Here is a 57,671-nt window from a genome sequence, read left to right as displayed (position 1 = left end):
ACGCCGTCGTGTGACCGTCGCTGGGGTCGGGCGAGACCCGTACCGTCAGCGGGCGGGCGGCCAGCAGGTACGGCACGGTCAGCGCGGGGCCGCGGTCGGGGCGCAGCGAGATCCGGCCGGCGATGTCGGTGTCGGTGCCGAGGTCCGGGCGGTCGGCGGCGACGGTCAAGGTGACGGTCGCGGTGCCCCCGGGCGGGACGGAGATGTGCCTGGGCGTGACGAGCGCGCTGCCGGTGACCTTGACGGCCGCGCTGATCCGACGGGTGCCGGGGTTGGTGACGGTGATGACACGGGTGGCCCGTACGGTCTGCCCCTCGATGTCGGCCAGGCCGAGGGAGACGGTGGCCGGGGACACGGTGAGCGCGGTGTCGGCGGCGGACGCGACGTCGAGCCGGCCCGCGCCCTGAGTGGCGATGCCCGGGCCGTCGAGCGGCTTGGCCGAGTCGACCAGGGCGGAGGTGATCTGCTGCGGCGTGTCGTGCGGGCGCAACTGGCGCATCAGCGCGGCTGCTCCGGCCACGTGCGGGCTCGCCATCGACGTACCCGACATGCGGTAGACGCCCGGGTGCCACAAGGCGGTGGGAACGGTGGACCTGATCTCCACGCCGGGAGCGACCAGATCGGGCTTGAGGGCGAAGCCCGGGCCCGCCGGGCCGCGGGAGGAGAACGACGCGATCTGGTCGGTGGCGTCGGCCCCGCTGATCTCCACGCGCGCACGCCCGGCCGCCGCGCGGGCCGCCATCTCCTGGTAGGCGAACTCGTCCAGGCTCATCAGCACGATGTGGTCGAAGCGCAGGTCGTCACCCGAGGCGCTGATATGCGGTGAGCTGGGCCGGGCCGGCACCACTCCCGCGGGGGCGGACTGCGGCACCGCCTGGGGTCCCGCGGAGCCGCCGGGCGTACCGGCGAAGAGGGCGACCGCGCCGCGCTTCTCCGCCTCCCGCGCCAACTGGACGAACCCGCCGTCGTATTGGGCCACCAGCGGGTACTGGACGAGCAGCGCCTTGCCGCGGACGTCACCCGCCTTGGCCCAGTCCACGTCCGGGGCGGGAGTGCCGAGGTCGACGACCTGGGCGCTCACGGGCCTCACGGGGCCGTTGGCGGACATCATCCAGGGTGCGCCCTGGACGAGTTCGCGCGTACGCCCGTGCACGTAGGACGCGGAGGGTACCCGTACCCCGCTGGTGGAGGCGCCGACGGCGATGACGCCCTCGGCCGAGGCCGGGGTGCCGACTGTCCCGGCCCCTGGACCGTCATTGCCGGCCGCGGCGACCACGACGACGCCAGCGCGTACGGCGGCCGTTGCCGCCAGGCCCAGCGGGTCGGTTCCGTCACCCGGACCGCCCAGGCTCATGTTGACGACGTCGGCGCGGTGCGGGTTGGCCGGGTCGGTCGCAGCCTCCAGACCGGCGATGATGTCGGAGACGTAGCCGCTGCCGCTGTCGTCCATGACCTTGTACGCGGTCAGGGTCGCATCCGGGGCGACGCCGGTGATCCCGTCGGGCTCGGCGGCACGTGCGGCGACGATGCCCGCCACATGGGTGCCGTGGCCGTTGTCGTCCATGGGGTCGTCGTCGTTGTTCACGAAGTCGTGGCCCGCGACGACCTTGTGGCCGGGGCCGAAGCCGCCGCCCAGGTCGGGGTGGTTGTAGTCGATGCCGGAATCCAGGATCGCGACGGTGACGCCCTTACCGCGGGCCTTGGAACCGTCGGGAGCCTGCTTCCGCCACACGTCCGGGGCACCGATCAGCGGCACGCTGACGTCGGTGAGGGTGTGCATCGGGGTGTCGGGAACGACCGCGGCCACCCCGGGCAGTCCGCGCAGCACAGCGAGCTCGCCCTGCGACACGGTCATCGCGACCGCGTCACTGAGCAGTGTGAACCGGCGTACGGACGTGGCGTGCACACCGGCGTGCACCGCCCTGGACAGGAAGCCGTCCTGCGCGGCGGCGATCGTACGGCGCTTGGCCGCGACGGTTGAGGCGGCGGAGGTGCCGAAGCGGGCACCGGCGGCGGCCGGGGTACCGGCCAGCTCGACGATCACCCGGCTGTCCGGGCCGCCGGCCGCGGCGGAGGCCCGTCCGGCGGCCGGCGGCAGCGCCGTCAGCAAGGCACCGGTGGTGACGGCCGCGACGGCGAAGGCCAAGGACCTTCTTCGATTGATTGGCATAGACCGGTCTTACGCCCGGCCCGGACGGCAGGACAATGAACTCCCGTGGCCCATTGCGGCCGTTGGCACAAGTGAGCCACCATACCCAGGTGCCCCAGGACGACCTTGCCCCGGCCGGAATCACCCCTTTCGACGAGTTGGTCTACCGCGCCACGGTCAGCCGCCGGGTGGCCTCACCTGCCGAGATCGCCGCCGAACTCGGCCACTCCGCCGAGCGGGTGGGCCGGGCGCTCGACCGGCTGCGCGAACAAGGCCTGGTGGGACGGCTGTCCGGGACGCGCCGCCGCTACGCCGCGATCGAGCCGCAGACCGCACTGGACGCGCTGGTCCGGGCCCGTACCGGCGAACTGGAACACGTACGACTGGCCGCCGCCGAGCTGTCCCGGATGTTCGCCGCCGCGCGCGAGGACGGCGTGGAGGAGGTGCAGATCGCCACCGGCGGGGACGCACTGGCCCGCTGGTTCGTCACGCTCCAGCAGGAGGCCCGGCAGGAGGTGCTCACCCTCGACCGGCCACCGTACGCGCTGACCACCTCCAACCCGGTGGAGGCGACGGCGCTCACCCGCGGGGTGGTCTACCGGGCGGTGTACGCACCCGAGGCGCTGGAGTGGCCCGGGGTGCTCAACGACATCCGGGAACTGGTCAAGCACGGCGAGCAGGCGCGGGTGCTGCCGGGCCTGCGGGTCAAGGTGGCCATCGCCGACCGCCGCCTGGCCCTCATGCCGCTGTCGCTGGACCTGACCGGAGTACGGGCGGCCATCATCCGCCCGTCCACGCTGCTGGACGCGATGGTTGACTACTGGGAACTGTGCTGGCGGCAGGCACTGCCGCTGGACGCCCCCGCCGCGGGCCCGGCCGACGACCCGCTCGGCGAGGAGGACAGACAGCTACTCACCTTGCTGGTCGGCGGGTTGAAAGACGACGCGATCGCGCGGCAGCTGGGCTGGTCGGTGCGGACGATGCGACGGCGGATGAGCAGGCTGCACGAGCTACTGGGGGCTTCCAACCGCTTCCAGGCGGGCGTGACGGCCACGCGGCGGGGGTGGTTGTAGGAGGCTGCGGGGCTGTGCAAGGGAGCTTTGCCCCGAGGATCGCCCTTCCGGCCGGCGGCAAGATCCCACGATGCCTCGCGGGCGCGTGTGGCGCCCGCGTTCGTTGTGGGCATCTGGAGGTCGAACTGGCCTGCGAGTGGCACCGCCCCGACGCCCGGGACAGGGGCCACCTTTGGGAGCGTTCCATGTGCTGCCGTGGTCCATGCGGGCGGAGTGCGGCGCGATGGGGCGCAGAGGGCGCACTGGGCGCGGGGGTCTACCGGCGGAGGACTTCAACTCGTCCGACCGGATGAGGCCGAGGGTGGAGAAGTGCCGCCAAGTGGGGGACGTGGCGCGGTCGTCGCCGTCGGTAGCGTGAAGTCACGTGGACGACGGAGGATTACATGATCGAGGCGACATCACTGACCAAGCGCTATGGCGACAAGGCCGCGGTGGAGGACCTGACGTTCACTGTTCGGCCGGGTATCGTCACCGGCTTTCTGGGGCCCAACGGAGCCGGCAAGTCCACCACCATGCGGCTGATCCTGGGCATGGATGCGCCGTCTTCAGGATCGGTGACCGTCAACGGGCTCCCTTTCGCCCAGCACCCACGGCCGCTCAAGACGGTAGGTGCGCTGTTGGAGGCGCGCGCCATCCATCCCGGAAGGTCTGCGCGCGGTCATCTGCTCGCCCAGGCGGCCACTGCCGGGATCACGCGGCAACGGGTGGACGAGGTCATCGGCATGGTGGGGCTCGATGAAGCCGCAGGCCGTCGTGCCGGGCGTTTCTCACTCGGTATGGGACAGCGGCTGGGTATCGCCTCGGCTCTCCTCGCCGATCCGGAGATCCTCATCCTCGACGAACCGGTGAACGGTCTCGATCCCGACGGGATCCGGTGGATACGCCTGCTGCTAAGGGAGTTGGCTTCGGAGGGGCGGACGGTCCTGCTGTCATCGCATCTGATGAGCGAGATGGCTCTGACCGCGGACCATGTGATCGTCATGGGCCGGGGCCGGCTGCTGCGCGACCAGTCAATGGCCTCCTTCATCGCCGACGCGGGCGCCGAGCGGGTCCGGGTGCGCTCGCCTGAAGCGGGCACTCTGCGGGAGCTCCTGGTGCGGGAGGGCGCGAGCATTCACGAGACGGGCGAGCCCGGGACGACCTTCGAGGTCGAAGGGCTGACCAGCGAGGACATCGGCACGGCGGCGCGCAGGGCCGGCGTCACCCTGTACGAACTGGCCCCCATGACGGGGTCGCTGGAAGAGGCTTACATGGCGCTGACCCAGGACGCTGTGGAGTTCCGGACGAAGGAGGCGGCATGAGCAACCCCATACTGGCCAGCGCGGTGGTTGAGGAGGAAGTACCGTCGCTGGTTCGTCCCGAGGTGCACAGCGAACCCGTGTCGCTGTCGCGCGCGATGGCCTCGGAGTGGATCAAATTCCGTACTCTGCGGTCGAGTTGGGCGATCCTGATCGCCGCCGTAATCGGTTTGCCGGCCATCGGACTCATCGTCGCCTACAACACCAGGCATATCACGCCCAGTATCGCCCCGGAGGACCTCGGCCCGTCGGCGACGATGCAGGGATTTCTCCTCGGCCAGCTGCTGATCGGCGCGTTGGGCGTCCTGGTGGTCTCCGGTGAATACAGCACGGGCATGATCCGCTCGACGTTCGCCGCGGTACCCAAGCGACTGCCCACCGTGTGGGCCAAGGCCCTGGTATTCGCGGTGGTGGTGGGTACGACCCTGACCGTTGCGGCCGTGGTGGCCTTCCTGTCCTCTCAGGCGTTGCTGTCCCACTACCGCCCTGGGTACTCCCTGACGGATCCCGGTGTGCCCAGGGCCGTCTTCGGCACCGCAATGTACCTGACCCTGCTCGGAGTGCTCGGCGGCGCGGTGGGCTGGATCGTGCGCAACACACCGGGCGCGTTGGTCAGCTTCCTGGGCCTGATCCTGGTGGTACCGGTCATTTTCGGCAACCTGCTGGGAAATTGGGGCAAGGACGTGGCACAGTTCATGCCCGGTGAGGCGGGGCGGAGCTTCATCACAGGACTCCACCAGCCGTACATGCTGTCGGTCGGCACCGGACTGGTGGTCTTCCTTGCCTGGGTGGCCGTGGCCGTGGCGTGCGCCACTGTCCTGCTGCGACGACGTGACGTGTAAGGGGCCGGTGTGAAAGCGAGGCTGGCGGTTCTGGGCGGCCGGCTGCGATCGCCACTCGGTCGTTACCGCCAGTCGCTCTGCATCGACATCGCCATGGCCGGCGCCTTCGCGGTCGCGGCGGCACTGATCAACGCGCAGGACGGTGACTTCGAGCGCCGGACACTCGGCCCGACGGGATGGGATCTGGCCCTGGCCGCGCCTTTGGTGCTCTGTCGTCGCCGACCGGTCACCGCCGTACTGTTCCTCGGGACCATCAGCTTCCTGCAGTGGCTCTACGGGGTGCCCGCGGCCGGTGATGTGGCCATCCTGTTCGCCCTGTACGTCCTCGGGCTGCGCGAACGCCGAGTGCGGGTACTGGCGGTGCTGATCTGCGGTGCGCAGACGGGAGTGGTGCTGGCCTCTGTTCGCTGGCATCCCGGCAATCTCTGGATCAACACGTTGCTGCTCAGTGGCACCGTCACCGCCTCGTGGGTACTGGGTGTCTACACCAGGACACGCCTGGCCTACATCGCTTCCATCCGGGAACGGGCCGAGAGCGCCGAGCGTGACCGGGACGCACGTGCTCAGATCGCGGTTGCCACCGAACGTGCGCGAATCGCCCGGGAGATGCACGATGTGATCGCGCACAGCATCTCGGTCATGATCACCCTCAACGACGCGGCCGTCGCCATCGGCCCGCCGGGCAGGCAACGGGAAGCAATCGCACAGGCATCCGAGGTCGGCCGTCAAGCGCTCGACGAGATGCACCGCATGCTCGGAGTCCTGCGCACCGGCGACCGCGCCGAGTTGGCCCCGCAACCAGGTGTGGGTGACCTCACGGCCCTGGTCGCCGCAGTTCGCTCCGCGGGGCCCGAGGTCCGGTTGACCCTGCAGGACGGCTTGGACAGAGTCGGTGCCACCGCACAACTCGCCGTCTACCGGATCGTTCAGGAGTCCCTCACCAATGTCCTCAAGCACGCCCGGCAGGCCCGGCACGTCACGGTGGACGTACGGTCCACGGCTACACGCATCGACATCACCGTCCGCGACGACGGAGTGGCGACCACGCACGCCACGGCACCGCCGCGGTCCGACTCAGCGACCGGACACGGCATCTCGGTGATGCGCGAGCGCGCCTCACTGTTCGACGGCCGGATCGAGGCCGGCCCCCGACCGGATGGAGGATGGCAGACGACCGCCACGCTGGCACTTACGGAAACCGCCGCGCGCTGATGGCCATTCGCATCCTCCTCGTCGACGACCACCCCTTGCTCAGACTCGGGTTCTCCCTCCTGATCGGTGCCGAGGACGACATGCATGTCGTCGGCCAGGCCGCCGACGGCGCGGAAGCGATAGCTCTGGCCACTTCCATGGATCCCGACGTGGTGCTGATGGATGTGCGCATGCCCCTGCTCGACGGCATCGCCGCCACCCGCCGGATCGTCACCGACCGTCCAGCGGCCAAGGTGGTCATCCTCACCACCTTCGATCTGGACGAGTACGCCTTCGAAGGCCTGCGCGCCGGTGCCAGCGGGTTCCTGCTGAAGAACACGCGCCCCGAGGAGCTGCTCGCAGGTATCAGGGCGGTCGCCTCGGGGAACGCGATCCTGTCGCCCAGTACAACCCGCCGACTCCTGGACACCTACGCCGGCGTCTTCGGTGTCGGCAGAGACCCGGTCCCGCGCTCCAGCCATGACCTTCTCTCGGTGCTGACCGCCCGGGAGCGGGACGTGTTCACTCTGGTGGTGGCCGGGCTGAGCAACCCCCTCATCGCAGAACGGCTCGGCCTGTCCGAGACCACGGTCAAAACGCACGTGGCTCACTTCCTTGCCAAGCTCGACCTGCGCGACCGCGTCCACGCGGTGATCTTCGCTTACGAGAACGGCCTCATCAGCAGGACGGACGACTGATCGCGCCAGGCACGGCCACGGGCGCCGCAGCCGCCACGATCGCCATCGTCGCCACCCCCTCGGTGGCCGCGGGCGCGACCTTCGCGCACCCCGGCCTCCTGCACACCGGCCCCCAGGGCAAATAATGCGCGAACAGCCGGGCGCTGGCACTCTCGAAGAGGCGGTCCGAGCCGCGCCCCCGGAGCGCTTGGCCCTCCCCCCTCCGGTGCCGGGCGGACGAGTGTATGCATGTCCCTGACAGCCACCCCGCGCGGCTGCGCGGCGTCCTCCGTAGGTGGATAAGGAGTGGCCATGGCGCTGACCCGCAACCACATTCCTGTCGCCGCAGCCGTGGCCCTGCCCTACCGGGCCTGGGAACGTGCGCACCCCTCGTCTGCCCCCGAAAAGCGCCGGGCGCTTTTCCAGAATCGTCCCCGGCCACCGTTTCGCCTGTGGCAGCAGCGGGACCCGCAGCGCCACGGTCAAGCTCGACGGCCACCTGCTGGTGCCGTCCGCCTGGCATCCGAGGACGTATCCGCTTCTGTACGGGACGCGCAGGCCGAGCCGAGCAGACCGGCCCCCAGTCCTCTCACGCGGGAAGTGGTCAAATTCGCGATGGTGGGCGGCGCCGGTGTCGCGGTGAACCTGCTGGTCTTCAACCTCCTCCGGCACACCACGTCGATCGCTGTGGTGCGGGCCAGTATCGCCGCCACCGTGGTGTCGATCATCTTCAACTACGTGGGCTTCCGCTACTTCGCCTACAGGGACCGGGACAAGAGCTGCTGCACCCGCGAGATCGGGCTCTTCCTGGTCTTCAGCGCCATCGGCCTGGTGATCGAGAACGGTGTGCTCGCCCTGGCGACGTACGGCTTCGGCTGGGACTCCCCGCTGGAGAACAACATCTTCAAGTTCGCCGGGATCGCCATCGCGACATTGTTCCGGTTCTGGTCCTACCGCTCCTGGGTGTTCCGTGTGATCCCGCGCTCCCGCGGCACGGCCCGGTAGGGGAAGGCGCATGGTGGCTGTCAGGGAGCAGGTTTGCGTGCAAGCGCCGAGCACGGCCCGTAAGCCCGGCCTGCTCCTGGACGGCGTGAGCGCCTCTCTGCGGTCCGCGGCGCCCGGCATCCTGTGGTTCACCGCCGTGCGGACCGTCAGCCTGGTGGCTCTGGTGCTGCTCAGCCCCGGGTCGCCCGGCTACACCGTCGACCGTCTGGCCGTGCACTGGGACGCCGCCTGGTACGTCGGCATCGCCCAGCACGGCTACGACCACTCCTTCCACCCGCCGACAGCGGCCGGGCACCCGTCCCCCCGGAGCAATCTGGCGTTCTTCCCGGTGTATCCGGCCCTGGTCAGAGGGGTCCACACGATGCTGCCCGGGATGGGATGGGGCGGCGCCGCGCTGCTCGTGGCCGGTACCTGCGCCCTGGTCGCGGCTTGGGGCATCCACGCGGTGACAGCCCTGTGCTACGGCCGTCGGGTGGCCCTGCTGACGACGGTGCTGTGGGGCATCGCGCCTGTGGCCGTGGTGGAGACCGCGGGGTACAGCGAGTCGGCGTTCATCGCACTGGCCGCTTGGGCGCTACTGGCGGTCCTGCGACACGACTGGCTGCCGGCCGCGGCGCTGTCGGTGGCGGCCGGGCTGACCCGCCCGGTCGGGGTCGCGGTGGCGGCCGCGGTCATGGCGGTGGCCTGCCGTGAGGTCGTGCAACGCCGCCCTGGTCGGGTGGCGGCCGTGGAACCCGGTTCGCCCAGCGCCGTGTCGGTGCCCCCGCCCGCACCTGCGCGGCTGTGGAAACCGGTCGCCGCGTTCATCGCCGCGCCCCTCGGCTGGCTGGGCTTCATCGCGTGGACCGGCTGGAGGATGCACGACTGGGGGGCGTATTTCCGCATCCAGCGCATGTGGAACTCCCGCTTCGACTTCGGGCTCCAGACAATCCACGGATTCGGCAAGCTGTTCACTCGCAGCACACTGGTCAATCTCTACTTCCCTGCCAGCGCGCTGCTGCTCATCACGGCCGTGGTACTGCTGGTGATCACCGTCAACCAGCGACAGCCGCTGCCGCTGGTGGTCTACAGCCTGATCATCACCGCCGTCGCGCTGGGTGACTCGGCGCACTGGTCGTCCCGCGGACGCTTCCTCCTTCCGGCCTTCCCCTTGCTGATACCGGTCGCCAAGGCGCTCTCCCGCGCGGGTGACCGCCGCACGCGGATCGCTGTCCTGGCGGGGCTGGGTATCGTCTCCGCCTGCTACGGCGGGTACTTGATGCTCTACTCCGTCGGCGCGCCCTGAGCGCCGGCACCGGGGCCGGGGCGGCGCGGTTCTCTGCGCAGCCCCGGCACACCGAGCCCGTCGGCCGGGCAGGCCGGCCGGGCGCTGTGCGGTCTGTCAGCCCATGTCCGTCAGGAGGGCGTTCAGTTCCTTCTCCTGCTGCGCAGGCGACATCGGCGGGTTCGGGTGATCGATTCCGAAGGTCTTGAGCGCCTTGTCCATCTGGGCGTCGACGGAGGTCCAGCCGGTGTCGTCCAGCGGCTGCAACGACGCCTGGTCGGCGTCCCACAGGTCACGCAGCGACTGGGCGGCCGCGTGCGCGCCCTTCGCGTCCCCCGCGTGTGCGTCCTTGAGCGAGGTCGAGGCGAGGGTCCGCAGCGCGGAGACCTTGGCAGGCGGGAAGTTCTTCACCGCCACGCCCGGAGCCAGCTGGACGGCGGAGGTGTTGTCAGCCTCCGGCGCCGGGCCGACATGCGGCTGGCCGTGAGCCCAGACCAGCAGGCCCGTGGTCGCGACGGCGAGCAGTCCGAAGCCGGCCAGCGCGACGCGCTCCTTGCGAGGGTCACCGGTGGTGTGTGCGGCGTGGGCCGCCTCGTAGGTCTCGGTCACGTCCGAGCGCGTCACCGTCAGGTAGATCACCGTCGCCAGGATGAGGCCGAGGAAGATCAGGCTGGTGGTGAAGGTGCCCAGCGCAAGACCGGTCGGGTCGCCCGGGTTCTGCGCGACTTTCGGGGACGCGAGCCAGTCGCCGATGTTCGCGCCCAGCGGGCGGGTCAGGATGTAGGCGAGCCAGAAGGCCAGCACCGGGTTCGCGCCGAACTTCCACAGCAGCGTGATCGCCGCGATGAGGCCGAACGGCAGCAGTACTGAGACGCCCGGGCTCCAGCCGGTGAGCTCGAGGGTCCAGTCGCCGGTCGCGGTGCCGAGTGCGAAGGTGACGAGAACGGCGAGCCAGTAGAACGACTCACGCGGCAGCGTCGTGACCGAGTGGATCGAGAGAGTCCGCTCGCGCAGCCACCAGGTGCCGAAGACCACGGCGAGCAGGACAGAGAACACCGCGGAGCTGATCCACAGCGGCACGTTGAGCTGGTCGGTGAGAATGTCGGTGTACAGCGTGCCCGTGACACTGACAACGACCACGGTCAGCCAGTAAGGGAACGGGACGTACCGCTTCAGCCGCAACTGGACGGCCAGGACCACCACGAACACGGCTGTGAAGATCCAGGCCGTGTTCACCAGGCCGACGCCCAGCTTCATGTTGATCCAGTCGGCGAAGCTCTCACCCACGGTGGTGCACAGGATCTTGATCACCCAGAACCAGAGGGTGACCTCGGGGACCTTGTTGAGCATGAGACGCCCGCTGCGCGAGCGTGCTTCCGCTGTCGTTGTCATGCAGGGAGGTTTACGCGGGGAACCTGCAAGCAACCTGACTACGTGACCGCGCGCGCAGCCGGAAGGGTCACCTCGACGTGACCGCGGCCGTCCGCGATCGCGCGGACCTCCACACCGGCCGAGGCGGCGATGCGCCGGACCACCGGCAGCCCCAGCCCGTACCCGTCGCCGCCGGTCACACCCGCTTCGAAGACCCGGTCGACGTCGGCGGGATCGAATCCCGGGCCGTCGTCCAGGACATCGACCACGACGGCCTCGCCCTGGTTGCGCGCGGTGATCCACACACGCGACCGCGCATGCCGCAGGCCGTTCTCCAGCAGGGGCGACAGCAGCGACACGGCGACGTCGCGCGCCACGGCCACCTCGACCTTCGCCGGGAAGGCGACGTCGACCGCCCAGCCGCCGATCGCCTGCCGTGCGGCGGAACGCAGATCGCACCGGGCCTCGTCGTCGGTCGTTGCGCGCGCGGCGCGCAGAATCGTCGTGATCGCCGTATCGAGGCGGTCGACCTCGCTCAGCACCGCCTCCGGCGGCACCCGCTCGCCGGACAGCTGGGCCAGTTGCGCCTCGGCCCGCAGGACCGTGAGCGGGGTCCGCAGTTCGTGGGCGATTTCGTCGGTGAGCCGTCGCTCATCTGCCAACGCGTTGTCGACGCGCTCCAGGAGGTGGTCCAGGGTCTGTCCCAGTTCCCCGAACTCGTCGCGTGGGACTCCGAGGTTGAAACGGCGCCCGGGTTCGTGATGGCCCCAGTCGTCGGCGAGGGCTGCCATGTCATGCACGACGCGCAACGCGCGGTGCACCACGAGGTGCGCGACACCACCGGCAAGGAGGATCGTGAGGCCGCCGAGGATCAAGGACAAGGTCAGACTGCGCCGCTCGGATGACTCGTAGGGCGTGAGGTCCACCCGGACGACCACCATGACCTTATGGCCGTCGATCGGCACCAGCCGCGCGTACAGCAGGTAGTCGCCCACCGTCGCGGTCTGCGATCGCCCCGCGTCCGCCAGCTCCTCGACGCGATGGACTGCGCTTGCCGGAATCTTCCCGTCGAGCAGGCGGCCGTCGGCATACACCCAGGCGACCTCGTCCAGCGCCTCGCTGCCGTTCTCCGTCAGCACGACACGGCCGTCTTTGGCAGTGACGTTCGCCGCGACCGCCTCGGCGCGGGTACGGGCCAGATCGTGCGCGTCCGCGTCCGTCACCCGGCTCAGCAGCACATGCGAGACCACGACCAGTACCGCCACCACGGCGGTGGCGAGCAGCACGGTGAGCGCGACGACCCTGCTGCGAAATCCCGTCACTGCCATCGGTAGCCCACGCCGCGGACGGTCACCAGACGCTCGGCCACGCCCAGCGGACCCAGCTTGCTCCGCAGCCGGCGCACGAAGGAGTCGAGGGTGTTCTCGCTGACCCGCGCTCCGTGCGGCCAGCCGGCGGCGATGAGGGCGTGGCGGCGTACCGCGTCGCCCTGCGAGGCGATCAGGCGGCCGAGCAGCCGGAACTCGGTCGGGGTCAGGCTCTCGCTCACGGAGCCGTGGGCCACCACGTGCTTCACCGGGTCGAGGACGACCTCGCGCGGTGCGGGCACCGCGGTGGCCCGGCGCAGGAGGGCTCGGACCCGGACCAGCAGTTCCGGGATGTCGAAGGGTTTGGTCACGTAGTCGTCGGCGCCGGCCTCGAAGCCGCCCACCTTGTGATGCAGGCCGTCCCACGCGGTGAGCATCAGCACCGGCACGTCGACACCGCGAGCCCGAAGGGCCAGGCAGACGTCGCGGCCGTCGGCGTCCGGGAGCCCGAGATCCAGGACGACCAGATGGGGCGCGGGTGCGAGCTGCCGCAGCAGGCTGTCGGCCGTGGCGGCGACCGAGACGGTGTGGCCGTCGTACTCCAGGGCGCGCTTGAGGACGCCACGGACCGCCGCGTCGTCTTCGCACACCATGATGAAAGCCACGGGCTGACCCTAGATACTCCCGTCCCAGTTCTCCATCTTCCCTGGTCAGCCGCCTGGAGGTCGTGAGAGGCACCGACGCCGCACGCCCATGCCCTGCCGAGCCACCGCGGCAGCAGAGCGGAGGCTCGCGGGGGACCACCATCGGTCGCACGGAGCCTGTGCGGGAGTACTCGACACCATCGCGCCACCCCTCGTCCCCTGGCGACCGAGCCGGCCGTCCGCAAATTCATCCACCGGGCGCGCAAAGAGCTCGGCATCGTCGCGTGACGGCCTACTCTCTTGAGTCGTCCGACCGGCGGAGCGGGATGACGTTGCCGGGGGCACGATTGTCCTGACTGTCGGGTCGCCGGAGGATGAGCACGCCTACCCGCGAGGGCCATCTGCTCCGCTCGATGCCGGGACTCGGCCTCGGCGGCCCGAGAGTCCTCAAGCGCTTCCTTCAGCCGGACAACCTCTTTGCGAAGCCGCCTTTCGACTTCCGACGTCTGGTGCGTTCCCAACGCACCCGCGCGTGGAACTCCTCCCCGAGGCCGGCGTGGAGCTTGTGCAGAGCCATGCAGTGAAAACCGGCCTCTGCGGCGAGTGCGACGACCGTGAGGCTGCCGTCGGAACAGGTGGGCTGGCCGGTCCATGGCCCTGCGGATGTGCGAGCGTTCACCCCCGTGCTGCTGGTTCATGCGAGGGCCTGCTAGCTGTTGCCGGTCAGGAGGTTGGTGACGTGAGTTGTTGGCAGATCAGCTGGTGAGCAAGCTGTGCCGTCGCGAGCAGGTCCTCGCGCGCCGTGGCGACGTTGGACCGCACCGACAATCCGTGCCAGACGGACTGGATGAATCCGGTCAGGACTGCTGCGTTGGTGCCCGCGGCTAGTTCCCCGTCCTGGATCGCTCGTTCGATGCGCACGAGGAGGGCCTGTTCGTTCGAGCTGTGCAGTGCGGCGACGTAGGCGCTGGTATCGAGGGTGCTCGTGCTGTCGGTCATCACGGCGCTGCTGATGAGACATCCGGGATGCGTGTCGCTTGGCTGGGTGAACTCGTGGACCGAGTCGGTGAGGATGCGTGCGATGACCGTCTGGATGTCCTTCTCGCCGACAGCCTGCTGGTAGATCTCGCGGTAGCGCTCCGCGTACGTCCGCACCGCTTCCTCGAACAGTCCGGCCTTGCTGCCGAAGGCGGCGTAGAGGCTGGAGGTGGACAGCCCGAGGGCCGCGGTCAGGGCGCGGGTCGAGGTGCCGGAGTAGCCGCGTCGCCAGAAGAGGCAGGCGGCGTCAAGGACCGCACGGTCGCGGTCGAAGGCTCGTGGTCGTCCACGGGTGCGTTCGGTCACGCTTGCATTGTAGATCGTTCGCTCCATAATAGATTTATGGAGCGAACGATTCAGAAAAGGCTGTCGGTCGGCGGAGACAGCTGGGTCACGGTCGATGTGTACGGCGAGCCGGATGCCCCGAGCCTCGTGATCCTCCCGGGCGTGATGAGCAATGCGCATACGTGGCGTGATGTGGCGGGCGCCATCGATGCCTGGCCCTCAGTGGTGGTCGTCAACCGTCGTGGCCGTGCTTCCTCGGGGCCGTTGCCCCAGTCGTACTCGCTGCGGACAGAGGTTGAGGACCTCGGCGTGGTCCTAGACGAGTTCGGCAGCACGAGTGCGCTCTTCGGCTGGAGCTACGGCGGCTTGATCACCTTGCTGGCCGCCAACGACCGCCCGATTCCCCAGGTGATCGCCTACGAGCCGGTGATGCAGCCGTTCGGACGCCATGCGCTGCCGGACCTGAAGGACGCGGCGGAGACGGCGGACTGGGATCGCTGCGTCGAGATCGTCAATCGGCAGATCTCCGGCTTCTCCGCTGCGCATGTCGAGGATCTCCGGGCCGATCAGCACGGTTGGGCGACCTTGCGTCGCTTGAGCGGACCGCTGTACGCCGAACTCGGCGCGCTCAACGCGGCGCCGCCTCCGGAGGTGATGGCGCGACAGGCAGATCACGTCGACCTGATCATCGGCCGGTGCAACCGCGGAACGGCCCCCTACGGAACGTCGTTCGACAACGTGCGGCAGCACGTCGCTCACCCTGGAGTCCACGAACTCCCCGGCCAGGGCCACCTGGCCCACATTCAGGCACCGGCAGAGCTTGGCCACCTGCTCAACAAACTCGCCACCGTCTGATGGGCACCCATGCCATCGCGCCGCTCTCCATAGAGAGCGCAGGCGACTGGTTGAGCGATGCCAGTCACGTCCGATCGCCCACGTTCCTGCGGAGACGGGCGTCTCCAGGGCATGCGCGTCCCAGTGGGTCCACCGGTACCGTCGCCATGCTGAGCTCGGCCTGCACGACCGGGCCTCCACACGCCACCGTCAACCCGCAGCCACACCGGGCGAGGTAGTGGAGCGGATCGAGCACATGCGCCGAAGGGATTGGTGCACGATCGGGTGAGTTCTTGACCTGCCCCATCTCTCAGGTTCCAGTTCTGCTGGCTAACCGACAGCGGAAGCAGACCGCCGTTGACCTCGACATCCATCCGGTCATGCTGTCGAAGTGGTTGCGCCAGGACGACATCGACAACGGCTGACGCCCTGGCAGGGTCTCGGAGGAGTCCGCACAGCGCGGCGACGAATCCGCGAACTGGAAACCGAGCTCGAGATCGTCCGCAAGGCCGCCAGGTTTCTAGGCGAGGACAAGCCGGCCCCAAAAAGCGCTACCCGGTGATCGACCGTCTCATCGATGCCGGGGCACCGGTCGACCGATGCTGCCGGATCCTCGGGGTCGCCCGGCAGAACTACTACAAACACAAGCGCTCCCCGACCACACCGCGGCAGCTACGGGGTGGCGTCACCGCCGACGGCCTGGCCAACCGGGCGAGAAGCACGTTCACCCCCACGATGCTCTGGTGGGCATGCTCGCCCGCGTCGGTCGGGAATAGGCGGCGCGCAGACGGGCGTGGGCCCGCTCGGGTACGCCGAGGTGGTCCAGGCCCAGCAGCGCCGCGCCGGCGATCGGCGGGATCTCGGGGTAGCGCGGGACCGCCGAGGGCGAGTGCTCCTTCAGCCGCATCTCTACGGGGACGGTCAGCAGAGGGTCCCCGCTGGCCAGGATGCCGCCGCCGAGGACGACCTCGACATCCCCGGCCAGGCCGAGCCGGTCGATGACGGTGCGCGCCATCAGGAACACCTCGTCCGCCTGCCGTTCGACGAGGGCGATCGCGACGGGGTCCGCCTCCCTCGCGGCCTCGAAGAGCAGCGGGGTCAGCGAGACGAACGGCTCCTCGCCCAGGGCGCCGACGTGTCCGGCGAGGCTGACCTCGTGCGCGGTGGCGCGGCCGAAGTGCCGGGCGACGAGAACGCTCAGTGCGGTGGCCGGGCCCCTGCCGTCCTCGGCTCGGACGGCCGCGCCGACGATCTCGTTGCCGAGCCACAGGCCGCCGCCCCAGTCGCCGCTGGAGTGGCCCAGGGCGAGGAAGCGGGCGCTGCGGCCGTCGGGGGCGACGCCGACGCAGTTCATCCCGGCGCCGCAGACCACCGCGACGCCCCACGGGCGCTGGATCCCGCTGCGCAGCAGCGCGAAGCTGTCGTTGAGCACCCGAGTCGACGCGGTCCAGCCCCGCACGGCCACCGCGGCCGCCAGTGCCTCCTCCTGTTCGGGCAGGTCGACCCCGGCCAGGCACGCGCTGAGGTGCGCGGCGACCGGCCGGCCGGGGTGGATGCCGGCGGCGGCGGCGATCTGCTCGACCATCGGGGCCAGGCTGTCCGCGGTGGGCGCCCCGGACCCGGGCCCGCGCATGGCCACGAGCACTGCGCCCTCGGCTGAGACCAGGGCGAGGTCCGTCTTGCTGTTGCCGCCGTCGATGGCGAGCACGGCCGGGACGTCGTCATGGGCGGCCGGCGTCATGCGGACTCCTTGTGCTGCGCCGCCCCGGCGGCGCGGGAGGGGATCGACTGGGCGGGGGCGGGGGCGGTGACGTGGCAAGCGGTGGTGTGCCGCTCTCCGGTCGTCCGCGGCACCGGGTCGGTGGAGGCGCAAACATCCTGGGCCAGCGGACAGCGGGCGCGGAACCGGCAGCCGGGGACGGGGTCGACCACCTTCGGCGGCTCGCCGCGGTCGGCGCCGGCCAGATCGGCCAGCGGTGAGCGGGGATCGGGCACCGTGGCCAGCAGCAGCCTCGTGTACGGATGCCGGGGGTCGGCCAGCACCGCGTCGATCGGGCCCTGTTCCACGATGGTGCCCGCGTACATGACGACCAGGCGGTCGGCGGCGTAGCGGGCGCTGGCCAGGTCGTGCGTGATGTAGAGGAACGACACCCCGGACTCGTCCCGCAGCTCGGTCATCAGGTTGAGCAGGCCGATCCGGATGGACACATCGAGCATCGAGACGGGCTCGTCGGCGATGATCAGCTTGGGGCGGGAAGCGAGGGCCTGGGCGAAGCCGATGCGCTGCCGCTGGCCGCCGCTCATCTCGTGCGGGTACCTCTCCATCACCTGTTGTGCCGGGGTCAGTCCGACGGTGGTGAGCAGTCGCTCGGCTTCTGCGGTGCGGGCGGCGCCGTCCAGGTCCGGCCGATGCAATCGCAGGCTGCGCAGGATGCCGTGGGACACCTTGTACACGGGGTTGATGGAGCCGAAGGGGTCCTGGAACACCATGGGTGCCTGGGCCCGGTAGGCGAGCTGGCTGCTTCGTCCGCGCAGGCTGCTCAGCGGCCGCCCGTCGAACCGGATCTCGCCGGAAGTGGGCGGGTAGATCATGGCGAGCAGCCGGGCGACCGTGGACTTGCCGCTGCCGCTCTCGCCGGCGAGGGCGACGATCTCGCCGCGGCCGATGGTGAGTTCCGCGTTGTCGACGGCGTGCAGCGTTCTGCGGGAGAAGACACCACCGAGCCGGAAGTGCCTGGTCAGGCCGGTGGCCACCAGCAGCGGCTCGTCGGGGGCGGCCGACCCGGCGGTGTCGATGTCGCGTCGGCTCATGCGGAGACCTCCTTGGGGGCGTGCAGCACGCAGCGCACCTGCACGGGATCGATCCGGTACAGCGGCGGCCGTCCTTCGGCACATATGTCGCTGCTGCTGGGGCATCGGGGGGCGAAGCGGCAGCCAGGGGGCGGCGAGGCGAGGTCGGGCGGTGCGCCGGGGATGCCGGTGAGCCGCACCCGCGATCCCCTGATGGAGGGGAAAGCGTCCAGCAGTCCGGCGCTGTACGGATGCCGCGGAGTGTCGAACACCGCCCGGGTGGGCCCGGTCTCGGCGATCTGGCCGCCGTACATCACCACGAGCCGGTCGGAGAAATGGCTGACCAGCGACATGTCGTGGGTGACGAAGACCACCGCGAAGCCGAGTTCGCGCTGCAGTTCCTTGATCTGCACCATCAGCGACCGCTGGGCGACGACGTCCAGCGCGGAAGTGGGCTCGTCCATCAGGATCAGGTCGGGGGTGAACAACAGCGCCATTGCGATCATGGCCCGCTGCCGCATGCCGCCGGAGAGCTGGTGGGGGTAGCTGCTCAGGTGTACCGGGTCGACCCCGACGAGTTCCAGCACTTCCCGCGAGCGGGACGGCCAGTCGCCGTCGTAGCGATGGGCGCGGAGCACGTCGCGGTACTGGGAGCCGACGGTCTTGACCGGGCTCAGCGCGTTCATCGCGCTCTGCATGACCACCGAGATCCGCGACCAGCGCAGGGCGTTGAGGTCGCGGACCGACGCGCCGACCAGTTCCCGGCCGTCGAAGCGGACGCTGCCGCCGGTGACGGCGGCGGGCGGGCTGAGCAGTTGGGCGACGCCGAAAAGCAGTGTCGACTTGCCGCACCCGGACTCGCCGACGATGCCGAGGAATTCGCCGGCCTCCACTTGGAGGCTCACCTCGTCGAGCGCGGTGACCGCACCGCGGGCGGTGCCGTACTCGATGGTCAGGTCTTGCACGTCAAGCAGCGGCACGGCGTACCTTCCTGATGGGTCGCAGGGCGGGGTTGCCGAGTTCGTCGAAGGCGTTGTTCAGCAGCGCGAAGGCGGTGCCGAGCAGCGCGATGCACAGTCCGGGGACGGCGGCCCACAGATAGCTGCCGGTCTGCAGCGCGGACTGGTTCTGCGCCCAGTAGAGCATCGTGCCCCAGTCATAGGTGTTGACGTCGCCCAGCCCGAGGAACTCCAGGCCCGACGCGGTGAGGATCGAGTAGAGCGCGGAGCCGAGGAAGTTGGCCACGATCAACGAGGTCATGTTGGGCAGCAACTCGAACACGATGATGTACGAGGACCGCTCCCCGCGGACCCGGGCCGCTTCCAGGAAGTCGCGGTTGCGCAGCGACAGTGCCTGGACGCGCAGTTGGCGGGCGCCGTAGGACCAGCCGGTGACCACCAGGGCGATGATCATGACGCTGATGCTGTGGTGGGCGAAGTAGGCGGCGATGACCACGACCAGCGGCAGTGTGGGGATGACCAGGACGACGTCGGTGAGGAGGTTGAGGACGTCGTCCCAGAAGCCGCCGAGGTAGGCGGCGGTGACCCCGACGAGCACCGACAGCACGGTGGCCAGCAGGCCGGCCACGACGGCTATCAGCAGCGCGGGCCGGGCGCCGTGCACGACCTGGACCAGGACGTCCTGGCCGAAGCCGGTGGTGCCCAGCGGGTGGGCGGCGGAGGGGTCGAGAGAGGCATCCTGGGTGATCTTCGCCGGGTCGCCCGGAGCGATGATGTTCGGCACCAGGGCCATCAGCGCGAACAGCAGCAGGATCAGCAGTCCGGCGATGGCTTTGCCATTGCCCCGGACCGCCTGGAGCAGGGTTCTCATGATGACGGGTCCTTGGCGTTACCGCGCGGAGCGGGTGCGGGGATCGAGCAGGGCGGTGACGATGTCGGCGATCAGAACCGAGAGCAGCACCGCGAGGGTGATCACCAGGAACAGGCACTGCATGACGGGGAAGTCCTCGTTGTCGACGGCTTGGACCAGCTGGTAGCCGACGCCGGGGTAGGAGAAGACGTACTCGACCAGGACCGCGCCGCTGACCACGAAGCCCAGCGACATCGCGAAGCCGGTGAGGTTGGGCAGGATGCTGTTACGGGCGGCGTAGTCGAGCATGATCCGCCGGTTGGACAGGCCCTTGGCGCGGGCCATCCTGATGTAGTCCTCGGCGAGGGTGGTGACCATGGTGTTGCGCATGGTGAGTACCCACGTGCCGATCGAGGTGATGAGGATGGAGGCGGCGGGCAGCCAGGCGTGCTGGAGGACGCTGCCGATGAAGTCGCTGTTCCAGCCCATCGGGATGCCGCTGTCACTGCCGAAGGCGGTCGGCAGCCACGGGTTGAGGACCGCGAACACCAGGATCAGCATGATCGCCACCCAGAAGTAGGGCAGTCCGGTGGCGACCACGAACAGCGGCGGCAGCACCCCGTCCAGTACACCGCCGCGGCGCCACGCGGCCAACGCCCCGACGCCGGTGCCCAGGACGAAGGCGATCAGCGTGGTGACGCCGACCAGACCGAGGGTCCACGGGATGGCGTTGCCTACCACGGTGGTGACCGGTGTGGGGAAGTTGGAGACCGAGGTGCCGAAGTCGAAGGTGGCGCAGTTCTTCAGATAGGTCAGGTACTGCGCGGCCAGGCTCTGGTGGGTGTTCAGGCCGAGGGCGGCTTGTACGGCTGTGAGCGCCTGGCCGTGCAGACGGCCGTGGTAGCGGGCCATCATGGAGGTCACCGGGCTGCCGGGCAGCAGGTGCGGGATGGCGAAGTTGACGGTGAGGGCGGCCCACAAGGTGAGCGCGAAGAACCCCAGCCGGCGCAGCAGGAAGGACACCCTGCGTACCTCTCAGTTCTGGGTGCGGGTGGGTGCGGGGGGACGGTCTACTTGGGCTGGAGGTGGAGCAGCACCTGGCCCCAGTCGGGCGACTGCCACACCGAGGGGATGGCATAGCGGTTCTGCGCGGTGACCCAGCCGGAGAAGTGCTTGGTGTTGTACTGGTACCAGGCGGCTGACTCGGTCACCGGGATCACCGGCACGTCCGTGAGCATGATGTGCTGGAGCCTGCCGATGATCTTCCGCTGTTCCGCGAGGTCGGAGGTCGCTGCGTAGGCGTCGAGCAGCTTGTCCGCCTCGGGGTTGCTGTACCGCTCGAAGTTGCTGGCGGCGGGCTTGCCGAGGGGTGCGCTGTTGGCGGAGTAGAGCCACTGGCGCATCTCGTAGTAGGGCGCCGGGCCGCCGCCCTCCCCGTAGTAGCCGATCTGGTACTGGCCGTTGAAGAGCTTGCTGGTCCAGTCGTCCTCGGAGAGGTTGTCGACGGTCAGCTGGATGCCGGCCGCCTTCATGCCCTGGGCGACGACCTGGAGGGTGGCCACCCAGTCGCCGTAGCCGCCGGGGTTGATCACGGTGAACGACAGGCGCTTGCCGTTGAGCACGTAGATACCGTCCGGTCCCTTGCGCGCCCCGAGGCTCTCCAGCAGCTGCCGGGCTTTGGCCGGGTTGTACGTGAAGTCGTCGGCCGCCTTGGCGCCCTGGTCGACCCAGTCGGGGAAGGTCTCCTGGACCACACCGAGCTGGTGGCCGGGGGCCTCCTGACCGCCCTCGCCGATGGCGGACGCGTTGTGCCGGTCGGTGGCGTAGGCCAGGGCGCGGCGGACCACCGGGTTGTCGAGCGGCGCGACCTTCTGGTTGAGGAAGAGTGCCACCTGGGTGATGGGCGGGGACCAGGTGTGGTTGTCGCTGCTGCGCCTCGAGTAGAACTTGTCGATGTTGGGGATGAACTGGCTGCCCCACTGCGCCTGTCCGGTGGCCAGATAGGTGTTGGCGGGGTCGTTCGAGGTGAAGGCCGGGTACTTGACGGTGGTGACCTTGGGCAGGCCGGGCTGCCAGTAGGTCTTGTTCGCGGTGTAGGTGATGTTCTGGGGCGAGCAGGGGTTCACCTCGTAGGCGCCGGTGCCGACCGGCTGCTCGTCCTTGAAGGACACCGGGTCGGCGACCGTCGACCAGATATGGGCCGGCACGATCGGCAGTTGGTCGGCGATGTAGTAGAAGTACGGCACCGCGGCGGTCTTGAAATCGACCGCGATCTGGTGGGCGCCGACCTGACGTACCCCGTGGAGCACCGACCAGATCGAGTTGAGGTCGAGCGCCGGGTGGCTCTTGATCAGCTGAAGGGTGAACAGGACGTCGGCGGCCGTCATCGGCTTGCCGTCGCTCCACTTCACCCCGTCGCGGATGGTGAAGGTGAGGGTCTTGTTCTCGTTGCTCCAGGCCCACTTGGTGGCGAGCCACGGCGTGGTCTGTTCGTTGTGGAGCGCGTTGACGAAGACCAGCGGCTCGTAGACGTTGCCCTCGGACAGGAAGTTGACCGAGCCGTTGAACGGGTTGAACGAGCAGGTCCACAGGCCGCCGTTGGCGTTGGCGACGGTGAGCGCCTCGCCGTGTCCGGCGCCGTCGCTCTGGCCGCCCGGGCCGCAGGCTCCGGTCAGCAGGGCCGCGAGGGTGACGGTGGCGACTCCGCCGAGCTTGGCGGCTCTGACGGGTCTCCGGATCCGGGATCGCAACGTGGTTCGGGTCATGACGGGCAGCCCCCTGCCGGCTCCTCGACGGAACCTAGTAATGAGAGTTTACCAAGAGATGTGCGCAGATTGGCGCGAAATCCTCGCGCTGTCAAGGCCCCATCTACGCCCGAACAGCCACGGCCCCTTAAGGATCCTTGCGTGTCCTCAGCGCTATGATAAAGACTCGTACTCAGATACCCAATGAGCCAGCTCCGAGTGGTTGCTCGCACCCGGCGGGAATCCGCGGGATCGCGCCGTGCGGGTCCTGCCAGTGGTGAGCTGCGCCGAAACCGACGTACCGGCGCCCGCGACGAGCCATCACTTCGCGCCGATCCGCATATGCCTGCGCGCAGGACTCCCACACCTACGCGCCCGACATCGACCGCATCCAGACCGGTTGATCGCAACCCCGGCCACGTGTGGGGGGCGGGCCCCGCACACGTACGACCGGCGTCGCGGATCAGTGCTGCAATGAGGTGGACAGGGAGAAGTCGGCGAAGAAGGTGTGGGTGGTCTTCGCCGGGCCCCACGAGGTGTCGTGGCCGCCGTAGAAGGTGGAGAAGAAGACACCGCTGAAGGGGATCGACCCGATATCGGTCGCGGCCCCCACGAGGGACGTGACCTGCCGGCCGTCGAGCCAGACGGTGATGTCGCCGGTGCCGCGGTCCACGAGCTGCTCCACGGTGTGCCAGGCGCCGTCCGCGGCCCAGTTCCAGTCCCCCAGCGCCAGGTCCACACCGTAGCCGGTGGGACCCGCACTGGTAGGCGTGTAGAGGTAGACCTCGCCCTCGTTCGGCGCGGTGTCACCGCGCCACATATAGCGGGTCGACCAGCCGTTGCCGTGGGCGCCGCCGGACTCCTCCCCGATGGTGCCGCCGTACAGACCGGGGAGCTTGCCGGCCTTGCCCCAGTCGAAGCCGACAGGGACCTTCAGGGCGTACCTCAGGTCGAGGGTGCGGGACTGCTTGAGGGCGGACATGCCCATCGTGGACAGGTCCGTGTAGTACTGCGCGCCGCCCTGCGTGGGGCAGTTCGTGCAGGAGGCGGAGGACGAGCCGGCGCCATAGGTGACCTGGAGGGCGGAGCCGTCGCCCGGCGCGGTGCTGTCGGTGATCTTCTTGAGGTTCTGGAGGTTCCATGTGGAGCTGTCCGACATGCCCCAGGCGGCCTTCCACGCGGTGGTGCCGTAACCGGTGAACTGCCCGGTCCAGGCGGGCTGCGCGGGCGGGGGGTAGGCGGTCGGTCCGAAGACCTCCAACTCCTTGACCTTGTAGCCGGAGCTGCCCGCGTAGTCGAGGAGGTACAGCTCGACGTACCGGGCGGAGACGACAGAGGGCAGCAGGACCGTCTGGGTACCACCAGTGCCCGCGCTGACGGTCGAGCGGGTCGTCCAGCTGGTGCCGTTGTCGGAGGTACGGACCCGGAAGCTGGTCCCGTAGCCGGAGCCCCAGGAGATCACGACGCGGCCGATGGGTGTGGCGACGCCGAGGTCGACGCTCAGTTCCTGGGTGTGCGTGCCGTTGCTCTGCCACGACGTGGAGAGGTCGCAGTCGGTGGTGTCCGCCGCGTTGGTGCTGTTGACGCTGGTGGTGGCTGTGGTCAGGGCACTGCAGGCCAGGTCCCCGGGCACGGTCTGGCCAGTCGCCGCGTGCGCGGGAACGGCGGCGCCGAGGGCGAGCAGGCAGGCGGCGGCGAGGACAGCGGTCGGCGAGGGGCGGAGGGCGCGTCTGAGAACGCGACGGGTGGGGCCGGACATGGGACCTCCTCGGGTCGGTGGGTACGGTCGGGAACGGGAACAGGCCGGGCCGGGGGCGTTGCGACGCGCCCGGCCCGGCCTGCGGGAAGGGTGGGCTGGATCAGACGACGATGCGGTCGATGTTGGGGGCACCGGCCGAAGGGTTGGAGAACGCGATGGTGTTGCCGCCGCCGCCGTTGAGGTGGACCGTCACCGTCTGGGTGACGACGGTGTTGTAGTCCGGTGTCTGCGGGAAGGTGACGGTCTGGTCCACGCCGTTGGCGGTGATCACGGCGGACTTCGAGGAGCCGACGCTCATGAAGTAGACGGTCAGGGTGTAGTCACCGGTCGCGGGCTCGGTGATGCCGTTGAAGGTGGCCGTGCCGCCGCTGCCCAGATAGCTGATCTTGGCGCCGCCGGAGCAGTGCGTGCAGGACGTCACGGCAGTGCCGCCGGCGAGGACGGCGTTCTCCGCCTCGTACGACTGGTTGCCGGCCGGCCCGGTGGTCGGCGGAGTGGTCGGCGGGGTGGTGGTCGGCGTCGGGCCGCCGTCGGCCGGGTTCCAGTAGTCACCGGCCATCACGACGTAGACCAGCATCTTCAGCGTCTCGCCGAAGTACGTGTCGCCGAACGGGTTGGTGGCCAGCTGCGCCCAGATCGCGTCGGTCCATGCCTGGTCGCCTGCGGCCATCGCCGCTGGGCCCGCCAGGTCCCCGGCCTCCTCCGCCTGGGTGTCGCCGGAGACGTTGGCGTTGGCACAGCTCAGCTTGATGTGCGGCTGGACCTTCTTCGGGTCGCCGCCGGAGATCGACTTGAGGCAGTTCGACTCCTTCACGGCGGTGTTGAACGAGGTCGCCGCCGTGGTGCGCCCGTACAGCAGTGCGTCCGTGCCCAGGTGCCATGGGTTGCGGATGGAGTTGTAGCCGACGATGTTGTCGGGCTGGTTCTCCTGGTAGCTCGCGGGGGCGGGGTCGGGGGTGGACGTGTTGGCGTTGACCACGAAGTCCGACAGCAGGCCCGCGCTGGACGAGTACCCGGAGGTGAACTCGTTGACGATGGCTTCGGTGCGGGTGACGACCTTGCCCCAGTCGTGCGCGGTGTCGTAGGCGGCGAACGCCCGCAGGTGGTCGATCATGAAGTCGGACGGCCGTGTGTCGTTCGTCGGTCCGTCGTCCTCGCACTTGAGGTGCCCGTCGGAGGCGACGTCATGGGCGTAGACCTTGGCCAGCCACGCCTTGGCGTCCGCGGAGTAGCCGCCCCACTGCTGGTCGGCCAGGATCAGCCCGTAGCCGATGTCGAGGTCACCGTCGGTCGCGCCGTCCGGGGTGCCCGAGTCGGCGTACTTGCAGGTGTTCCCGTCGAGCTTCCACTGCATCAGGCCGTACTGGTCGGTGTGGTCCTTCACCAGCTGCCACAGACCGTCGAACTCGGCCTTGGCGCTGCTGTCGTAACCGGCCATCAGCGGCACGATGTTCATGCCGTAACCCTGCGCCTCGGAGACCGTGCCGTTGTTCGGCGCGTCACCGTCGCCCTTGGTGGACACGTAGTACTCGTTGCTGGCGCAGCCGTGCACCAGATACGTGGACTTCCAGGAGTCGTACTGCTTCTTGACCGCCGCGTCCCGAGTGCTCTGCGAGGCCGTGGGCATCACGCCGACCTTGTAGGTGGTGTGCTGCGGGAAGGGCCGCATCGGCGTGGTGGCCGCCGAGGCGCTGCCGCCGGCGGCGAGTGCCACCAGTGCGCCGGCCGTACAGCCGGCCGCGGCTATCGCGGCGAGGAGCTGCCGCGATCTGCTTCTGGCATGGGTTGCCATGGGTGAGACTCCTCAGAGAGGTCAGCCGGCGTTTCCGCGCAGCACGGTGATGGAGAAGGGCGGGAAGCTGTACGAGGAGGCGGCGGCCGCCGTGGTGTGCGCCGGGCCGGTGTTCGGGGACGCGGAGCCGGTGTCACCGGACTCGTGCCAGGCGTACTGGTCCGCGCCCCAGTTGTAGGAGTCGACCGTCCCGGTGAAGCTGGAGCCCTGGATGCTGACCGGCTTCTTGTAGGTCGCGGTCTTGCTCTTGTTGATCACCATGAGCGCCCACTGTCCGTCGGGTCGGTGCACCGCGTAGGCGGTGAGCTGCTGCTGTCCGTTGGAGTTGAGGGCGGCGGGCACCGTGACGGGGTAGAGCTGCTGGGCGGCGTCGACCGGCTGCAGCCAGGTGTTGCCGAGGAGCGAACTGGCCCAGTACTGCGAGGTGTTGCCGGTCCACTGGCCGTGCGAGTCAGCGGTGAACATGTTGGAGGCGATGCCGTCGTAGAGGTGCTGTGGCAGTGCCTGGTAGTTGAAGTCACCGGCCAGACCGCCGGTGAACATCGAGCCGAGGAAGTCGGCCTGCCACAGTCCGCCCTGGAGGGTGTCGTCGTACGCCGACTGCTCGGTGACCATCAGCGGGATGTTCGACGGGATGGTCTTGTGCAGTTGGGCCAGGACGTCGGCGCTGCGCTGCGGCTCGTTGAGCAGGAGGTTGTAGGCGTCGGTGGAGTTGTTGACGTCGAAGACCGGGTACTGCTCGAAGGAGTAGTACTTCAGGTCGTTCAGATGGCCGTCGGCCCGTAGGGCGGCGATGAATCGGGCGCCGAAGTCGACGTTGGTCTTGTCGGAGTCGTTCCAGCTCGACGCGGTGGAGTCCTGCAGGGCGGGGCCGCCGAGGACCAGGGTCGGGTCGAAGGCGTGCAGGGCGGTGGCCCACTGCGACCACAGTGCCGCGTAGTCCTCCGGGGTGGTGTACTGGCCGTCGGCTTCCTCGCCGATCTCGACGGAAGCGATCTTGCGGCCCTTGGACTCCAGGTAGCGCAGCAGCGCCACCGCGTTCTCCGGCGTGCTGTACAGCACCGGGACCGGCACCATCATGGGCAGGTTCTGGTTGGCGCCGCTGTCGTAGACCGCATCGATTCCCGGCTGATCGAACTGCCGGACCGAAGAGGCGTCCTCCGCCGGGTCGTTGGACGAGGTGTACGTCGCCGACTGGACCGTCTCGTCACCGTGCTTGACCGCGTCGGTGAAGGTGCCGCCGCTGCTGGTGTTGCCGACGTACAACTCCTTGATGGCGAAGCCGAGGCAGTTGCGGATGTCACTGCTGGCGCCGTTGGCGCAGGTGCCCGAGGAGGTGTTCATCAGCACCCGGACGAACTCCGCCTTCTGGGAGCCGACCGTGAGGGTGTCGGTGCCTCCGTTCTGACCGCTGACCGAACCGCCCGAAAGGGTCTGCCAATGCCCCTGGTCCGGGGTGTCGAAGGGGCTGGGGTCGCTCGCCGCTGAGCTGTCGGCGTGCCAGAACTGCACCTGGTAGGAGACAGCGTAGGGGTCGGCCCACTTGATCTTCACGGTGTTGATCGTGGCGGCGGAGCCAAGGTCGACCACGGCCCAGGTGGGATGGGCGGTGTTGGCCTCACCCGTGTAGTGCTGGTCCAGGTAGGGGTTGCTCTTCCAGTAGCTGGTGCTGTTGTTGTCGTCCAGCCGGGATACGTACGCGGCCTCGCCACCGGGCTGCGAGGTGCCGCCGTGCGCGATGTCGTAGCCGTAGGACTCCTTGATCGGGTTGGCGTCCCCTGCGCTGGTCCAGTAACCGCTGGTGCCGGCGCTCAGGCTGCCGGTGTTGCCCCAGTGCCAGGTCTCCTCCCGCAGTTCGGTCACCAGCCGGTACGACAGCGGCCGCAGTCCGCTCGTCGCCAGGTGCGCGATGTTGGTGGAGCTCAGGGCCTCGTCGGGCGTGAACAGGTCGGAGTCGAAACCGGGCTTGGGGCGGGTGCCCGGGTCGTCACCGCTGGGGTCCGTGACGCCGCTGGACAGGCTGTGTGTCATGCCCTGGACCGCGTCGAACGAGTCGATCGTCGTTCCCAGTCCCGCGTAGGGGTTGAAGCTCGCGCTGCTCGTCGAGCCGACGACCAGGGTGTTGCTGGTGTCCGCGACCGCCGCGGAGCCGTTCGACAGGGCCAGGGTGACCAGGATGCCGGACAGTCCTGCTCCGGCGGCGATCAGCTTTCGTAGTGGGGGCATCGCATTCCCTTCGGGCATGGCGCAGCCACGGGGTGAGCCGCTGGGAAAGAGGGAGAGGCCGCGCGAGGGGCGCCGACTCCTCGGGGTGTGGGTCGGCGAGGCGAGATGACGGACAGTGTGGGGGCGCCCGTCAAGGCAAGTCAAGTATCGTTCCTTTACTAGATTTCCGGCGGCCAACTGCGCGAGACCGGGATTCCGGTAAGAGGCGGACCCTTATCATCGGCGGCATGACTGCCAGAAGCGCCAACCTCGCCACACTGCGCGACCTCAACGCCCGCAGCGTCCTGGACGCCCTGGTGCGCGAGCACAAGCTCTCCCGGGCGGAGGTCGCCCGGCGACTGGGCATGTCGAAGCCGACGGCGAACCACGCGATCGAGACGCTCACCGCTGCCGGCCTGGTCCGCGAGGCCGCCCGCCCCGAGGGCGAACTGCATTACGGAGCGGTGTTCTTCGAGCCCGCCTTCGACCTCGGCCAGGTCCTGGGCATCGACATCGGGGGACGCTGGATCCGGGGCGCACTGGCCGACCTGGGGGGCGGGGTGGTCGCCCGGTACGACCACCCCCGTACCGAGGGCGGCGCCACGGCGCTGCTCGCCGACATCGCCGAGGTGCACGCCCGGCTGACCGCGGACGCGGCGCCCGGCACGGCGGGGGTGCTCGGCACGATGGTGGCGGTGGCCGGGGTGGTCGAACCCGAGTCGGGCCGGATGCGGGTGACCAGCGAGCAGGAACTGGAGGGGTACCCGATCATCGAGGCGCTCTCGCCGGTACTGCCCAACCTCCTGGACGTCGACAACGACGTCAACCTCGCCGCACTCGGCGAGCTGCGCCGGGGGGCGGGGCGGGAGAGCGAGGACTTCGCGTTCCTCGCCGTCGGCTCCGGCGTGGGCGCCGGCCTCGTCCTGGAGGGCCGGTTGCGCCGCGGCCGCAACGGCGCCGCAGGCGAGATCGACTACCCGGGCCACCGGCCGTTCGCCGTCGACAGCCCGGCCGCGGACTCGCTGCGCGCCCTCATCGCCGACGGCCACCGCGCCGAGGTGCGTGCCGGGCGGGCGGCGGGCGGCGAGGAGCCGCCGACTCCTGAGGAGTTGTTCGCGCGGGCCCGGCTGGGCGACCCGTTCGCCCTGAAGGTGGTCCGCGAGGAGGCCCACCGGATGGCGGGATCGATCGCGACGATCGCTCTGGTCGTGGACGTGCCACTCGTGGTGGTCGGCGGCGGCGTCGGGCTCAACGGCGCGGTGCTTCTGGACCCGCTGCGCTCCCGCCTCGCGCAGATGGTCCCTTTCCCGCCTCGGGTGCAGATCTCCGAACTCGGGGACGCAGCGGTGCTGATCGGAGCGGTGTCGGTGGCAGCCGGCACGGCCTGGCCGCGACTGATCGACACCCGGCTGGCGGACGCCAGGTCCACCGAGTCGCCGCAGGGCGCGATCCGCTGATTCTGAGTAAATAGACCTTACTCAACCATTTACAATAGTAATGAAACTTTACTAAACTGCACGCTGTTCGCCTCGTCGCGCCGGCGCCCCGCCGGCCCGTCCAAGGAGCAGCGGTTGCCCTCTTCCCGTACCCCCGACGCCGCACCCCGCGGCAGGCGCGGTGCCGCGCCCGCCGCCGCACCCGGCCCGGTCAAGCTCGTCGTCGTAGGGGGCGCCTCCACCTACACGCCCGAGCTCGTCGACGGCCTGGCACGGCTGCGCGACACGCTCCCCGTGGCGGAACTGGTTCTGGTCGACCCAGCCGCGGAGCGTCTGGCCGTGGTCGCGGGACTGTCCCGGCGGATCCTCGCCCACCAGGGCCACTCGGCGGTAGTGACCACGACCGCCGATCTGGAGAGTGCGGTGGCCGACGCCGACGCCGTCCTCATCCAGTTGCGCGTCGGTGGTCAGGCGCTCCGGGCCCAGGACGAGACCTGGCCACTTACCTGCGGTTGCGTCGGCCAGGAGACCACCGGTGCCGGCGGGCTGGCGAAAGCTCTTCGCACCGTCCCGGTGGTGGTGGACATCGCCGACCGGATCCGTGCGGTCAACCCCGGCGCCTGGATCGTCAACTTCACCAACCCCGTGGGCATCGTGACCCGGGCACTGCAGACCCTCGGACACCGCGCGGTGGGCCTGTGCAACGTCGCGATCGGCTTTCAGCGGCTGTTCGCGCAGCTTCTGAACGTGGAATCCGAACTGATCAGGCTGGATCACGTCGGGCTCAACCACCTGACCTGGGAACGCGACGTCACCCTGCTCGGGCACCCGGACGACGAGACCGGCGTGTCCGTCCTCCCCCGGCTGATCGACGACTTCTCCCCCGCGCTCCACGAGGAGACCGAGCTGCCGGCCGACCTCTTCGGCCGCCTCGGCGTGATCCCCTCCTACTACCTGCGCTACTTCTACCAGCACGACCGCATGGTCTCCGAGCTGCGCCGCCAGCCTCCCCGCGCCGACGAGGTCGCCCACCTGGAGCGCGAGCTGCTGGCCCAGTACGCCGACGAGGCGCTGGTGAGCAAGCCGGAGCTGCTCAGCCGACGCGGCGGCGCCCACTACTCCGACGCCGCACTCACCCTCACCGCGGCGCTTCTCGGCGCGGGTCCCCGCCAGGGCCGCGTCCAGGTGGCCGACGTCCGCAACGATGGCACGCTGCCCTTCCTGCCCGACGACGCCGTCATCGAGGTCCCCAGCAGGATCGACGCCGACGGCGCCCGGCCCCTGCCCGTCGCGCCCCTCGACCCGCTCTACGCCGGCCTGGTGGCCCACGTCTTCGCGTACGAGCAGCTGGCCCTGGACGCGGCCCTGCGCGGCGGCCGGGACCGGGTACACGCCGCCCTGCTCTCGCACCCTCTGGTGGGTCAGCTGGACCTGGCGGAGCGGCTGACCGATGAACTGCTGGCCCACAACACGGAGTTCCTGCCGTGGGCCCGGTGACGTCGACCCGCAGCTGTCCGCGATCGGCATCGAACTGACCGCTGCGGCGGCATCGTGACCCCCTGGCCGTGGAACGTACCCGGCGACAGGCTCATCGCCCCGGTCGATGGCGGGTCCGTGTGCGGCGTACTCGGAGATCGCTCGATTGACGATGCGGTCTCTCGTGACGATGCTCAACCTGGTCATGGAGCTCATGCGGGCGGCAACAGAGCCGAGGGCACCCACCTCGACGTCCGGCAGCACCGGCAGATCGACGTCTGGAAGGCGCCGGAAACCCGGTTCCGGCGCCGGGCTTCCCCTCGCTGAGCGCAGCCTCAGCGGCGGCCCGAGGGCGCGGCTTTCGGCGCGAGCCTCCGGAACCTGCCGGCTCATGGGGCGGCGGCGCCGCGCCACGATGACCGGGCTGACCTCGCGCTAGGACGAACCTAGGACGAACCCAGGACTCGTGAAGCTAACTTCGCCGGAACAGGATCAGGACAGGCAATCGTGTCCCGGTCCCGGCTCATCCGAAAATCTCAGGATGCTCACGCAACGTACGGCGGCAAGAGGCGCACAGGCGGCTACCCATGTCGGCATCCTCGTCGCGCCAGTGAGCGAACATTCGGCACGGAGGGGTCACGAATGTCCCGCGCAACAAGCAAAGCACTTCGCGTAGCGGTCCTGATGCTCGCGCCTGTTCTGTTCCTGCTGTTCACCACCGCGGGATCGGCCAACGCGTCCTGGCGCAACGGCGCGCTGTACAACCAGGAGTCGGGCAGGTGTCTCGACGCTGGGCCCGGCCACCTCCAGCAGTACGGCTGCAACGGCACGGCTGCTCAGAGGTTTACCGACATCTCGTCAACGCAGTACTACCAGCTTCAGAACGGCCTCGGGAAATGCATTGACTCGGGTCAGATGTATGCGTCTGGGGTCTTCTCCTGCAACGGAGGCGACTACCAGCTGTGGAGCGTCACCTACGTGGGGAAAGACGCCGCTGGGCGCACCTACTACCAGTTCCGCAACGTTCACTGGTCGGACGTGTGTCTCGACAGCGGCCAGAACTACAATACGGATATTTGGGGCAATCCGACCAACGGTTACCAGATGGGTCCGTGCAACAGCGGCACGTACCAGTGGTTCTACTGGAACTAGGAACTGTCCCGCCCGTCTTGGGATGAATTGCTGAGGCCCCGTGGGCTGAAGCGATTCCGGTCCCATGCTCGAAACTCGGCACATTTGAGGGGGGAACCATGATCACACGCACCGCCCGCACTCTGGCCGCGGCAGCGCTTGCCGTGGCCAGTGTCGGCCTCGGAGCCGTCGGCACCGCGCAAGCGGCTACGGCCAGTTGCGGCTACATCAACATCGGCTCGCCGGGCAACGTCACCGCGCACGGGATGTACGCCGGCCAGGTCGAGCAGATGTACAACACCTGCAACTACTACACCTGGGCGCACTTCCAGTGGGCCACTTCCTACCAGCAGGGGCCCTACCGCAGCGACACCGTGTTCGTGAGCATCATTTCGCAGAGCAACGGGGGCAAGGTGACCGGCCCCATCTCGACCGCCGTCAAGGACGTCGACTCGCCGGGGATGTACATCCACGACGCCGACCCGGACACGTTCATCGCCTACGCACAGGTCAACTGCGCCGACGCGTTTGGCACCTGGCACGCGTACGCGAACGGCGCGAACTGGGCCGGTCCGGCACCGCACAACTGCTGAACAGCCGTGGGCGACCGAGCCGGCAGGCGGTGACGCCCGAGGCCAACGGTCGCCCTGTTGCGCGGTTGTGACCTGCACGGTCCTGGGATCGGGAGAGTGGATCCGACGTGTGCGGTCGAGTCCTAACTGCTGGTTCCGTAGGCGGCCATGAACATGTCCAGCAGTCCGTCGACCGCGGCCTCGTCGATGGGGCGGGTTGACAGCAGGCTGCGGTAGTAAAGCGTGCCGCACAGCACCTCGGCGGCGAATTCCAGATTCGCCGCCGAGGTCAGTTCACCGGTGCGCTGGGCGCGGGTGATGCGGTCGAGGGTGCGCTGCTCGACGGTGACCAGGAATCGTTCGTGCAGGGTCGCCCGCAGCACTGGATCGGCCTGCGCCTCGCCGATGACCGCGCGGTAGACGGGGCCGATCGGCGGGCTGGAGAGGGCGAGGCCCGAGCGGAGGAACTGTTCGCGCAGATCCGCGCGGACGTCCCCGGTGTCGCGGTAGTCCAGGTCGCTGGTCCACACGCGGCTGAGCGCGTCGAGCAGCATCGCCGACATGGACGGCCAGCGCCGGTAGATCGTGTGTTTTCCGACCCCGGCCCGTCGGCCGACCGCCTCGATGCTCAGGCCCGCGTATCCGACCTCCGCGGCCAGATCGAGGGTTACCTGCAGGAGCTCCTCGGTGCGCGCGGCGCCTCGGCGCCTCGGCGTGGCGGGCGTGTCGGTCATGCCGCCATTCTAACGGCACGTGGCGTGCCGTTGACAATGCCGAGGGCTGGGCGCAGTATTCAGACTCGATCGGCACGTTGCGTGCCGATACCGGATGTGGCGGCACGTCGCCACCCACGCGCCCCTCAAAGGGAGATCTGCCATGCGCAGCACCGAAAGCAGCACGCACGAGGGATTCACGGCCGAGGAGCGGGCCGCGATGAAGGACCACGCCCAAGAGCTGAAGACGGCAGCCCGCCGCGGCTCGCGCGCGGACAAGGCGGCGGAGGCGGAGCGGGACGTACTCGCGAAGATCGCCGAGATGCAGGACTCGGACCGGATCATGGCTGAGCGGGTCCATGCCGTCATCACAGCCAACGCCCCGGCCCTCGCGCCGAAGCTCTGGTACGGGATGCCCGCCTACGCCCTGGACGGCAAGGTCGTGTGCTTCTTCCAGAGCGCGGAGAAGTTCAAAGCGCGCTACGCGACGCTCGGCTTCAGCGACCAGGCGAAACTGGACGAGGGCACGATGTGGGCGGCAGGTTTCGCCCTGACCGAGGTGACGGCCGAGGTGGAGGCGCGGATCGGTGCGCTCGTGAGACAGGCGGTGAGCTAAGGCGCGCCCGGTGACCGGGCTGGGCCCGCTGCGCCTTGGCGTGCTCGGCGGCCTGGCGCTGCTGGTCCTTGAATCACCCGAATGGCAGCTTGCCCGAGCCGGGAGGACATTGGGAGACGAGGGCGAACAGCGATGCCGGACCTGCCGATCGCCGCAGCGCCGTGTTGCCATTCGCCGACGACGCCTCTTGTCTGGAGGATCTTCGATGGCCGCCACCGACGTCACCGACCGCGCTTCCGCGCACACCAGCGGCAACGGTGGGAGGCGACACGGCACCACCACCATCGCCGACAACGTGGTCGCCACGATCGCCGGAATTGCAGCCCGCGAGACCGAGGGAATCTATGCCCTCGGCGGCAGCGCTTCCAGGGCGCTGGGATCAGTCCGGGACAGGATGTCCAGGTCTTCCGACCCGGGCAGGGGTGTCAAGGTCGAGGTGGGCGAGAAGCAGGCCGCGATCGATCTGGACGTGATCGTGGAGTACGGCGAACCCATCGAGGACGCCGCCAAAGAGATCGACACGCGCGTGACGGACGCGGTGGAGACCATGACGGGCCTGGAAGTCGTAGAGATCAACATCAAGGTGCTCGACGTCCACCTGCCCGGATCGGACGACGACGAAGACGACACGAACGGGGCCGGGCCGGGCGAACGGGTCCAGTAGAAGACTCGTCCCACGCGGCGGGATGACAGCGGAGCGATACCCGCCCGCCCCGACACCAGTACGGGTATCGGGGCGGGCGGGTTCATGGGGAGTGTGAGGTGGGTGCGACCGGGCGCTTCGGCGGGTGCCGGGTGGCACCCGTGGTTACAGCGTGCGGGGCAGGCGGTCGGTGAGCAGCCGGGTGAAGCGGGCCGGGTCGGGCAGGTCGCCCCCTTCGGCGAGCAGCGCGCTGCCGTATATCAGCTCGGCGATCTCCGCCAGTGCGGGTTCGTCGGCGCCTGCGTCGTGTGCTGTGCGCAGGGCGGTGATCAGCGGGTGTGCGGGGTTGAGTTCCAGGATCCGCTTGACGGTGGGCAGTTGCTGTCCCATCGCCCGGTACATCTTCTCCAGGGTCGGCGTCACGTCGTGGGCGTCGCCGACGATGCATGCCGCCGAGGTCGTCAGGCGTGACGACAGGCGGACCTGCTTGACCTGCTCGGACAAGGTGGTGGTCAGCCAGGGCAGCAGGGCGGCGAAGTGCTGCTCACGCTGGGCCTTCTCGGCGTCGGTTTCCTGGTCGCCGTCGGCGGACTCGTCGAAGTCGACCTGGCCCTTGGCGATGGACTGCAGACGGTGGCCGTCGAAGGCCGGGATCTGGTCCACCCACACCTCGTCGATGGGGTCGGTGAGGATCAGGACCTCGTACCCTTTGGCGGCGAAGGCTTCCATGTGCGGGGAGTTCTCCACCATCGTGCGGCTCTCGCCGGTCAGGTAGTAGATGGCGTCCTGCCCGTCCTTCATGCGCTCGACGTACTCGCGCAGCGTGGTGGTCTTCTCCGCGTCGTGCGTGGAGGCGACCGACACCAGCTCGAGCAGGGCCTCGGCGTTGTCCGTGTCCTCGACCAGGCCTTCCTTCAGGGCCCGGCCGAACTGCGCCCACACCTTCGCGTAGCGCTCGGCGTCCTTGGACTGCATGTCCTTGATGGCGCCGAGGACCTTCTTGACCAGGCGCCGTCGCACGCCGCGGATCTGGCGGTCGTGCTGGAGGATTTCGCGGGAGACGTTCAACGACAGGTCGCGGGCGTCCACGACACCCTTGACGAAGCGCAGGTAGTTGGGCATGAGCGCTTCGCAGTCGTCCATGATGAACACTCGCTTGACGTACAGCTGCACGCCGGACTTGGTCTCGCGGGAGAAGAGATCGAAGGGTGCCTGCGAGGGGATGAACAGTAGCGCCTCGTACTCGAAGGTGCCTTCGGCGCGCATATGGATCGTCTCGGCCGGGGCCAGCCAGTCGTGGCTGATCTGCTGGTAGAACTCGTTGTACTCGTCCTCGGTCACCTCGGTGCGCGGCCGGGCCCACAGCGCCTTCATCGAGTTGAGCGTGTCGACGTCGTGGGTGGTATCGCCCTCGGCGTCGGTGCGCTCGGTGGCCATCCGGATCGGCCAGCGGATGAAGTCGGAGTACTGCTTGACGATCTGACGGATCTTCGATGGGGACAGGTAGTCGGCGAGCCCGTCCTCGCTGTCGGCGGGCTTGAGGTGCAGAGTGACCGAGGTGCCCACGGGCAGGCCGTCGACGGCCTGGAGGTCGTAGGTGCCCTCGCCGTCGGACTCCCACTGGGTGCCGGAGTCGGTGCCGGCCCGCCGGGTGCGCACGGTGACCTTTTCGGCAACCATGAAAGCCGAGTAGAAGCCGACGCCGAACTGCCCGATCAGGCTCTCGGCGGTGGCGGCGTCCTTGGACTCCTTGATCTTCTCCAGCAAGCCGGCGGTGCCGGACTTGGCGATCGTGCCGATCAGCTCCACGAGATCGTCCCGGGTCATGCCGATCCCGTTGTCGCGGACGGTCAGTGTGTGGGCGTCCTTGTCGACCTCCAATGAGATGTGCAGGTCGGTGGTGTCGATCTCGACGTGGCTGGAGTCGGTCAGCGATTCCAGCCTCAGCTTGTCCAGTGCGTCGGAGGCGTTCGAGATCAGCTCGCGCAGGAAGATGTCCTTGTTCGAGTAGATCGAGTGAATCACCAATCGGAGCAACTGGCGGGTCTCGGCCTGAAATTCCAGCGTCTCGACACTGCTGCCCATTGGGTCTCTTTCTGTGGGAACGTCATGGACGGAGGGGACTCGGGCCGAGACGGACCGTTGCCCGCCGTCGGCATGGTTCGGGGCGGCCCGGACCGCACCCGCATTCTGTGAATCTCTGTGGCGGGAGTCAGGCATCGTCAACTGCTGTCGTCGGGAGCCGGTCGTCCAGCGCGTCCAGGCATTTGACGAGGTCGGTGTGGTGGGCATCGAGGTAGGGGCGCATGTCGGTCAGGGGGGCAATGAGCTCGGCGGCGTCGGTGGCGCCCAGGGCGGCATGCACGGCGGCCTGGGCTGAGCGCGCTTCGGGCGCGAGGTGAGCGAGGGCGGTGATCTGTCCGGCGAGGCCGCGCAGGTCGGCGGCGTTGGCGCGGGCCCAGGTAGCGATGGCGCGTTCGGCGGCCCTGGCCTGGCGGGTGGCCGTCACGCGTTGCTCGCCGGTGGTGCCGACGGCGCCGGGGCGGCCGCGCAGGTAGCGGCGTTCGGCGGCCTGGCGGCTGGCGACGCCGAGGGGGTGGGCGAGGTCGGCCCAGCTGGCGCCCGCCTCACGGGCGGTTTCGATCAGGCCGGTCTCCCAGCCCGCGAGCTGCTCGCGCACCTGCCGCAGCAGCATCAGGGAGGCCAGTGCCTGCTCGGCGCCGGGGCCGACGGCGTCGGAGGTCTCGTGCTGGGCATCGCGCAGGGTGTCGTCTATCGCGGCAAGGGCCGCGGCGGCGGCGAGGAAGGACGCCGGGCTGTGGGCGTCGGGGATGCTCGGGGTCGGCTGGTCGGCCGGGGTCAACAGGCACCTCCTCTGTCGTCACCACTTGGACGACACCATGTTTGTCATCCATTGGATGACATGTTACAACGGTTTCAGTGAAGCGCATTGGCAGCAACTGCCCGAACTTCCTGGAGGTGTTTTCCGATGTTGATGCGCACCGACCCCTTCCGTGACCTGGACCGGCTGGCCCAGCAGATGATGGGCCCGGGCACCTGGTCGAAGCCGTCCGCGATGCCGATGGACGCCTACCGCGAGGCCGACCAGTACGTGGTGGCCTTCGACCTCCCCGGCGTCAGCGCGGACGCGATCGACATCGACGTCGAGCGCAACATGCTGACCGTCAAGGCCGAGCGCCGGCCCGTGACGAAGGCCGACGACGTGCAGATGGAGCTGTCGGAACGGCCGCTGGGCGTCTTCTCCCGCCAGATCGTGCTGGCCGACACGCTGGACACCGAGCACATCCAGGCCGACTACGACGCAGGCGTGCTCACCCTGCGCATCCCGATCGCCGAGCGCGCCAAGCCCCGCAAGATCTCCATCGGCGTCGGATCCGGCCACAGGGAGATCTCCGGCTGAGCCGGACGGACGAAGCCTGACCAGCGGCGGAGGACGGGTACCTGATCTCCCCCCTCGCCCGTCCTCCGCACCCCGTGGACCTGAGGAAGGGTGGCGGCCGACATGACTTTGCGACGCCAAGCGTTCCTCGATCATGTGAAGGAACGCGGCGAATACGGCACGCTGCAGGAGGCCGAACGCGCGGCCCGCGTCGTGCTCGCCCTGCTGGGCGCACACCTGGTCGGCCAGGTACGCGCCCAACTGGCGGCGCGTCTGCCGGAAGAGTTCGCCCTGATCCTGCTCAACCCGCTGCAAAGCGCCGAGCCGCTGCCCCCGGAGCGGTTCGTACGCGCGACCGCGGCCTGGATCGAAGGCGCGACCGAACAGACCGCGGCCTGGGACGTCAGCGCCGTCCTGTCCACGGTCGCCGACGCCGCCGGCGACGGCCCTCTCAAGGAGATCCTGCTCCAGCTCCCCGTGGGCTACGACCTCCTCTTCGGCCGCCCCCAGCCCACCTGACCACCCACCCCCGGTGACCGCGCACGGCCACCCCGACCCTGGTGACAGAAAGGCAATCACCGATGATGTCCGACCAGAGCGCACCACTCCAGCAGCACCACGGAAGGACCTACGAGCACCTGCTGGAAACGGTCCGCTACGACGGCGCCTACCCCACCGTTGAGAAGGCCGAGGAAGCCGTCCGCCTCGTCCTCGCCGGACTGGGACGCCAGCTGACCGGCGACGAACGCGTCGAACTGGCCGCCCGCCTGCCCCTCGAAGCCGCACGCATCCTCACCGCCCAGATCCCCGACACCCAGCCGCTGGGCGGCTGGGCCTTCGTCAAGGACCTCGCCGCCCGCACCGGCGCCTCGCTGGCCACCACCCGCTGGGACACCGGATCCGTCTTCTCCGCCGTCGCGGCCTACGCCGGCCCCGACCTGCTGACCCGCATCTTGCGCCAGCTCCCCTCCGGCTACGCGCTGCTGTTCGGCCGCGCCGAACTCCTCCCCGCCGCATAGCCGGAGACGTGCGTGCTCGGGGCGGGCGCGACGACCACCGCGCCGCTGCCCGCCCCGAGCCTGCGCGGACTCCGACAGTCACGCCTGCCACTGGCGGGCGGCGGCGGGGAGCACGGCCATCTCCGTCGGCTGCTGTACGGGGGCGGGGCCGGTGGGAAGACCGTGCGCCCTTCCACCACGCCACGTCAGCCACTCCTCTGCAGCCTCGGCCCGCTCTGGTTGGTCCTCTGATGGTGCGACCGGTCGAGCCGACACGCCCGCGGCCGCCCAGGCTGCGTTCGCCTGGGCGGCCCGCTCGTGCGTCCGGGCCTCAGCCGGCAGCCCCGGCCGGTGTCGTGGTCGTGGTGAAGCCTTCCTTCTTGTTCGCGGTGATCGCGAACTCGTTGGTGAACGTCGTGCTGAGGTCCACCGACGAGGTCACGTTCCCTACCATCTGCTCCGTGGCCAGTGCGGTCTTGGGGCCGCCGGCGGGCATGATCCCGTCGGGCAGGAACTGCCCCTTGTCCTCATTGAGCGCCTTGATGTAGTCGGCCTTGGTGACCAGCTGGTTCTGCACGAAGGACTGCGGCAGCTTGTCGGCTATGTCGGCGGCGCTGTGCGTGTTGATCCAGTGCATGGTGGCCACGAGAGCGTCGACGACCCGCTGCGCCGCGTCCTTGTGGGACGTCACCCAGTCGGTACGGGCGAGGACGCTCGCCCCCGGGAAGGCTCCGCCCAGCGCGGCCTTGGCGCCGTCGGTGGTGGCCAGGTCGACCGCGGAGGTGCCGACGCCCTTCTTCTCGATCGCGGCGACCGTCGGCTGCGTCGTCATCACGCAGTCGGCCTTGCCGTTCTGCAGCGCCGCCACGGCGGTGGAGCCCGCACCGACCGCGAGCCGGTGGTAGTCCTTGGTCTTCACGCCCTTCTGTGCCGCGATGAACTGGGTGAGGGTGTCGGTGCCCGAGCCCAGGTCGGTGACGCCGAGCGTCTTGCCCTTGAAGTCGGCACCGGACGTCACGCCGCTCTTCGTGGTGCACATCTCCCGCTCCCCCGGCGCGCCGGACAGCTGGACGATGTCCTCGACTGCCTTGCCCTTCGCCTGGAACTCGATCGTGTGGTTGTACCAGGCGCCAGCCATGTCCACCTGGCCCGAGGCCATGGCCTCCTCGGCGCCGACGCCGCCGTCCTGCTCGGTGCTCAGCCTGACGTTGACGCCGTACTTCTTGTAGTAGCCGAGGCTCTCGGCGAGTTGGTACGGGAGGTAGATCTGCTTGTCGATGCCGCCGACCATGAGCTTCACGGTCGGGGTGCCGCCGGAGCCGGACGAGCCGGAGTTGCCTGAACACGCGGTGGCGGCGGCGAGGGCGAGCACGGTGATGAGCGATGCGGTGAGGGTTCTCTTGGGCATGGCGGGGCTGACACCTTTCAGGATGGCGGGTGCTGGTGGTCTGGACGGGACAGCAGGAGGGGGATCAGAGCGCGTTCGCCTCGGAGGGGGCCGGCGGGCGCCAGGAGAGCAGGCGGCGTTCGAGCTTGCCGATGAGCCATTCGGCGCCGAGGACGATCACCGCGATGACGAGCATCGTGGCGAACACGCCGTTGGGGTCGAAGTTGTTCTGCGCGGTCTTGATGACCAGGCCAAGACCGCTCTGCGCGCCGAGCACCTCCCCGACGAGGGCGCCGACGATGGCGAAGCCGAAGGCACTGTGCAGGCTGGCGATGATCCAGGTCAGCGCGGAGGGCACGATGACGTGCCGGGTGATCTGCCAGCGGGAGGCGCCGAGCACCCTGACGTTGGCCAGGACGTTGCGGTCGACCTCGCGCACACCCTGGAAGGCGTTGAAGAAGACGATGAAGAACACCAGTACAGCGGCGAGAAGGATCTTCGGGGTCACTCCGATACCGAAGGCGACGATGAAGATCGAGCCGAGGACGATGCGCGGGATCGCGTTGACCATCTTGATGTAGGGACCGAGCACGTCGGAGAGGTAGCGGCTCTGGCCGAGCGCGACACCGAAGACGATGCCGGTGAGGGAGCCCACGGCGAAGCCGACGAGCGCCTCTTGGATGGTGGTCCAGATGTTCTGGTAGAAGGAGCCGAACTGGGTGCCGTGCTGGAAGAGTTCGATGAGCCGCTTCCAGATGCCCGACGGCTGCCCGTAGAAGAAGGGGTCGACGATGCCCCAGGTCGTGAACGCCTGCCAGCCGCCGATCACGAAGACCGCGAGGCCGATGCGGCCGGCCCAGACCCTGGCGGCTCGGCGCCGTACGGCGCGCCGGGCGGCGCTCGCGGGCGAGACCTTGCCGCCACCGGTGGCGGAGGTGGTGGAAGCGGTGGACGTCGTGCTCATGCGTTGCCTCCTGCGGTGAGTGCGTAGGCACGCTCCACCTCTTCTCGCAGCGTGTCCCAGATCCGGTGCTGGAGTTCGATGAAGCGGGGCTGGAAGCGGATCTCCTGGACGGAGCCGCGCGGCCGGGGAAGATCGATGTCGAAGACCGCCTTGACCGAGCCCGGGCCGGATGTCATCACGACCACCTTGTCGGCGAGCGCCACCGCCTCGTCCAGGTCGTGGGTGATGAAGATGACGGTCGGACGGATCTGCTCCCACAGGCTGAGCAGCTCGGTCGACATGATCGCCTTGGTCTGTACGTCGAGGGCGCCGAACGGCTCGTCCATGATCAGGATCTCGGGTTCGTTGATCAGGGCCGCGGCCATCGCCACGCGCTTGCGCATCCCACCGGACAGCTGGTGGGGGTAGCGGTCCTCGAACCCGGTGAGGCCGACCCTGCGCAGCCAGTCACGCGCCGAGGCCTGCGCCTGCTGCTTGGGCACCTTGCGGAACACCGGGCCCATCAGCACATTGCCGAGGACCGTCTTCCAGGGCAGCAGCGCGTCGGTCTGGAACATGAAGCTGACGCCGTCGGTGACGCCGTCCACCTCGCGGCCGCCGACGCGGACCGAGCCCTCGCTGGGCCGGTCGAGCCCGGACACCATGCTCAGCGTCGTCGACTTTCCGCATCCTGTGGGACCCACCACCGCGCAGAACTGACCGGGCTCCACGGTGAACGAGACGTCTTGCAGCGCGGTGAACACCTCGCCGGCGGGAGTCAGGAATCTCTTCGTGAGCCCGGTGATCTCGATGCGTGCGTTCGCACGATCCGCCGCACCGGCCTCCGCAATCCTCCCGACGTCGTTTCGCGAAGCCATGAGGCCGCTTCCTTCCTTCTTTCGGGGTCCCCGGAAATCCCCCGCTGTTCTGTCGGGTGATGTCCGGGGAGTCCTCGCCGACCGAGGAAGGCAGACGCTAGAGAGCGGCGCGCGTTACCGCGCTGTTTCCGAGCTATCTCGCGATAGCCGCGTAACGGGGACTTCTGCTCGTTTTGCTCAGCGGGTGAAGGGTGGGCAGCGTCCCGGCCATGCGGCACAATCACGCCACCCGCCCATCCGGTACGGGCCGGTCCGGCATGACGCACCACCGCAGCGAAGAGGTACCCCGTGACACCCATCCGATTCCGGGCAGGACCCAGCGGAAGGCGGAGGCTTTCCACCCGGATCCTCGCCAACCAACTGGTCATCCTCGCGCTCACGGGCCTGATCGGCTTCATCCTGTTCGCGTTCGCCCAGCGGGCCGAACTCGACCACTCCTACGAGCAGCGCGCCCTGGCAGTCGCCAAGATCACCGCCGCGGATCCGCAGATCCAGCACGGCACGCAGTACGGTGACGACGCCGTGGTGCAGTCGGTCGCCCAACGCATCGGCCGGGCCTCGGGGGCGTCGTACGTGGTCGTGATCGACATGCACCGCATACGTCACTCCCACCCCATCGCGGCCCTGATCGGCAAACCGGTCGCGGAGCCGATCGTGGTGAAGGACGGCCACCCGCACGTCGGCATCGACCAGGGCGCGACGGGCCGGTCCGCCAACGGCAAGGCCCCCCTGTACAGCCCCTCCGGCGCACTGATCGGCGAGGTGTCGGTGGGCCTGCCGGAACGCGACGTGCTCGGCGAACTGTGGAACGAGCTGCCCACCTTCGGCCTGTACGCCGCGCTCGCCACCGCCATCGGCGCCGCGGCCGCCTACCTGCTGGCGCGGCGGCTGAAGCGGGCCACGTTCGGGCTGGAACTGGAGGAGCTCGCCTGCCTGATGCAGGACCGCGAAGCCATGCTCCACGGCATCCGAGAAGGCGTCGTCGCCTTCGCCCCCGACGGGCGGATCACCGTCGTCAACGACGAGGCCCGGCGCCTGCTCGGCATCGGCACCGCGCTCGGCCACCGGCTGGAGGAGGTCCTGCCCGACGGCCGCCTGCGCCGCGCCCTGGACGGCACCCTCACCGGCGCCGACGTCAGCGTCCTGACCGACGACCACTGCCTGGTCGTCAACCGCATGCCCGTCACCCTGCACGGCCGCGAACTGGGCGCCGTGGTCACCGTACGGGACCGCACCGAGCTGATCGGCCTGCTGCGCGAACTGGACTCCGTACGCGGGCTGACCGACGCCCTGCGGGCCCAGCAGCACGAGTTCACCAACCGGATGCACACCGTGGCCGGGCTGCTGGACATCGGCGACCACAAGTCCGCGTACGACTACGCCATCGACACCGCCCGCTCCGGACAGGCCCTCACCGAAGCCGTACGCCGCCACATCGGAAACCCCCTGATGGTCGGACTCATCGTGGCCAAGACCACGGTCGCCGCCGAACGCGGGGTAAGGGTCGTCCTCACCGACGACTCCGCGCTCAGCGACGACCCCCCACACCTGCGGCGGCTGCTGACCATCGTCGGCAACCTGCTCGACAACGCCGTCGACGCGACGGCCGAGGCACCTCCCGCGGACGACGGACGCAGGATCCTGCTCACGGTGACCGAGGGCGACGGCCAGATCGTGGTGCGCGTGGCGGACAACGGCCGGGGCATCGCCCCCGGCACCGCACAGTCGATCTTCGAGGACGGCTGGTCCACCCGCCCCGAGCGGGGCACCGCGCGACGCGGCCTGGGGCTCGCACTGGTGCACCGTCTGGTGCAGCGACACAGCGGCACCATCACCGTCAGCGAAGGCCCAGGCGCGGTCTTCACGGTCGTACTGCCACAACAAGGCACACAACAAGGCGCGCAACCGGGCACAGCGCCGGCGCCAGGGGCCGCACTGTCCACGAAGGCGTTGCCGATGGGAAGTGACCTCCGATGATCCGGACCCTCGTAGTGGACGACGACTTCCGCGTCGGCCAGATCCACAGCGACTACGTGCGCCGCGTCCAGGGCTTCGACGTGGTCGGCCGAGCCGAGACCGTGGCCGATGCCCTGCTCGCGGTCCCCGCCCTGCGGCCGGACCTGCTGCTGCTCGACATCTTCCTGCCCGACGGCAGCGGGCTCGACGTCCTGCGGCACCTCAGCCAGGACCAGGTCGCCACCCGCCCCGACGCCCTGGTGATCACCGCAGACCACGACATCTCCTCCGTCCGGGCCGCGATGAAACTCGGAGCCGTCGGCTACCTGGTGAAACCCTTCGGCTCCGCCGACCTCGCCGAACGCCTCACCACCTATCGCCAACTCCGCGACCGCGTGGACGCGCTCAGCCAGGCGGCCACGGCGGACCAGGCCGACGTGGACGCTCTGTTCAGTGCCGCCCGCCCACCGGCAGTCCCCCGCATCCCGTCCAAAGGCCACTCCGCCCCCACCCTCAGCGCGATCCACCAGGCCCTACGCGCCAGCCGCAGCGCCCTGTCGGCCGCCGAGGCCGCCGAAGCAACCGGCGTATCCCGCGCCACAGCACAACGCTATCTGTCCTACCTCGTCAAGGAAGGTACGGCCCGCCTGGAACTCCGCTACGGCACCAACGGCCGCCCCGAACACCGCTACCTCATCACGCGCTGAACCACTGGGCGAAGTGACACCGCGCTGTCATCTCGCACCACGACGCTTGCGCTGCTTGGGCCGACCACGTGCGGGGCGGGCCAGCGCTACCTGGTGTCGTACTTCGGCTTCGCGGCGCCGATCGCCGGTCTCTCGAAAGATGGCAGCAGCGGTGGAAAGAGCCTCAATGGCCTCGTCGAGCCTGCGGACTTGACACAGACTGAGCCCGACGTTCTTCCACGCGATGCCTTCGCCGTGGCGGTCGCCCAGCTCCCGGCACAGCGACGCGTCCTGCGTACCAACGTCTGCGGCCTCATCGAATCGGCCTTCTTCGGCGAGGGCGTGGCCAAGGAGATTCAGTGTGGAGGCGGCGCTGCGGCGGTCGCCGATTTCGCGGAAGAGGCTGACAGCGGTGGTGAGCGGAGCGACGGCCTCGTCGAAGCTCCGCTTCTGGACAAGAAGTTGCCCGAAGTTGGCCTGCGCCATGGCCTCGCATCGAGGATTTCCGATCCCCTTGGCGAGACGAGCAGCACCGAGGACGGCGTCGGCGGCCCCGTCGAATTCACGCATCCGGATCAACGCGGCCCCGAGGTTGTTCAGAGCGAGTGCCTCCCCGTGCGGGTCACCGCACTCACGGAAGAGGGCAACGGCATCGGTGTGAGCCTTGACTCCCTCCCCGAACCTGCGGGCGCCGACCAGGGCCAGCCCGAGGGTGTCCAGCGTCACGCCCTCTGCGTGGCGGTCGCCCACCTCTCTCCAGTGAGCGACAACCTCGGACATGTAGCCGACGGCCTCCTCGGATCCGCCCAGTTCGATGTGGATGGACCCCAAGATGCCCACCACCCTGGCTCCGCCCAGGCTGTCCCCCACCTCCTCGAAAATGCCCGCAGCATCGGTGAGGACATTGGCAGCCTCCACGTACTTCTCCAGGGACGCCAGGGCCTGTCCGAGATTGCTCAACGTCGCGGCTTCCGCGTGGCGGTCTCCGGCCTCTCGGCAGAGATCGAGAACCGCCGTGAAGGTGTCGACAGCTTCGTTGAACCTGCCCGCACGGATGAGGGCGCGCCCCAGACCTTCGAGCGCTCCTCTCTCGTTGCGACGGTCTCCGGCCTCACGGCAGACAGCGACGGCGACAGTACTGAGGTGGATCCAGTCGTTGGCGTACTGGCGCAGGTCGAAGAACGCGCCGAGAGCCAGTACAAGACCTGTCGCGGCGGCGTGTTGTGCGGGGGCGGCCGTGGCGGCGGCGACGAGGTTGTTCCGTTCGGCATCCAGCCACGCCAGCGCCTGATCGCGGTCGGTGAACGTGTCCGGGAGGGTCAGGCCCGGCGTTGTCACCAGGTGGATGTCGGCCGCCTGAGCGGCAGTGAGGTAGTGGTCGAGCAATCGCGCCAGCGCCGCATCCCGGCCGTCGTCCGTGGCGCGGGCGCGGCCGACCTCGTCGGAGAAGAGCCGGACCAGGTCGTGCATCCGCCAGCGGCTCCAGACCCGCCCGGGCTCGACCAGGTGCGCGTCGGCCAGGTTTTGCAGCAGTTCTTCGGCCCTGTCCGTGTCGGTGCCGGCAAGGTGGGCGGCGGCTTCGGTGGACAGGTCGGGGCCGGGGTTGAGGGGCAGCAGCCGGAACAGCCGGGCGTGATCACCGTCGAGGAGTCGATAGGACAAGTCGAAGGCCGCCCGTACGGCCCGGTCGGGGCGGGTCAGCTTGTCCAGGCGGGTGTGCTCGGCCTCAAGGGCGGTGGCCAGGGAGGTCGCGGGACGGGCAGGCGCGGCAGCCAGGACGGCGGCGGCGATACGCAGGGCCAGCGGCAGACCCGCACAGAGACGGGCAATCAGCGTGGCCGCTTCCCGATCGTCGGCAATGCGGGTGTCACCGTCTCCTCGGGCGTGGCGTAACGCCTGGTCGAGCAGGGCGATGGAGGCCGACTCCTCAAGAATGTCGAGGTCGTGGAGGCGGGCGTCGAGTCCGTCGAGCGTGTGGCGGGAGGTGACAAGAGCCGCGGTCACCCCGTCGGTAGGCAGCAGCGGGCGGACCTGCTCGGCGGAGGAAGCGTTGTCGACGACCACCAGGATCCGCTGCTGGCGTTCGGCGTAGGCGGCCAGCACACTGCGGTACAGCCGCTGCCGGTCCTGCAGACCGTCGGGTATGTGATCGCCGGGCATGCCCAGTGCGCGCAGCAAGCCCTCAAGGGCCCGTTCGGGAGACAGGCGGCGCTCGGGGTCGTAGCCGAACAGGTCGGTGAAGAGCACCCCGCCGGGGAACCAGCCCGGCTTCTTGCGGGCCCGGGCGGCGGTCTGGATGGCCAGTTCGGTCTTGCCGATGCCGGCCAGACCGGACACGGCGGTCACCAGCACTGCCCGCCCGGCGTCCGGGCCGCTCGCGCCCGGGGCCAAATTCTCCAGCAGCCGGCCGACGTCTTGGTCGCGGCCGGTGAAGGCGGTGGAGGGGGCGGGCAGTCCGGACAGGGCCGGGGTGATCTGCGGCGGCAGCTGCACGGTGACGTTCCGGCCCTGGATGACCGCGTGGAAGAAGATCCCGCCGCTGATCGTGTTGCTGACCCCGCCATCCGCCGCGCCGTCGCGCGCTGCCTCTGTCCGCCCCACGCCGGTCAACCCCGCGCCGCTCGGGAGGTGCTGTCGCTGTCGCCGGTACCGGCCGCGGGCTGCGCGGCAGGTGCGGAGGGCCCGGAAGGCGGGGCAGTGAAAGACAGGCCGGAGAAGTCCCGGCCCTGCAGCACCGGCCCGTGCTGCGTACCACCGCTGATGGAGTTGTGCAACGTGCCGTCGCCAGTTCTCACCAGCTTGGCCTGCGCCTGCCAGGCTTCAAGGCCGGTGCGGAAGTCCGAATCCAGCGCGGCCCGCACCGCGAGTGCGGCGCTCAGCGCCTGCGCTTGCTGGTCGTCTGCCGGATCCTGTTCCAGCCGTGCCAGCTCCGCCTCCCCGGAACTGACCACCGGCGCCTGTTCACCGGCGTCGCGGCGGAACGGACGCCGCACCAAAGCCGTCAACCCCGCCCAGGCCTGCCGCCCGAGCTCCCCGCCAGCCCCGCCGGCCAGCGCCGCCAGCAGCCCTACCGATACCGGGTCCACTCCGCACCACCTTCACATTCCGTCATGAGGTTATTACTAGGAACGGACGAGCGGGAAGGAACCGAGAGTTCCCACCCGTCACCACATGCCGCCTCCTGGCGCCCGCGCTCGCTGGCGGATTCGTGAGCGGGAAACCGGGCTGAGGATCATCCGCCAGGTGGCGAAGTCACTCGACGAGGCAACGTGGACCTCCCGGATCCGCTGGCCACCTGGCCGAGGTCGTTCCAGCCGCCGTGGCCGTCACCGCCGTTCCGGAGGTAGACGCCGGCGGAGCTGGACAAGGGGTCGGTGTGGATGTAGTCCGCGTTTCCGCCGCCGTCGAACCGGCGCACCACACCGAGCGGCGTGACCTGCCGGACAAGCCCTCAGACTTCCCCGAGCGATGCTGTGGCCGCCCCGGCCAGAAGAGAACTGGTCCCCGGCTAAGGGATACCGGGGACCAGTCCGACGGCGCACGATCAGATGACGTCGTCGCGAAGGCCGATCCGCGTCACGGCTGCCCACACCACTTTCACTGCAAGCGCCACCACGAACCGCCCTGCTAATTGCTTAGCCCACGACTCCTTCTCCTTCTCGGCCATCTCAACCTCCACCTTTTCCCAGGATGAACAGCGCCACCGGCAAGGCCGGTCCGCTGCCGAGTCGGTAGGGGCTACCGACTCGCCCGTGAGGGCGGAGGAGCCGGGGCGGCGTCCCTTGTCGCCGCCCCGGCCCCCACCCCGTGTCCTGGGAAACAGGAGGTTGTGCAGCTATTTTATCGCAACCCGCCACAGCCGACAGGGAGTTGACGCCGTAGCCCAGGCCCTCAGGCAGTCAGGCCGGGCGCACCCGAGATCGAGGAACGCTTCGTGGACGTCGTCGCGGTTCTCCCAGCGGATCCGCCAACGGCGAAACCAGTGCAGGTGGGCGAACCCGCGCTCCACAACCGAGCGTTGCCTGCCGAGGCCCGAGCCGTGCTCAGTGCCGCGACGGTTGATCAGCGGCAACAGCCGAGGTCGCAGACGAGACGACCCAACTTGTCGTGGTGGTAGCCGCGGTCACCCAACGCCAGGTCAGGGCGGCGGCAGGGCTGGTCCCCGCTTGCCTCGCACCGGTGGCGCCACCTGGAGATCTTCGGCATCCGCGACCCACAGCCGTGGAGTATGTCCACACCGCCCACCCAGGCAAAGGCAGCCCCACCGACCAGTTGGACACCCATCTGCCACCGCCTGAAACCGCCCGCCCCCGACTGGCAGGGATGTCGGTCACCGAGTCGCTGTACGCGCATGGTCAGGCTGTGTTGTAGATGACTGGGGCGATCAGGTCGTGCAGAGTCTCCGCGAAGATCTCGCGCACTGCCGCGTATTCCCATCATGCGGGCCGCGCGGATGCACGTGCGCATCCCACCCATCCGGCCGTGTTCCTTACCCCCGGCCGAATACACGAACTGGGCATACGCACTGGTCGGCGTAACCTCGTGGGCCGGTTGATGAAGCCGCCCTCGCGGAAGGAGCGCCCGAAGACGAGTGTGCTGGCCTTGGCGACCACGATCTTGTCGCGACCGAAGAACGCCGCCATGTGCGGTGGCCAGGCGGCCGGTCTTACCCAAGTCGCTTACAGACGACCACCGTTCGGCGTAGGCCCAGGGGCGTGGGTTTGCCTGAGAGGGGTGTCGGGTACACCATGGAAGTCACGGATCGTTCGCGATCTCGGCAGGAATACCAGCAGGTCAGAGCCCAGATCGACCGCAAAGCCACAGGCACTTCAAGGTCGGTCTGAGTACGAGCCGTTGCCGGTCAGGCGACGGCTTCTTTGTTGGTCCGTGATGGTGCATGTGGAGCCACACGAACAGGAACTCGGTGGGCCACCCGCAGCGCGGCGAAACGATACGGGCGGCCCGCCTCATCCGACTCGGAAAGACGGGAGCACCACCAGTATGCCCAGATCGCAGGCTCCGCCACCTCGACCCACCATGCACCTGGTCATGTACTGCTCGGCCTTAACCGCCGGCGTGCTGATCGTCATCCTCGGTCACTCCAGTCCGGTTCAAGCATCCAGCTTCGTAGCGCCGTTCCTCGTCGTCTTCGAAGGGCTGCGACACCGCGGGGAGTGAACGTCAACTGGCAGGGGCCGACAGGCACCACCGTCAACCTGCCAGCGTTCCTGACACCAGGTGCTGCGGACTATCGAGCCACACCCGCTCGTGCTCGGCTGTCACAGTCATACCGAACCGGGTGACGTCAGGCTTGCCGGCCTCGGCCCACCCGTAGTGGGCGGCCTCGAGGTGGTCCCACAGGCGGCGGGGCCCGCCCTGGTAGACCGTGGACTCCGACTGCTCGTCGTGCAGAACGGCCGCGGCCCAGGAGCGGTCAGAGATCCCGTACAGCCAGAAGCTGACGCTGGGGCCTCGCCTGTCGGTGAAGCTGACGCAGTCGCGCCCGACGCTCAGGCCCGCCACGAAGCGGAACGGGTGGCCAAGATCCTCAGCGGTCAGACCGGTGGTGGTGACGCAGTCGGCCGCCGCGGCGACGTCCCCGCCGGGGACATACTCAGCATGCGGCGCCCGCGCCAACCGGTGGGCGCGCGCCTTCATGAATTCCACCGGCCGGGTGAACCGCCCCTCAGCGCTACTCTGATCATCGGCCACTACCAGGCGCACCACGGCGTCGGCGTGGGAGTAGTGGGTGCCCCAGGGTGTCACGATCACTCCTGCGGGGGCTGTCTGCTGCACCCATGTGTAGGGAATCGAGCGCACCGCCATCGTCGCGATCACCCTGTCGTAGGGGGCGCCCGGCGGGTGCCCGAGCAGCCCGTCACCGACGACAACCTGCGGGTGCACGTGGGCGTCGTGCAGGGCGGTCGCAACAGAAGGATCCACCTCAACGGTGGTGACGTGGCTGTCGCCGAGATAGCGGGAAGGAGGGCGGCGTGCCATCCGGTGCCGGTACCGATTTCCAGGACACGCATACCGTCGCGCACGTCCAGGTCGCGCAGCATCGCGGCGACCACAGAGGGCGCGGATGCCGACGACGTCGGCGCCGTGCCCACAGCGGCACCCTCGTGGCGGCCGTCGTCCCACTGCGTGGTGATCGGCACGTTCGCATCGACGTAGCCGTACCAGCGCCCGGCGTCAACCTCGCAGTTGACGCCCGTGCTTGTTCTGGTCTCCATGTCGTAGGGCCACATCACCGGCGGCAGGAACCGGGCGCGGTCCACCGCGGTAAGGGCCTCCGCCCACTGCGGCGCCAACGCACCGCTGTCGAGCAGGGAGCGCACCAGCGCCGCCCAACCGGGCCGAACGGTGCGACCGGTCATCGTCACTTTCGGTGCGTTCCGTCCCCAGGCGGGATGTCCCCGTCAGGCGACGGAGGCTCCTGCGGAGGCGTCCACGGAGTCCCCGGGTGCCCGTCCTCGTCACCGCCACGGTTTCCCTCCTGCACCACAGGGTTCGCCGCAATCGCGTTCACCCGCATAGTGCCCCCGTTCTGTAGTCCTGGCGGTGTCCGGACACAACGGTAAGCACCCGCGCAGGCACCCGACAGAGTGCCTGACAGAGGGTCATATCGCCGCCCGCACAACTTCACCTATCCGAATCTCCTGCCTCGCGGTGCCTCGGTAGCCCGGGCGATCCTCCATCAGGCGGCCGCAGGGCCTCTCCGCCAAGATGCCCCCGGACCAGGCCATCGACACGGAACACTCCAATACCGGGGCCTCCTGACGCTGCTCGGTGATTCGACACCAACGAGCTGTTCAGAAGGCCCCACCCCTGTGCACCGAACCCGCGAGATCACCCGAACGGGAATCGCGTTCGAAACGAGGTCCAAGATCGGCACAACATCAGCGACTGAGGGTTCAGGAGAAGGTCCAGGTAAGGCTGTTCGTGCTCGCGCCGGTGTTCTCCTGGTCCACCGCCGCTCGCTGGGTCGTCGAGCCCGCGACGCCGATGTTCAGGCCGCTGCCCACCCCGACGAGCATGTAGTTGCTGCCGGAGAGGCTGCCGACCAGGTCGAGGGACCACTGCTGGTTGGTCCCACCGTTGCAGGTCCACTGTTGCAGGTGAACGCCGGAGTCCGTCCACTGGTTCGGCACGTCCAGGCACAGTCCGCTGTTGGTGTTGATCAGCGTGTAGATGTTGTCCGCCACTTTGGCGAGGGTCCATTTCTGGTTGGCGCCACCATTGGACGGCCACTGGATGACCGGGGCGCCGTTGGAGGTCGAGGAGCCGGAGGCGTCCATCCGCATCGAACTGCCGGCGTTGGTGAGGGTGTGGACGCCGGCGGCAGGCACTCCGCTGTTCGGCGTCCAGGTTCCGGCGGAGACGTCGAGCGACCAGGTGGGGTACTGGCCGAGGTTCACCGTCGTTCCCCTGATGGTCAGCGGGAGCCAGATCAGCTGGGAGCTTCCGAGATCACTGGTGCTCCAGCGGTCGCCCGCGTAGATGTACGTGGTGCCCGAGGCACCTTGCACGGTGATGATGTTCGCCGTCTGGCTGTTGTAGGTATTGGTGCCGGGTGCGGCGAAGTCCCGGAAGGCGGACCAGGGTCCGCTCAGGGAGGTGGCAGTGGAGTACATGTTGTCGTTGGTGGCCCACCCCGTCATTTGCGAGCCGAGCAGGTAGTACCTGCCGCCCGTCTTCACCATGGCCGGGGCCTCGGCGCCGGGCAGCAGCGCCACAGCGCTGGTGACGGAGAGGTAGTCGTCCGAGAGTCTGTCGATACGCAGCCCGCTGGCGCGGTCCTCGGTCAGCAAATAGGCGCTGCCGTCGGTGTCCTGGAACAGGCCGATGTCCCGGCTCTGGAAGCCCAGCGGACGGAAACTGCCCCGGTAGCTGTAAGGGCCGCAGGGGGTACTGCTGGTCGCCACGCCGACCTTCGCTTCGGAGTAGTCCGTGCTGTCGATGTGTATGTACATCACGTATGTGCTGGTCGAGGCGTTGTAGATGACCTTCGGCCGCTCCACGATCCGGTTGGGGCCCAGGTCGCCGCTGCCCTGCTTGGTCAGCGCCACGCCCTGGTACGTCCAGTTGGCCAGGTCGGTCGAGGTGTAGCAGGGGATGTCTTGGAAAGAGGTGTTGGAGGAGTTCTCTCCTGTCTTGTCCTCTCCAAAGCCGTACCAGGTGTTGCCGACCTTGACGATGCCGAGGCCATGCAGCTGGGGGGTGTGACCGTTCTGGTCGGTCCTGGTTACTCCTAGTGTGAACGACGCGGATACCGCGCTCGCTTGCGTGGCGGGCAGTAGCAACACCGCTAGAGTCCCGAACAGGGTGAGGAAAACGACCAGCGCGGCCCGCCACCGGCGGGCTGCATGTCTGCGGTGCCGTGTCCTGATGATCATGGGTAGCACCTTTCCGTTGAGGTCGGGGGTCGCGTCGGAGCGCGCACGAGGATGAGTGGGTGGACTCGGGCGCTTGAGCCGTAGTCAGGCCGATCTCCATCGACGGTCAGCCCCGCGACCGCTTCTGGTCGGCACCGCCGTTGAAGGCGTAGATATCGATCTTGGTGCCGTTGACCGTGCCTGCCCGTAGGCATCGAGCCACTTGCGTGGCGACCAGGCCCGGCGCCGAGGCCGCCGCTGCGCGCCCGCTCCCCGCGAAGTGTTTGTGGTCTGACCACAATGCGCCGACGTAAGCTGAGGAGCATTTGGGGTGGCGGTTCATTCCCAGCCCGGACGCATTCAAGGAGCACGCACATGCCCACAGCGGTCAGCTTCCAGAAGCCTCGGGCGCAGGCACAGAGACGGTGTCGATGACGGGTGCCGGCCCACCCGGGTTGGTGAAGCGGAGAGTGTTGCCCTGGCCTCCGGCCTTCAGGCGTACACGGGCGACAGCGGTGTTCACAGCCGAAGTCCCTCCGGTGGTGGGGAAGGCGAGCTTCACCGGCGGGGTGCCGTTGACACTCAGGTAGGCATAGCGATTGGCCGCATCCGGGTTGGCGTAGGAAATTTGGAGCGTGTACTCGCCGGAGTGATCGACGGTGACGTCGCTCATCTGCACGCTGCCCGCCTTGGCTGTCTGGCTTGAGCCAGGCAGGTTGATCGCGTCGACGACGATGGTGTCAGCGCTGGACGCCGGGTTCTTCTGGCCGGTGACCTTGATGGTCAAGGTGTGGTCACCTGCGGCCAGGCCGGAGGCGGAATAGAGCACTTGCTGGTACGACTTGCCGCCGGCGGTGTACGTGTCCACGGTGGCGACCTTCGAGCCGTCCAGGTAGACATCCGCGATGCCGCCGTTGGTGTTCTTCGGGCCGATCCACTGGGCCTGCGTCCCCGTGAACGCCACGCTGACGCTGTCGTCGGCAGTGGTGCTGTACGTCTCGGTCTGGTCGTAGTCCTCCTGCGACCAGTCCTGGTTGGTCGCAGGAGTCCAGGTTCCCGTGTACTTCAGGGCGGGATCGAAGTCGTCGTAGGTGAACGGGGAAGAAGACGGCATTCCCAACTTTCCGACGGCCGAACTGCCTGTGCATGCCGTACACGCGACCACGGCGGCCCCGTCGCCCAGAACTGCGTCCGAGTCCGCTTCGTAGGTGGTGTAGGTGCGCTGCGGACTCCACGTGCCGGCGTTGACATCGATCGACCAGGCCCGCTGCCAGGACAGGCTCGCGGCTCCTCCGCCGATCGTCATCGGGAGCCAGATCGGAGCGGAGTCGTACAGGTGACTGGAGTACCAGCGGTCCCCGATGAACACGTAGCTGGTCCCGTGCCGGCCTGTGACCGGCAGGACGAAGCTGGTCTGAGAGTTGAAAGTCTGCGATCCGGTCGGTGCGAACGGCTTCCACGCCGACCACGGGCCGGACGGGGAAGAGGCGGTGGCGTAGACATTGTCATTGGTGCCCCACCCCGTCAGGTGCGAGGCGAACAGGTAGTAGGTGCCATGCACCTTCACCATCGCCGGCGCCTCCAGATCGGCGAGCACGGCGACCGAGGACGCCACCGTCAGGTAGTCGTCCGAGAGCCGGTCGATGCGCAGCCCGTTGGCCCGGTCCTCAGTGAGCAGGTAGCCCGCGCCGTCGGTGTCCTGGAACAGGCCGATGTCGCGGCTCTGCTGTCCAAGCGGCCGAACGCTGCCGCGGTAGGTGTACGGGCCGCACGGGGTACTGCTTGTAGCCACGCCGACCCGGGCGTCGCCGTAGTCTGACGAGTCGACGTGCATGTACATCACGTACTGGCCGCTGCGCGGGTTCCGGATGACCTTGGGGCGCTCGATGACCCGGTTCGGCCCGAGGTCACCGCTGTCCTGGCGGCTCAGAGAGTCGCTGTGCCGAGTCCAGGACGCCAGGTCGGAAGAGGAGTAGCAGGCGACGGCGGTGTAGGTTCCGCCGGCTGACTTGTCCTCGCCGTAGGCGTAGTAGGTGCTGCCGTCCTTGAGGATGCCGACGCCGTGTAGTTGGGCCAGGGCGCCGTTCTGATCGCTCCACGCCGCACCGGGTACGAGGTTCACCGTTCCAGCATGCCCGGGGGGAGGGCTCGCGCCGGCGGCATCACCCGCTGACGCGGCCACTGTTGTTCCCAGTACCGCCGCAATGCCAGCGGTGAGTGCCGCTATCCGCACCATGAGTCGTCTTCGCATCGCAGCCTCCTATCGGCCCAGGGCCGTTTTGAGCAACCAATGACAGCCCTCTCCAACGGTGAGCGCGGCTGCGGCGCTGACCGGGCTTTGTGTACAAGGGCTGGCTGTGTCAGACATGTTCGGCCCGCCGGGGCACCCGCAGGGTGCGCAAGGGGCCTATGGCTGCGCCCTCGCAGGGGAGCAGGTCCCCGCCGAGTCAAGCATGTGAAGATGTGTTGGATGACGGGGTTGTATGACGGGTGTTTACGTTGGATTAAGTTAGGAGGGGGCGGATCGGGCGTCAAGAGCTGTGACATGACTCGCCGAAAGAGGGCATCTCGTCCGCAATGAGCACACCGGGAGATGTTCGTTTCTGTTCGGAACCTCGGTCGGAACGCCGGAAGACAGCCTCAATCAGGTGCAGCGCGATCACCGCCGAAGCCCGTGCGATACCGGGCCCAGGCACCGTCTTCCCGGCGACCCCATCAACAGAACCCCGGCCCCACCGCCCTCGCGCCAGGCCCGACGCCACCGCTCAACCGACCGCACACTGATCCGCAGGGCAGCGGCAACCTCCGCGTTCTTCTGCCCGCTCTCGAAACGCTCCACGGCCGGAGCCGCAACCACTCCCGCGTAGTTCTCTCGGCGTCGGTCAGTCAGCCGCCCTGCGCGTACCTCACGCCCAGGGCTACCGGTGCCGACAGCCGACTGCCAGGCGAACGGCACCGACATCACCCAACCAAGTTCAGTAGCGCCTTCAGGCATGCCAGCGGACGCGGGTCGTAACCGCATCGTCGAGTGGATGTGGAAGCGCGAGGTCTACGGCCAGGCCCGCGACGTTGAGCACCAGGTGAGCACCGGCTGACCTGGTGGGTGGCCACCGCCTCAGCTCATTCTCTTCCTCGTCGGGAACGAACCGAGAGGACCCTGCCCCGCTAGCCATGCTTTACCTGCTGTTGGAGTTAATTCGATGGCTGTCTACCTTCGAGACGAGAGCGCAAGAAGCAACGCGCAGTTTCGCCCTCGACCGGCTTCGTCACCCCTCTGCGGACGGGAGTACCACCATGTCCGAAACGCTTCAGACCACTGACGTCGCCGTCTCTGACGCCCACGTGCTCGACCGGACCGCCGTCGCTGTGCGCGCGGCGGGCTCGGCCCTGCTCGAGGGCTTCAGCGAGGGGGTCCGCTACGACAGCCGCGAAGGGCTGATGCGCGCGCTGGCCGCCGACGACGATTTGGCTCTCGACATCCTGCACCCGCACCTCACGAACCTGCGCCCGGACGCCGGGTGGGCGGAGGACGAACTGGTCGGCGGGGCGCTGCCGCCTGGTGAGTGGTGGGTCGTGGATCCGGCCGAGGGCAACGTCAACCACCTGCACCACCACCCTGTCGCGGAGCCCGCGTCATGATCGACCGGCTCGTCGTACCGGCCTTGCTGGCGGTGATCAAGGCTCTCGGTGGCCTCTACTGGTTCGCGTGGCGGCGGTGGCGCCCCGAGCCCGCGCGGGACGCCCTCGTATATCGCCTGGGACGGCGACGGCCTCCTTGTGGTGGGCCCTTCTGTGACGGCTGTGACGAGTGCGGTCCGTCCGGTCGGTCCGGTCCGGGTGCTCGCCGGCTCAGAACTCCGCGTCCGCGGTGAGGAGATGGGCGGCGCGTTCGGCGATGGCGATCACGGTCGCCTATGGAACGGCAGCGAGCGACCTTCCACCGTGCCCTATCCGCGCCTCGGCCTGGTCGTACGGCACCCAGACGTCGACGTGGACGCGGTGTCGGCCCGCGCCACGGCGACTGTTCGGGAGGGCGGCAGCGCGGTTCACAGCCAGAGCCCCGTGCCTAGCGGCCGAGGCCCGAGTATGCGCAGCCACGGCTACCGCGAACCTGTTCCGCGCTGCGGCCGCCATCGATTCAACCGGGTGGAACATCGCCGCCCGTACGCGCCACTACGTCCGCGGGCTGCTTGCCGCGGTGCCCCGCAGGAACAGCCGCCAACCGGCCCAGCAGACGGGCCCCTCCACCCCGATGGTCCGGGCACCTGCCCGCCGGCAGCGGACCCACCCCGCCCCATGGCGGTCCGTCAGGGGCGAAGGGCTCGTGGCCGCACCGGCCGCGGCGTTCCACCTCCTGACCCGTTGGCGCCCCGGTCACGTG

Annotated in this window: 46 protein-coding genes and 4 pseudogenes (1 of these 50 running past the window's edge); 21 read left to right on the top strand and 29 right to left on the bottom strand. The window is 68.9% G+C overall.

Features of this window, described 5'->3' with window-relative positions; genetic code table 11:
• Positions 1-2,146: the 5' portion of a S8 family serine peptidase gene (locus AB0M29_RS19050; RefSeq protein WP_365383930.1), read on the bottom strand. The gene continues 2,021 nt to the left of window position 1, outside the view; the window shows 2,146 of its 4,167 coding nt (coding positions 1-2,146); the start codon lies at positions 2,144-2,146; its stop codon lies off the left edge, out of view.
• Positions 2,147-2,259: 113 nt separating this feature from the next.
• On the opposite strand from AB0M29_RS19050, the gene AB0M29_RS19045 reads away from it, so the two are divergent.
• The 7 genes and pseudogenes from AB0M29_RS19045 to AB0M29_RS19015 all read left to right on the top strand — a co-directional run bounded on the left by AB0M29_RS19045 (position 2,260) and on the right by AB0M29_RS19015 (position 9,520).
• Positions 2,260-3,222: a helix-turn-helix domain-containing protein gene (locus tag AB0M29_RS19045; protein ID WP_365383928.1), complete on the top strand. Its 963-nt coding sequence runs from the start codon at positions 2,260-2,262 to the stop codon at positions 3,220-3,222.
• A 383-nt stretch (positions 3,223-3,605) separates the two neighbouring features.
• Positions 3,606-4,523: an ATP-binding cassette domain-containing protein gene (locus AB0M29_RS19040; protein ID WP_365383926.1), complete on the top strand. Its 918-nt coding sequence runs from the start codon at positions 3,606-3,608 to the stop codon at positions 4,521-4,523.
• Positions 4,520-5,362, top strand: a complete 843-nt coding sequence (locus AB0M29_RS19035) for an ABC transporter permease (RefSeq protein ID WP_365383924.1) — start codon at positions 4,520-4,522, stop codon at positions 5,360-5,362. Before AB0M29_RS19040 ends, AB0M29_RS19035 begins: the two co-directional genes overlap by 4 nt.
• 9 nt (positions 5,363-5,371) lie before the next feature.
• Positions 5,372-6,574, top strand: a complete 1,203-nt coding sequence (locus AB0M29_RS19030; protein WP_365383923.1) for a histidine kinase — start codon at positions 5,372-5,374, stop codon at positions 6,572-6,574.
• Positions 6,574-7,251, top strand: a complete 678-nt coding sequence (locus tag AB0M29_RS19025) for a response regulator transcription factor (RefSeq protein ID WP_365384047.1) — start codon at positions 6,574-6,576, stop codon at positions 7,249-7,251. The genes AB0M29_RS19030 and AB0M29_RS19025 overlap by 1 nt, the downstream gene beginning before the upstream one ends.
• Before the next feature lie 594 nt (positions 7,252-7,845).
• Positions 7,846-8,211, top strand: a pseudogene (locus tag AB0M29_RS19020) (GtrA family protein); the annotation flags it as partial.
• Between the two features lie 61 nt (positions 8,212-8,272).
• The gene (locus AB0M29_RS19015) at positions 8,273-9,520 is read left to right on the top strand and encodes a hypothetical protein (RefSeq protein WP_365383921.1); all 1,248 of its coding nucleotides are present in this window, start codon (positions 8,273-8,275) and stop codon (positions 9,518-9,520) included.
• A 96-nt stretch (positions 9,521-9,616) separates the two neighbouring features.
• Here the strand turns inward: AB0M29_RS19015 and AB0M29_RS19010 are convergent, their stop codons facing one another.
• The 4 genes from AB0M29_RS19010 to AB0M29_RS18995 form a co-directional block, all read right to left on the bottom strand.
• Positions 9,617-10,891: a hypothetical protein gene (locus AB0M29_RS19010; RefSeq protein ID WP_365383919.1), complete on the bottom strand. Its 1,275-nt coding sequence runs from the start codon at positions 10,889-10,891 to the stop codon at positions 9,617-9,619.
• Between the two features lie 38 nt (positions 10,892-10,929).
• Positions 10,930-12,198, bottom strand: a complete 1,269-nt coding sequence (locus AB0M29_RS19005; RefSeq protein WP_365383917.1) for a HAMP domain-containing sensor histidine kinase — start codon at positions 12,196-12,198, stop codon at positions 10,930-10,932.
• A complete protein-coding gene (locus tag AB0M29_RS19000) occupies positions 12,189-12,842 on the bottom strand; it encodes a response regulator transcription factor (RefSeq protein WP_365383915.1) in 654 nt (217 codons plus the stop codon). The genes AB0M29_RS19005 and AB0M29_RS19000 overlap by 10 nt, the downstream gene beginning before the upstream one ends.
• Before the next feature lie 702 nt (positions 12,843-13,544).
• Positions 13,545-14,165 (bottom strand): TetR/AcrR family transcriptional regulator, encoded by a 621-nt coding sequence (locus AB0M29_RS18995; protein WP_365383913.1) that lies wholly within the window; start codon positions 14,163-14,165, stop codon positions 13,545-13,547.
• Positions 14,166-14,201: 36 nt separating this feature from the next.
• Here AB0M29_RS18995 and AB0M29_RS18990 point away from each other — a divergent pair, with 36 nt between their 5' ends.
• Complete coding sequence (locus tag AB0M29_RS18990) at positions 14,202-14,999, top strand: alpha/beta hydrolase (protein ID WP_365383911.1); 798 nt, start codon at positions 14,202-14,204, stop codon at positions 14,997-14,999.
• Positions 15,000-15,045: 46 nt separating this feature from the next.
• Positions 15,046-15,246, top strand: a pseudogene (locus AB0M29_RS18985) (leucine zipper domain-containing protein); the annotation flags it as partial.
• A gap of 456 nt (positions 15,247-15,702) precedes the next feature.
• Here AB0M29_RS18985 and AB0M29_RS18980 read toward each other — a convergent pair.
• From AB0M29_RS18980 to AB0M29_RS18940, 9 genes are all read right to left on the bottom strand, one after another.
• Positions 15,703-16,719: a BadF/BadG/BcrA/BcrD ATPase family protein gene (locus AB0M29_RS18980; protein ID WP_365383909.1), complete on the bottom strand. Its 1,017-nt coding sequence runs from the start codon at positions 16,717-16,719 to the stop codon at positions 15,703-15,705.
• Entirely contained in the window at positions 16,716-17,789 is a 1,074-nt protein-coding gene (locus AB0M29_RS18975) for an ABC transporter ATP-binding protein (protein ID WP_365383908.1), read from the bottom strand. Before AB0M29_RS18975 ends, AB0M29_RS18980 begins: the two co-directional genes overlap by 4 nt.
• Positions 17,786-18,748 carry an ABC transporter ATP-binding protein gene (locus tag AB0M29_RS18970; protein WP_365383906.1) on the bottom strand — a complete coding sequence of 321 codons (963 nt, stop codon included), beginning with the start codon at positions 18,746-18,748 and terminating at the stop codon, positions 17,786-17,788. Before AB0M29_RS18970 ends, AB0M29_RS18975 begins: the two co-directional genes overlap by 4 nt.
• Entirely contained in the window at positions 18,735-19,598 is an 864-nt protein-coding gene (locus AB0M29_RS18965; RefSeq protein WP_365383904.1) for an ABC transporter permease, read from the bottom strand. The genes AB0M29_RS18970 and AB0M29_RS18965 overlap by 14 nt, the downstream gene beginning before the upstream one ends.
• Before the next feature lie 18 nt (positions 19,599-19,616).
• Entirely contained in the window at positions 19,617-20,600 is a 984-nt protein-coding gene (locus AB0M29_RS18960) for an ABC transporter permease (RefSeq protein ID WP_365383902.1), read from the bottom strand.
• Positions 20,601-20,647: 47 nt separating this feature from the next.
• Positions 20,648-22,342, bottom strand: a complete 1,695-nt coding sequence (locus AB0M29_RS18955) for an ABC transporter substrate-binding protein (RefSeq protein WP_365383901.1) — start codon at positions 22,340-22,342, stop codon at positions 20,648-20,650.
• Positions 22,343-22,784: 442 nt separating this feature from the next.
• Positions 22,785-24,080, bottom strand: coding sequence for a discoidin domain-containing protein (locus AB0M29_RS18950; RefSeq protein ID WP_365383899.1), 1,296 nt, complete (start codon positions 24,078-24,080; stop codon positions 22,785-22,787).
• Between the two features lie 100 nt (positions 24,081-24,180).
• Positions 24,181-25,872 carry a glycosyl hydrolase family 8 gene (locus AB0M29_RS18945; RefSeq protein ID WP_365383898.1) on the bottom strand — a complete coding sequence of 564 codons (1,692 nt, stop codon included), beginning with the start codon at positions 25,870-25,872 and terminating at the stop codon, positions 24,181-24,183.
• Positions 25,873-25,893: 21 nt separating this feature from the next.
• Positions 25,894-28,098 (bottom strand): hypothetical protein, encoded by a 2,205-nt coding sequence (locus AB0M29_RS18940; protein WP_365383896.1) that lies wholly within the window; start codon positions 28,096-28,098, stop codon positions 25,894-25,896.
• Positions 28,099-28,325: 227 nt separating this feature from the next.
• Here AB0M29_RS18940 and AB0M29_RS18935 point away from each other — a divergent pair, with 227 nt between their 5' ends.
• The 4 genes from AB0M29_RS18935 (at position 28,326) to AB0M29_RS18920 (ending at position 32,713) form a co-directional block, all read left to right on the top strand.
• Entirely contained in the window at positions 28,326-29,534 is a 1,209-nt protein-coding gene (locus AB0M29_RS18935; protein WP_365383894.1) for an ROK family transcriptional regulator, read from the top strand.
• Between the two features lie 114 nt (positions 29,535-29,648).
• Positions 29,649-31,010: a 6-phospho-beta-glucosidase gene (locus tag AB0M29_RS18930; RefSeq protein ID WP_365383893.1), complete on the top strand. Its 1,362-nt coding sequence runs from the start codon at positions 29,649-29,651 to the stop codon at positions 31,008-31,010.
• A 621-nt stretch (positions 31,011-31,631) separates the two neighbouring features.
• Positions 31,632-32,141 carry a ricin-type beta-trefoil lectin domain protein gene (locus AB0M29_RS18925; protein ID WP_365383892.1) on the top strand — a complete coding sequence of 170 codons (510 nt, stop codon included), beginning with the start codon at positions 31,632-31,634 and terminating at the stop codon, positions 32,139-32,141.
• 98 nt (positions 32,142-32,239) lie between these two features.
• Complete coding sequence (locus AB0M29_RS18920; protein WP_365383890.1) at positions 32,240-32,713, top strand: hypothetical protein; 474 nt, start codon at positions 32,240-32,242, stop codon at positions 32,711-32,713.
• A 122-nt stretch (positions 32,714-32,835) separates the two neighbouring features.
• Here the strand turns inward: AB0M29_RS18920 and AB0M29_RS18915 are convergent, their stop codons facing one another.
• Positions 32,836-33,426, bottom strand: coding sequence for a TetR/AcrR family transcriptional regulator (locus AB0M29_RS18915; protein ID WP_365383888.1), 591 nt, complete (start codon positions 33,424-33,426; stop codon positions 32,836-32,838).
• A 142-nt stretch (positions 33,427-33,568) separates the two neighbouring features.
• On the opposite strand from AB0M29_RS18915, the gene AB0M29_RS18910 reads away from it, so the two are divergent.
• The gene (locus AB0M29_RS18910) at positions 33,569-34,021 is read left to right on the top strand and encodes a DUF1801 domain-containing protein (protein WP_365383886.1); all 453 of its coding nucleotides are present in this window, start codon (positions 33,569-33,571) and stop codon (positions 34,019-34,021) included.
• Positions 34,022-34,226: 205 nt separating this feature from the next.
• Positions 34,227-34,685 carry an Asp23/Gls24 family envelope stress response protein gene (locus AB0M29_RS18905; protein WP_365383884.1) on the top strand — a complete coding sequence of 153 codons (459 nt, stop codon included), beginning with the start codon at positions 34,227-34,229 and terminating at the stop codon, positions 34,683-34,685.
• 144 nt (positions 34,686-34,829) lie between these two features.
• Here the strand turns inward: AB0M29_RS18905 and htpG are convergent, their stop codons facing one another.
• Together htpG and AB0M29_RS18895 are read right to left on the bottom strand one after the other, a co-directional pair.
• Entirely contained in the window at positions 34,830-36,749 is a 1,920-nt protein-coding gene (htpG, locus tag AB0M29_RS18900) for a molecular chaperone HtpG (RefSeq protein ID WP_365383882.1), read from the bottom strand.
• 127 nt (positions 36,750-36,876) lie between these two features.
• On the bottom strand, positions 36,877-37,527 hold the full coding sequence (locus tag AB0M29_RS18895; protein WP_365383880.1) for a type III effector protein: 651 nt from the start codon (positions 37,525-37,527) through the stop codon (positions 36,877-36,879).
• Between the two features lie 126 nt (positions 37,528-37,653).
• On the opposite strand from AB0M29_RS18895, the gene AB0M29_RS18890 reads away from it, so the two are divergent.
• From AB0M29_RS18890 to AB0M29_RS18880, 3 genes are all read left to right on the top strand, one after another.
• Entirely contained in the window at positions 37,654-38,085 is a 432-nt protein-coding gene (locus tag AB0M29_RS18890) for an Hsp20/alpha crystallin family protein (RefSeq protein WP_365383878.1), read from the top strand.
• A 102-nt stretch (positions 38,086-38,187) separates the two neighbouring features.
• Positions 38,188-38,583 carry a DUF2267 domain-containing protein gene (locus AB0M29_RS18885; RefSeq protein ID WP_365383877.1) on the top strand — a complete coding sequence of 132 codons (396 nt, stop codon included), beginning with the start codon at positions 38,188-38,190 and terminating at the stop codon, positions 38,581-38,583.
• Positions 38,584-38,645: 62 nt separating this feature from the next.
• Positions 38,646-39,083, top strand: a complete 438-nt coding sequence (locus AB0M29_RS18880; RefSeq protein ID WP_365383875.1) for a DUF2267 domain-containing protein — start codon at positions 38,646-38,648, stop codon at positions 39,081-39,083.
• A 310-nt stretch (positions 39,084-39,393) separates the two neighbouring features.
• Here AB0M29_RS18880 and AB0M29_RS18875 read toward each other — a convergent pair whose 3' ends face one another.
• The 3 genes from AB0M29_RS18875 to AB0M29_RS18865 all read right to left on the bottom strand — a co-directional run bounded on the left by AB0M29_RS18875 (position 39,394) and on the right by AB0M29_RS18865 (position 42,270).
• Positions 39,394-40,470 carry an ABC transporter substrate-binding protein gene (locus AB0M29_RS18875; RefSeq protein ID WP_365383873.1) on the bottom strand — a complete coding sequence of 359 codons (1,077 nt, stop codon included), beginning with the start codon at positions 40,468-40,470 and terminating at the stop codon, positions 39,394-39,396.
• A gap of 64 nt (positions 40,471-40,534) precedes the next feature.
• Positions 40,535-41,413, bottom strand: coding sequence for an ABC transporter permease (locus AB0M29_RS18870; protein ID WP_365383871.1), 879 nt, complete (start codon positions 41,411-41,413; stop codon positions 40,535-40,537).
• Positions 41,410-42,270, bottom strand: coding sequence for an ABC transporter ATP-binding protein (locus AB0M29_RS18865; protein ID WP_365383870.1), 861 nt, complete (start codon positions 42,268-42,270; stop codon positions 41,410-41,412). Before AB0M29_RS18865 ends, AB0M29_RS18870 begins: the two co-directional genes overlap by 4 nt.
• Before the next feature lie 288 nt (positions 42,271-42,558).
• Between AB0M29_RS18865 and AB0M29_RS18860 the strand changes: the two genes are divergently transcribed.
• Together AB0M29_RS18860 and AB0M29_RS18855 are read left to right on the top strand one after the other, a co-directional pair.
• A complete protein-coding gene (locus AB0M29_RS18860) occupies positions 42,559-44,247 on the top strand; it encodes a sensor histidine kinase (protein ID WP_365383868.1) in 1,689 nt (562 codons plus the stop codon).
• Entirely contained in the window at positions 44,244-44,933 is a 690-nt protein-coding gene (locus AB0M29_RS18855) for a response regulator (RefSeq protein WP_365383866.1), read from the top strand. Before AB0M29_RS18860 ends, AB0M29_RS18855 begins: the two co-directional genes overlap by 4 nt.
• Before the next feature lie 27 nt (positions 44,934-44,960).
• Here AB0M29_RS18855 and AB0M29_RS18850 read toward each other — a convergent pair whose 3' ends face one another.
• The 9 genes and pseudogenes from AB0M29_RS18850 to AB0M29_RS18810 all read right to left on the bottom strand — a co-directional run bounded on the left by AB0M29_RS18850 (position 44,961) and on the right by AB0M29_RS18810 (position 56,252).
• Entirely contained in the window at positions 44,961-47,513 is a 2,553-nt protein-coding gene (locus AB0M29_RS18850; RefSeq protein ID WP_365383864.1) for a tetratricopeptide repeat protein, read from the bottom strand.
• 5 nt (positions 47,514-47,518) lie between these two features.
• Positions 47,519-47,998 (bottom strand): hypothetical protein, encoded by a 480-nt coding sequence (locus AB0M29_RS18845; RefSeq protein ID WP_365383862.1) that lies wholly within the window; start codon positions 47,996-47,998, stop codon positions 47,519-47,521.
• Positions 47,999-48,456: 458 nt separating this feature from the next.
• Positions 48,457-48,579 (bottom strand): hypothetical protein, encoded by a 123-nt coding sequence (locus tag AB0M29_RS18840; protein ID WP_365383861.1) that lies wholly within the window; start codon positions 48,577-48,579, stop codon positions 48,457-48,459.
• A gap of 168 nt (positions 48,580-48,747) precedes the next feature.
• Positions 48,748-49,002, bottom strand: a pseudogene (locus AB0M29_RS18835) (hypothetical protein); the annotation flags it as partial.
• Positions 49,003-50,123: 1,121 nt separating this feature from the next.
• Entirely contained in the window at positions 50,124-50,816 is a 693-nt protein-coding gene (locus AB0M29_RS18830; RefSeq protein ID WP_365383859.1) for a hypothetical protein, read from the bottom strand.
• A complete protein-coding gene (locus AB0M29_RS18825; protein WP_365384045.1) occupies positions 50,747-51,292 on the bottom strand; it encodes a hypothetical protein in 546 nt (181 codons plus the stop codon). The genes AB0M29_RS18830 and AB0M29_RS18825 overlap by 70 nt, the downstream gene beginning before the upstream one ends.
• Positions 51,293-51,829: 537 nt before the next feature.
• Positions 51,830-53,311 (bottom strand): RICIN domain-containing protein, encoded by a 1,482-nt coding sequence (locus AB0M29_RS18820; protein ID WP_365383857.1) that lies wholly within the window; start codon positions 53,309-53,311, stop codon positions 51,830-51,832.
• A gap of 367 nt (positions 53,312-53,678) precedes the next feature.
• On the bottom strand, positions 53,679-55,412 hold the full coding sequence (locus AB0M29_RS18815; RefSeq protein ID WP_365383856.1) for a family 43 glycosylhydrolase: 1,734 nt from the start codon (positions 55,410-55,412) through the stop codon (positions 53,679-53,681).
• A gap of 537 nt (positions 55,413-55,949) precedes the next feature.
• A complete protein-coding gene (locus tag AB0M29_RS18810) occupies positions 55,950-56,252 on the bottom strand; it encodes a helix-turn-helix domain-containing protein (protein ID WP_365383854.1) in 303 nt (100 codons plus the stop codon).
• A 332-nt stretch (positions 56,253-56,584) separates the two neighbouring features.
• Here AB0M29_RS18810 and AB0M29_RS18805 point away from each other — a divergent pair.
• Positions 56,585-56,899: pseudogene (locus AB0M29_RS18805) on the top strand (3'(2'),5'-bisphosphate nucleotidase CysQ); the annotation flags it as partial.
• Positions 56,900-57,671: the final 772 nt, after the last annotated feature.

The organism is Streptomyces sp. NPDC051976, from assembly GCF_040680795.1.
In the GTDB taxonomy this organism is placed as follows: Bacteria; Actinomycetota; Actinomycetes; order Streptomycetales; family Streptomycetaceae; genus Actinacidiphila.
Note: the sequence above shows the minus strand (reverse complement) of the source record. Positions and strands in the feature narration are given on the sequence as shown.

Bases quoted from the DNA above. Each gene is read 5' to 3' on its own strand.
- AB0M29_RS18855 (WP_365383866.1), top strand. From the start codon at position 44,244: ATGATCCGGACCCTCGTAGTGGACGACGACTTCCGCGTCGGCCAGATC.
- AB0M29_RS18875 (WP_365383873.1), bottom strand. From the start codon at position 40,470: ATGCCCAAGAGAACCCTCACCGCATCGCTCATCACCGTGCTCGCCCTC.
- AB0M29_RS19005 (WP_365383917.1), bottom strand. From the start codon at position 12,198: ATGGCAGTGACGGGATTTCGCAGCAGGGTCGTCGCGCTCACCGTGCTG.
- AB0M29_RS18885 (WP_365383877.1), top strand. From the start codon at position 38,188: ATGACTTTGCGACGCCAAGCGTTCCTCGATCATGTGAAGGAACGCGGC.
- AB0M29_RS18840 (WP_365383861.1), bottom strand. From the start codon at position 48,579: ATGGCCGAGAAGGAGAAGGAGTCGTGGGCTAAGCAATTAGCAGGGCGG.
- AB0M29_RS19035 (WP_365383924.1), top strand. From the start codon at position 4,520: ATGAGCAACCCCATACTGGCCAGCGCGGTGGTTGAGGAGGAAGTACCG.
- AB0M29_RS18950 (WP_365383899.1), bottom strand. From the start codon at position 24,080: ATGTCCGGCCCCACCCGTCGCGTTCTCAGACGCGCCCTCCGCCCCTCG.
- AB0M29_RS18965 (WP_365383904.1), bottom strand. From the start codon at position 19,598: ATGAGAACCCTGCTCCAGGCGGTCCGGGGCAATGGCAAAGCCATCGCC.
- AB0M29_RS18820 (WP_365383857.1), bottom strand. From the start codon at position 53,311: ATGATCATCAGGACACGGCACCGCAGACATGCAGCCCGCCGGTGGCGG.
- AB0M29_RS18910 (WP_365383886.1), top strand. From the start codon at position 33,569: ATGCGCAGCACCGAAAGCAGCACGCACGAGGGATTCACGGCCGAGGAG.
- AB0M29_RS18980 (WP_365383909.1), bottom strand. From the start codon at position 16,719: ATGACGCCGGCCGCCCATGACGACGTCCCGGCCGTGCTCGCCATCGAC.
- AB0M29_RS18920 (WP_365383890.1), top strand. From the start codon at position 32,240: ATGATCACACGCACCGCCCGCACTCTGGCCGCGGCAGCGCTTGCCGTG.
- htpG (WP_365383882.1), bottom strand. From the start codon at position 36,749: ATGGGCAGCAGTGTCGAGACGCTGGAATTTCAGGCCGAGACCCGCCAG.
- AB0M29_RS18865 (WP_365383870.1), bottom strand. From the start codon at position 42,270: ATGGCTTCGCGAAACGACGTCGGGAGGATTGCGGAGGCCGGTGCGGCG.
- AB0M29_RS18825 (WP_365384045.1), bottom strand. From the start codon at position 51,292: ATGACCGGTCGCACCGTTCGGCCCGGTTGGGCGGCGCTGGTGCGCTCC.
- AB0M29_RS18940 (WP_365383896.1), bottom strand. From the start codon at position 28,098: ATGCCCCCACTACGAAAGCTGATCGCCGCCGGAGCAGGACTGTCCGGC.
- AB0M29_RS19010 (WP_365383919.1), bottom strand. From the start codon at position 10,891: ATGACAACGACAGCGGAAGCACGCTCGCGCAGCGGGCGTCTCATGCTC.
- AB0M29_RS18880 (WP_365383875.1), top strand. From the start codon at position 38,646: ATGATGTCCGACCAGAGCGCACCACTCCAGCAGCACCACGGAAGGACC.
- AB0M29_RS18955 (WP_365383901.1), bottom strand. From the start codon at position 22,342: ATGACCCGAACCACGTTGCGATCCCGGATCCGGAGACCCGTCAGAGCC.
- AB0M29_RS18905 (WP_365383884.1), top strand. From the start codon at position 34,227: ATGGCCGCCACCGACGTCACCGACCGCGCTTCCGCGCACACCAGCGGC.
- AB0M29_RS18975 (WP_365383908.1), bottom strand. From the start codon at position 17,789: ATGAGCCGACGCGACATCGACACCGCCGGGTCGGCCGCCCCCGACGAG.
- AB0M29_RS18925 (WP_365383892.1), top strand. From the start codon at position 31,632: ATGTCCCGCGCAACAAGCAAAGCACTTCGCGTAGCGGTCCTGATGCTC.
- AB0M29_RS18870 (WP_365383871.1), bottom strand. From the start codon at position 41,413: ATGAGCACGACGTCCACCGCTTCCACCACCTCCGCCACCGGTGGCGGC.
- AB0M29_RS18945 (WP_365383898.1), bottom strand. From the start codon at position 25,872: ATGGCAACCCATGCCAGAAGCAGATCGCGGCAGCTCCTCGCCGCGATA.
- AB0M29_RS18915 (WP_365383888.1), bottom strand. From the start codon at position 33,426: ATGACCGACACGCCCGCCACGCCGAGGCGCCGAGGCGCCGCGCGCACC.
- AB0M29_RS18990 (WP_365383911.1), top strand. From the start codon at position 14,202: ATGGAGCGAACGATTCAGAAAAGGCTGTCGGTCGGCGGAGACAGCTGG.
- AB0M29_RS19025 (WP_365384047.1), top strand. From the start codon at position 6,574: ATGGCCATTCGCATCCTCCTCGTCGACGACCACCCCTTGCTCAGACTC.
- AB0M29_RS18890 (WP_365383878.1), top strand. From the start codon at position 37,654: ATGTTGATGCGCACCGACCCCTTCCGTGACCTGGACCGGCTGGCCCAG.
- AB0M29_RS18935 (WP_365383894.1), top strand. From the start codon at position 28,326: ATGACTGCCAGAAGCGCCAACCTCGCCACACTGCGCGACCTCAACGCC.
- AB0M29_RS19040 (WP_365383926.1), top strand. From the start codon at position 3,606: ATGATCGAGGCGACATCACTGACCAAGCGCTATGGCGACAAGGCCGCG.
- AB0M29_RS18810 (WP_365383854.1), bottom strand. From the start codon at position 56,252: ATGTCGGTGCCGTTCGCCTGGCAGTCGGCTGTCGGCACCGGTAGCCCT.